The sequence below is a fragment of the Solibacillus sp. FSL W7-1324 genome, assembly GCF_038008025.1.
Taxonomy (GTDB): Bacteria; Bacillota; Bacilli; order Bacillales_A; family Planococcaceae; genus Solibacillus.
This window is the reverse complement of sequence record NZ_JBBOYH010000001.1, coordinates 2765172-2822842: the sequence shown is the minus strand read 5'-3', so window position 1 is coordinate 2822842 and position 57671 is coordinate 2765172. Positions and strand designations below refer to the sequence as shown.

55 protein-coding genes (1 of these 55 only partly in view) are annotated in these 57671 nt (G+C 39.3%); 38 read left to right on the top strand and 17 right to left on the bottom strand.

Annotated elements, in window-relative coordinates; translation table 11 throughout:
* The first annotated feature begins 156 nt into the window (after positions 1–156).
* The 5 genes from MKY71_RS14065 (at position 157) to MKY71_RS14045 (ending at position 4695) form a co-directional block, all read left to right on the top strand.
* Positions 157–1452 (top strand): transglutaminase domain-containing protein, encoded by a 1296-nt coding sequence (locus tag MKY71_RS14065; RefSeq protein ID WP_340733019.1) that lies wholly within the window; start codon positions 157–159, stop codon positions 1450–1452.
* Between the two features lie 178 nt (positions 1453–1630).
* Complete coding sequence (locus MKY71_RS14060; RefSeq protein WP_339172995.1) at positions 1631–2008, top strand: GntR family transcriptional regulator; 378 nt, start codon at positions 1631–1633, stop codon at positions 2006–2008.
* Complete coding sequence (locus MKY71_RS14055) at positions 2001–2690, top strand: ABC transporter ATP-binding protein (RefSeq protein ID WP_339172992.1); 690 nt, start codon at positions 2001–2003, stop codon at positions 2688–2690. The genes MKY71_RS14060 and MKY71_RS14055 overlap by 8 nt, the downstream gene beginning before the upstream one ends.
* Entirely contained in the window at positions 2687–3511 is an 825-nt protein-coding gene (locus MKY71_RS14050; RefSeq protein ID WP_340733018.1) for a hypothetical protein, read from the top strand. Before MKY71_RS14055 ends, MKY71_RS14050 begins: the two co-directional genes overlap by 4 nt.
* 14 nt (positions 3512–3525) lie before the next feature.
* A complete protein-coding gene (locus tag MKY71_RS14045) occupies positions 3526–4695 on the top strand; it encodes a hypothetical protein (RefSeq protein ID WP_340733017.1) in 1170 nt (389 codons plus the stop codon).
* A gap of 117 nt (positions 4696–4812) precedes the next feature.
* Here MKY71_RS14045 and MKY71_RS14040 read toward each other — a convergent pair whose 3' ends face one another.
* Positions 4813–5700 (bottom strand): LysR family transcriptional regulator, encoded by an 888-nt coding sequence (locus MKY71_RS14040; RefSeq protein WP_340733016.1) that lies wholly within the window; start codon positions 5698–5700, stop codon positions 4813–4815.
* A 207-nt stretch (positions 5701–5907) separates the two neighbouring features.
* On the opposite strand from MKY71_RS14040, the gene MKY71_RS14035 reads away from it, so the two are divergent.
* The 3 genes from MKY71_RS14035 (at position 5908) to MKY71_RS14025 (ending at position 8423) form a co-directional block, all read left to right on the top strand.
* Positions 5908–6159, top strand: coding sequence for a hypothetical protein (locus MKY71_RS14035; RefSeq protein WP_340733015.1), 252 nt, complete (start codon positions 5908–5910; stop codon positions 6157–6159).
* A gap of 183 nt (positions 6160–6342) precedes the next feature.
* A complete protein-coding gene (locus MKY71_RS14030) occupies positions 6343–7989 on the top strand; it encodes a M20/M25/M40 family metallo-hydrolase (protein ID WP_340733014.1) in 1647 nt (548 codons plus the stop codon).
* 83 nt (positions 7990–8072) lie between these two features.
* Positions 8073–8423 (top strand): hypothetical protein, encoded by a 351-nt coding sequence (locus MKY71_RS14025; RefSeq protein ID WP_340733012.1) that lies wholly within the window; start codon positions 8073–8075, stop codon positions 8421–8423.
* Positions 8424–8911: 488 nt separating this feature from the next.
* Here the strand turns inward: MKY71_RS14025 and MKY71_RS14020 are convergent, their stop codons facing one another.
* Genes MKY71_RS14020 through MKY71_RS14010 form a run of 3 tightly spaced genes read right to left on the bottom strand, consistent with a single transcriptional unit; the run spans position 8912 to position 12433 of the window.
* Positions 8912–10558, bottom strand: coding sequence for an acyl-CoA dehydrogenase family protein (locus MKY71_RS14020; RefSeq protein WP_340733011.1), 1647 nt, complete (start codon positions 10556–10558; stop codon positions 8912–8914).
* Complete coding sequence (locus MKY71_RS14015) at positions 10539–12053, bottom strand: class I adenylate-forming enzyme family protein (RefSeq protein ID WP_340733009.1); 1515 nt, start codon at positions 12051–12053, stop codon at positions 10539–10541. The genes MKY71_RS14020 and MKY71_RS14015 overlap by 20 nt, the downstream gene beginning before the upstream one ends.
* The gene (locus MKY71_RS14010) at positions 12050–12433 is read right to left on the bottom strand and encodes a MerR family transcriptional regulator (RefSeq protein WP_339172974.1); all 384 of its coding nucleotides are present in this window, start codon (positions 12431–12433) and stop codon (positions 12050–12052) included. Before MKY71_RS14010 ends, MKY71_RS14015 begins: the two co-directional genes overlap by 4 nt.
* 247 nt (positions 12434–12680) lie before the next feature.
* On the opposite strand from MKY71_RS14010, the gene MKY71_RS14005 reads away from it, so the two are divergent.
* The 13 genes from MKY71_RS14005 to MKY71_RS13945 all read left to right on the top strand — a co-directional run bounded on the left by MKY71_RS14005 (position 12681) and on the right by MKY71_RS13945 (position 27351).
* The gene (locus tag MKY71_RS14005) at positions 12681–13685 is read left to right on the top strand and encodes a TAXI family TRAP transporter solute-binding subunit (RefSeq protein WP_340733008.1); all 1005 of its coding nucleotides are present in this window, start codon (positions 12681–12683) and stop codon (positions 13683–13685) included.
* A 22-nt stretch (positions 13686–13707) separates the two neighbouring features.
* Entirely contained in the window at positions 13708–15693 is a 1986-nt protein-coding gene (locus MKY71_RS14000) for a TRAP transporter permease (RefSeq protein WP_340733007.1), read from the top strand.
* Between the two features lie 10 nt (positions 15694–15703).
* Positions 15704–16405, top strand: a complete 702-nt coding sequence (locus tag MKY71_RS13995) for a FadR/GntR family transcriptional regulator (protein WP_340733006.1) — start codon at positions 15704–15706, stop codon at positions 16403–16405.
* 54 nt (positions 16406–16459) lie between these two features.
* Entirely contained in the window at positions 16460–17866 is a 1407-nt protein-coding gene (locus MKY71_RS13990; protein ID WP_340733005.1) for an FAD-binding oxidoreductase, read from the top strand.
* Complete coding sequence (locus MKY71_RS13985; RefSeq protein ID WP_340733004.1) at positions 17859–19148, top strand: (Fe-S)-binding protein; 1290 nt, start codon at positions 17859–17861, stop codon at positions 19146–19148. The genes MKY71_RS13990 and MKY71_RS13985 overlap by 8 nt, the downstream gene beginning before the upstream one ends.
* Before the next feature lie 12 nt (positions 19149–19160).
* Positions 19161–20366 carry an L-2-hydroxyglutarate oxidase gene (gene lhgO / locus MKY71_RS13980; RefSeq protein ID WP_340733003.1) on the top strand — a complete coding sequence of 402 codons (1206 nt, stop codon included), beginning with the start codon at positions 19161–19163 and terminating at the stop codon, positions 20364–20366.
* Between the two features lie 194 nt (positions 20367–20560).
* Positions 20561–21622, top strand: coding sequence for an iron-siderophore ABC transporter substrate-binding protein (locus MKY71_RS13975; protein ID WP_339195633.1), 1062 nt, complete (start codon positions 20561–20563; stop codon positions 21620–21622).
* A gap of 1 nt (position 21623) precedes the next feature.
* Positions 21624–22658 (top strand): FecCD family ABC transporter permease, encoded by a 1035-nt coding sequence (locus MKY71_RS13970; RefSeq protein ID WP_340733002.1) that lies wholly within the window; start codon positions 21624–21626, stop codon positions 22656–22658.
* The gene (locus MKY71_RS13965; protein ID WP_340733001.1) at positions 22655–23686 is read left to right on the top strand and encodes a FecCD family ABC transporter permease; all 1032 of its coding nucleotides are present in this window, start codon (positions 22655–22657) and stop codon (positions 23684–23686) included. The genes MKY71_RS13970 and MKY71_RS13965 overlap by 4 nt, the downstream gene beginning before the upstream one ends.
* Positions 23686–24501 (top strand): ABC transporter ATP-binding protein, encoded by an 816-nt coding sequence (locus tag MKY71_RS13960; protein WP_340733000.1) that lies wholly within the window; start codon positions 23686–23688, stop codon positions 24499–24501. Before MKY71_RS13965 ends, MKY71_RS13960 begins: the two co-directional genes overlap by 1 nt.
* An 81-nt stretch (positions 24502–24582) precedes the next feature.
* Positions 24583–25635, top strand: coding sequence for an NAD(P)/FAD-dependent oxidoreductase (locus MKY71_RS13955; protein ID WP_340732999.1), 1053 nt, complete (start codon positions 24583–24585; stop codon positions 25633–25635).
* A 140-nt stretch (positions 25636–25775) separates the two neighbouring features.
* Positions 25776–26792: a hypothetical protein gene (locus MKY71_RS13950; protein ID WP_339195626.1), complete on the top strand. Its 1017-nt coding sequence runs from the start codon at positions 25776–25778 to the stop codon at positions 26790–26792.
* A 58-nt stretch (positions 26793–26850) separates the two neighbouring features.
* Positions 26851–27351 carry a GNAT family N-acetyltransferase gene (locus MKY71_RS13945; protein ID WP_339195625.1) on the top strand — a complete coding sequence of 167 codons (501 nt, stop codon included), beginning with the start codon at positions 26851–26853 and terminating at the stop codon, positions 27349–27351.
* A 314-nt stretch (positions 27352–27665) separates the two neighbouring features.
* Here the strand turns inward: MKY71_RS13945 and MKY71_RS13940 are convergent, their stop codons facing one another.
* The 3 genes from MKY71_RS13940 to MKY71_RS13930 form a co-directional block, all read right to left on the bottom strand.
* Positions 27666–29387 (bottom strand): ABC transporter permease, encoded by a 1722-nt coding sequence (locus MKY71_RS13940; RefSeq protein ID WP_339172949.1) that lies wholly within the window; start codon positions 29385–29387, stop codon positions 27666–27668.
* A 15-nt stretch (positions 29388–29402) separates the two neighbouring features.
* Positions 29403–30473: an ABC transporter ATP-binding protein gene (locus MKY71_RS13935; protein WP_339172947.1), complete on the bottom strand. Its 1071-nt coding sequence runs from the start codon at positions 30471–30473 to the stop codon at positions 29403–29405.
* Positions 30474–30547: 74 nt separating this feature from the next.
* Complete coding sequence (locus MKY71_RS13930) at positions 30548–31639, bottom strand: extracellular solute-binding protein (protein WP_340732998.1); 1092 nt, start codon at positions 31637–31639, stop codon at positions 30548–30550.
* 362 nt (positions 31640–32001) lie between these two features.
* On the opposite strand from MKY71_RS13930, the gene MKY71_RS13925 reads away from it, so the two are divergent.
* The 3 genes from MKY71_RS13925 to MKY71_RS13915 all read left to right on the top strand — a co-directional run bounded on the left by MKY71_RS13925 (position 32002) and on the right by MKY71_RS13915 (position 33625).
* Positions 32002–32409, top strand: a complete 408-nt coding sequence (locus MKY71_RS13925) for a pyridoxamine 5'-phosphate oxidase family protein (protein WP_340732997.1) — start codon at positions 32002–32004, stop codon at positions 32407–32409.
* A 13-nt stretch (positions 32410–32422) separates the two neighbouring features.
* Complete coding sequence (locus MKY71_RS13920) at positions 32423–32827, top strand: pyridoxamine 5'-phosphate oxidase family protein (RefSeq protein ID WP_340732996.1); 405 nt, start codon at positions 32423–32425, stop codon at positions 32825–32827.
* Between the two features lie 297 nt (positions 32828–33124).
* Positions 33125–33625, top strand: coding sequence for a hypothetical protein (locus MKY71_RS13915; RefSeq protein ID WP_340732995.1), 501 nt, complete (start codon positions 33125–33127; stop codon positions 33623–33625).
* Positions 33626–33683: 58 nt separating this feature from the next.
* Here MKY71_RS13915 and MKY71_RS13910 read toward each other — a convergent pair whose 3' ends face one another.
* Entirely contained in the window at positions 33684–34202 is a 519-nt protein-coding gene (locus MKY71_RS13910; protein WP_340732993.1) for a hypothetical protein, read from the bottom strand.
* Positions 34203–34448: 246 nt separating this feature from the next.
* Between MKY71_RS13910 and MKY71_RS13905 the strand changes: the two genes are divergently transcribed.
* The 4 genes from MKY71_RS13905 to MKY71_RS13890 all read left to right on the top strand — a co-directional run bounded on the left by MKY71_RS13905 (position 34449) and on the right by MKY71_RS13890 (position 37933).
* Positions 34449–34919, top strand: a complete 471-nt coding sequence (locus MKY71_RS13905; protein WP_339195617.1) for a Fe-S oxidoreductase — start codon at positions 34449–34451, stop codon at positions 34917–34919.
* A gap of 275 nt (positions 34920–35194) precedes the next feature.
* Positions 35195–36523: a hemolysin family protein gene (locus tag MKY71_RS13900; RefSeq protein WP_340732990.1), complete on the top strand. Its 1329-nt coding sequence runs from the start codon at positions 35195–35197 to the stop codon at positions 36521–36523.
* 55 nt (positions 36524–36578) lie between these two features.
* Complete coding sequence (locus MKY71_RS13895; RefSeq protein WP_340732988.1) at positions 36579–37646, top strand: hemolysin family protein; 1068 nt, start codon at positions 36579–36581, stop codon at positions 37644–37646.
* 128 nt (positions 37647–37774) lie between these two features.
* Positions 37775–37933, top strand: coding sequence for a hypothetical protein (locus MKY71_RS13890; protein WP_339172928.1), 159 nt, complete (start codon positions 37775–37777; stop codon positions 37931–37933).
* Positions 37934–37967: 34 nt separating this feature from the next.
* Here the strand turns inward: MKY71_RS13890 and MKY71_RS13885 are convergent, their stop codons facing one another.
* Positions 37968–38168, bottom strand: a complete 201-nt coding sequence (locus MKY71_RS13885; protein WP_340732986.1) for a hypothetical protein — start codon at positions 38166–38168, stop codon at positions 37968–37970.
* Positions 38169–38306: 138 nt separating this feature from the next.
* On the opposite strand from MKY71_RS13885, the gene MKY71_RS13880 reads away from it, so the two are divergent.
* Complete coding sequence (locus MKY71_RS13880; RefSeq protein WP_340732985.1) at positions 38307–39245, top strand: bile acid:sodium symporter family protein; 939 nt, start codon at positions 38307–38309, stop codon at positions 39243–39245.
* 197 nt (positions 39246–39442) lie between these two features.
* Positions 39443–40654 (top strand): serine/threonine transporter SstT, encoded by a 1212-nt coding sequence (sstT, locus tag MKY71_RS13875; protein WP_340732984.1) that lies wholly within the window; start codon positions 39443–39445, stop codon positions 40652–40654.
* 50 nt (positions 40655–40704) lie between these two features.
* On the opposite strand, the gene MKY71_RS13870 is transcribed toward sstT, so the two are convergent.
* A complete protein-coding gene (locus MKY71_RS13870) occupies positions 40705–41631 on the bottom strand; it encodes a DUF4003 family protein (RefSeq protein WP_340732981.1) in 927 nt (308 codons plus the stop codon).
* 176 nt (positions 41632–41807) lie between these two features.
* Here MKY71_RS13870 and MKY71_RS13865 point away from each other — a divergent pair, with 176 nt between their 5' ends.
* The 5 genes from MKY71_RS13865 to MKY71_RS13845 all read left to right on the top strand — a co-directional run bounded on the left by MKY71_RS13865 (position 41808) and on the right by MKY71_RS13845 (position 48257).
* The gene (locus MKY71_RS13865) at positions 41808–43022 is read left to right on the top strand and encodes a carboxylate--amine ligase (protein WP_340732979.1); all 1215 of its coding nucleotides are present in this window, start codon (positions 41808–41810) and stop codon (positions 43020–43022) included.
* Positions 43023–43127: 105 nt separating this feature from the next.
* Complete coding sequence (locus tag MKY71_RS13860) at positions 43128–43565, top strand: SACOL1771 family peroxiredoxin (RefSeq protein WP_339195601.1); 438 nt, start codon at positions 43128–43130, stop codon at positions 43563–43565.
* A 13-nt stretch (positions 43566–43578) separates the two neighbouring features.
* The gene (locus MKY71_RS13855) at positions 43579–45576 is read left to right on the top strand and encodes an ABC1 kinase family protein (RefSeq protein ID WP_340732977.1); all 1998 of its coding nucleotides are present in this window, start codon (positions 43579–43581) and stop codon (positions 45574–45576) included.
* Positions 45577–45825: 249 nt separating this feature from the next.
* Complete coding sequence (gene hutH / locus MKY71_RS13850) at positions 45826–47310, top strand: histidine ammonia-lyase (protein WP_340732975.1); 1485 nt, start codon at positions 45826–45828, stop codon at positions 47308–47310.
* A 68-nt stretch (positions 47311–47378) separates the two neighbouring features.
* Complete coding sequence (locus MKY71_RS13845; protein WP_340732973.1) at positions 47379–48257, top strand: 5'-3' exonuclease; 879 nt, start codon at positions 47379–47381, stop codon at positions 48255–48257.
* 36 nt (positions 48258–48293) lie between these two features.
* Here MKY71_RS13845 and MKY71_RS13840 read toward each other — a convergent pair whose 3' ends face one another.
* The 4 genes from MKY71_RS13840 to MKY71_RS13825 all read right to left on the bottom strand — a co-directional run bounded on the left by MKY71_RS13840 (position 48294) and on the right by MKY71_RS13825 (position 52548).
* Complete coding sequence (locus MKY71_RS13840) at positions 48294–49427, bottom strand: Ger(x)C family spore germination protein (protein ID WP_340732972.1); 1134 nt, start codon at positions 49425–49427, stop codon at positions 48294–48296.
* Complete coding sequence (locus tag MKY71_RS13835; protein WP_340732970.1) at positions 49424–50851, bottom strand: spore germination protein; 1428 nt, start codon at positions 50849–50851, stop codon at positions 49424–49426. The genes MKY71_RS13840 and MKY71_RS13835 overlap by 4 nt, the downstream gene beginning before the upstream one ends.
* A gap of 103 nt (positions 50852–50954) precedes the next feature.
* On the bottom strand, positions 50955–51935 hold the full coding sequence (locus MKY71_RS13830) for an endospore germination permease (protein ID WP_340732968.1): 981 nt from the start codon (positions 51933–51935) through the stop codon (positions 50955–50957).
* 85 nt (positions 51936–52020) lie between these two features.
* Entirely contained in the window at positions 52021–52548 is a 528-nt protein-coding gene (locus MKY71_RS13825; protein ID WP_340716104.1) for a C39 family peptidase, read from the bottom strand.
* 130 nt (positions 52549–52678) lie between these two features.
* Here MKY71_RS13825 and MKY71_RS13820 point away from each other — a divergent pair, with 130 nt between their 5' ends.
* Both MKY71_RS13820 and MKY71_RS13815 read left to right on the top strand, forming a co-directional pair.
* Positions 52679–53203: a sigma-70 family RNA polymerase sigma factor gene (locus MKY71_RS13820; protein ID WP_340732965.1), complete on the top strand. Its 525-nt coding sequence runs from the start codon at positions 52679–52681 to the stop codon at positions 53201–53203.
* On the top strand, positions 53172–54608 hold the full coding sequence (locus MKY71_RS13815) for a hypothetical protein (protein WP_340732963.1): 1437 nt from the start codon (positions 53172–53174) through the stop codon (positions 54606–54608). Before MKY71_RS13820 ends, MKY71_RS13815 begins: the two co-directional genes overlap by 32 nt.
* A 50-nt stretch (positions 54609–54658) precedes the next feature.
* Here the strand turns inward: MKY71_RS13815 and MKY71_RS13810 are convergent, their stop codons facing one another.
* From MKY71_RS13810 to MKY71_RS13800, 3 genes are all read right to left on the bottom strand, one after another.
* Positions 54659–55270: an NAD(P)-dependent oxidoreductase gene (locus MKY71_RS13810; RefSeq protein WP_340732962.1), complete on the bottom strand. Its 612-nt coding sequence runs from the start codon at positions 55268–55270 to the stop codon at positions 54659–54661.
* A gap of 2 nt (positions 55271–55272) precedes the next feature.
* Positions 55273–56466, bottom strand: a complete 1194-nt coding sequence (locus MKY71_RS13805; RefSeq protein ID WP_339172888.1) for an MFS transporter — start codon at positions 56464–56466, stop codon at positions 55273–55275.
* 139 nt (positions 56467–56605) lie between these two features.
* Positions 56606–56923, bottom strand: coding sequence for a thioredoxin family protein (locus MKY71_RS13800; protein ID WP_339172886.1), 318 nt, complete (start codon positions 56921–56923; stop codon positions 56606–56608).
* Between the two features lie 241 nt (positions 56924–57164).
* Between MKY71_RS13800 and MKY71_RS13795 the strand changes: the two genes are divergently transcribed.
* Positions 57165–57671, top strand: partial view of a 3-hydroxyacyl-CoA dehydrogenase/enoyl-CoA hydratase family protein gene (locus MKY71_RS13795; protein ID WP_340732960.1) — the beginning only. Its footprint extends 1878 nt past the window's final position; the window shows 507 of its 2385 coding nt (coding positions 1–507); its start codon is at positions 57165–57167; its stop codon lies off the right edge, out of view.

Below are 57671 nucleotides of genomic sequence, written 5' to 3'. Positions count from 1 at the left end.
TTTCGGAAAATTCATGCACTATAAAGCTATTCTATCAATAATGAACGGGGAATCTAATACAACGACGATTTATGAGATTGGCATGCATATTATTTATCATTTGAAACTATAATTAAGTAATATAGAAATAAATAAAGAAAATTAGTAGGGGGTAATATGAGTAATTTAATTATTTTTTCCATCATTTTTCTAATCGTCCTAGTAATTTTTATAAAGCTGTTACGTTCCTTTACCGCACAATTATATATTCGCAGTAGAATACGAAAAGGTATCAAACAGCATATTAAACAAATAAAACTGGCAAAAGGAAATAAGCAACAGCTTTTTGACGTATATAAAAGCGTTTTTAATAATGCGACGACCAAACCGAATCGATTATTTGCCTCCAGAGACCGAGATCGATTCGAACTAAAAGCAAATACAGAGTTGAATCGGATGACGAGAAATCCTTTCACAAAACTGTATGCAAGTGCCTTAACGTATTCGAAAGGGCTGTTTACCTGTCTCTTTCTCCTCGCGACAATTCTTTCAGGCGGAATTTTGAAAGACGAAGTAAAAGCCTCTTCATTGACATTGCCGACAGTTGACGAAAACATTCAACTGAAACTGAATGTTAACTTGGAAGATAAAATCGATCAGATCGTGACAAGCTTTATGCAAGGTGAAAATAAACTGCAAAGCTTTAACTTTCAGGATTTGGCGAATAAGAAAGTCGTTCCGGTTTATGATGTAAAAGATTTACCGCAGGCAGTAACAAATGTAGAGCAGTTAGGCCAGGCAATCGCCCATCATATGTCGCAGTTTGAACATCAGTTTACGGTGTACTATGAGGGGGATGTCTCCGATTTTGAAACGACAATCGATGAAGTATTTGCATGGCTGGAAAAAAATGAACCGTATTTATGGGCGGTCATGGGCGAGTTCTCAACACGTGCCAAATACTATGGCAATAAAGTGGAATGGAATGCAACGGTCAACTATGATTTGACTGCAGAGGAAAATGCCATTGTTCTCGGGAAAATCGATCAAATTATCAATACAATTCCGGACAATGCAACGGAATCGGAGAAAGTGAAATTTGTAAATGATTATTTAGTCGTGCACACAGCGTACAATGTGAACAGTAAAGCGAATCCCCATACACCGTATTCTGTATTAATGAATGGCGAAGGTGTCTGTGAAGGATATGCATTGGCCGCTTTATTAATGTTTGAAGCACTCGATATCGAGGCGAAATATGTTGTCGGAAATGCAGGGGGACCACATGCCTGGAATTTGGTGAAAGTGGATGGACAGTGGTATCACCTTGATATTACATGGAATGACCCGGTTCCGGATCAGGGAGATCGAGTCCATTACCAGTATTTCCTTATAAGCGATGAGAAACTTTCAAAAGACCATGAATGGATTAAATCGGATTATCCGAAAACTGCTGTAAATGATTACCTGTAAAAAATAATATTGACAAAGAAATGTATTAACCACATAATACACTTATTAGGTGTATGAAGTGCTTAATACATTTTTTTATGCATACTGTATTAAGAGGTTAGTACAGAGTACAGTTCGTAGCGGTATTTTTTTGCGGATAGTGTACTAAGGGAGTAATACACGAAAGGAGCTGAATAAGGTGGATGTGAAATTCAATAACCGGGATCCTGTGTATGTGCAGGTTATCCGTCATTTTAAAGAGCAAATTGCAAAAGGTTCGTTTGCGCCAGGCCACGTCATACCATCAAGACGGGAGTTGGCCAATCAGCTCAAAATCAACCCGAATACAGTGCAGCGCGCCTATAAGGAAATGGAGGAGCAGAAATTGATTTATACAGAAGGTAATATGCCAAGTTGCATTACGAAAGATGAAACGGTACTAAAAAGTGTTCGTGAAGAATTAATCAGTGAAGCGGTGCAAGTATTTATCAGTTCCATAAAATCAATCAATGCGCCACTTCCCGAAATAATGGAGCTCGTACAGAAACAGTATGAGGAGGCGGAGCAGCGTGATTGAAGTAAAAAATGTCTCTAAAAAATATAAAAGAAAGCAAGTATTGAAAGATATGAGCTTTACTGCAGAAAAAGGGCAAATTACATGCCTGATCGGAATTAACGGTGCAGGAAAAACGACCATTATGAAATCAATTATGGCGCTCACGCCGATTGACCGTGGCGAAATATTAATCGATGGCAAAAAAATCAGCAAAGACGCATACGAAAAAATTACGTATATTCCAGATCGTCTGACAATGTCACCAAACTATACAATTGCACAAAGCTTCGAATTTATGGCCGATTTTTATAAAGTGTGGAATGAACAGCGGGCAACAGAACTTCTCGCATTCTTTCAACTGGATCCGAACGATAAAATTTCAAGTTTGTCAAAAGGAAACACGGCAAAAGTCAATTTACTGCTTGGTTTGGCATTGGATGTGGACTACATCCTGATGGATGAGCCATTTTCAGGAATCGATATCTTTTCAAGAGAACAGATTGCCAATGTCTTTACGAGTCATTTAATCGAAAATCGCGGCGTCATTATTACAACACATGAAATCAATGATATCGAACATTTAATCGACAAGGCAGTGCTCATTGGGGACGGCCGTGTATTAAGAGAAATGAATGTGGAAGAGATGCGGGAAACAGAAGGCAAATCCGTAGTAGATGTAATGCGGGAGGTGTATGTCGGGTGAATCACTATATAAAACTCGTCAATTTTGAAGTGAAACGATTTAGTAAACTTTATCTATCTTTAATCATTGCGGTAGTAGCAGCCCAAATTATCGGGGCTATTGTCACCTCTTCGTTTTATGTAAGCAATGCGGAAACAACGATGGTGCGGGATCAAATGACAGTAAGCGACTATATTTTAACCTATGGTGCGTATTCACTGCAGAACTTTTTATTTTCGGAATACTTCTTTCTATCCGTTATATTTGCAGCAGCTTTACTTATGATTTATGTGTTTTTTATTTGGTATCGTGACTGGTTAGGGAAATCATCGGTTATTTATCGTTTGCTCATGCTGCCTACAGCACGCAGAAATGTGTATTTCGCTAAATTAACAACAATATTGCTTTTTGTTTTCGGTTTAACAGCAATGCAAATTATCTTACTGGAAGTTGTGAATCAAATTACACAACGAATCGTACCTGACCAATTATGGATGGATGAAAGTATAATTTATATTTATTCTACTGAACTACTGGATTTATTGTATCCACAATCACCTTTATTGTTTGTTTTCTATTACGTAATCGGCATTACAGCTGTTGCGGTAATTTTCACCTCTATTTTATTTGAACGTAGCTATCATCTTAAAGGGATTTTTCTGGCATTCATCTATTGTGTGATTTCAGTAGGTATTGTAATGGTTCCGGTGATCGTTCAAATAATTACCAATTATTTTTATACGAATGAGATTTATTTATTAGTTACTGGATTCAGTGTTTTAACAACGGCACTTGCAATTTATTTAGCAGATTATTTATTAAAACGAAAGATTAATGTGTAGAGGAGGGGAATGACATGAAAAAATATTGGCAACTTCTTTTAATTGCCGGAATAATCGTTGTAACATTTACTGTTCACTATATACAAGTAGCGAACGCAAAAGGTAAAGATTATGATTTTACATTCGAAAAAATTTCAGGCGATGATAAATATATAGATTCATTGATGTTCAAAACAAGCCTTCAATATGGCATGGTCTACAATTCACTTCTTATTAGTAAAGATGAATCCTCGTTAATCGAAACTGTCCATAACCGGGAAATTCCTTTGATGTTTCAAAAACTTATAGATGAGCATAAAAACTTCATGCGAGGTAAAGCATTAATTGCCAATAACTATTTTGAGGACGATACGAAGCTTATTTATATGAAGGAACCTGAGGAAGGCTGGAAAGTAAAAGCAGGGGACACATACAGTTATGAAGTTGATATACTGGATAAAGTGAAGGATGAGAAAACGTCATTTTCCATCAAGTCACAGCTGAATAATAGATATAACTGGGTTTTTTATAGTGATATTACAGTTGTTAATAATGAGCTTAAACTTATTGTAAAACAAGTTGATAATGACGGAAGCGAAAAAATGTACCAAGTGATTATTGATTTGAAAAAGCAGCAGCTGCTAAGCGAAACTTTACTTGAAGAAGCGGCAATAGATGAAGCGACAAGAACAAGTATTGAAGCCTACAATTCTTATTCAAATTTAGGTCATGAAAAATACCATGTCTATTCTATAAGCTCTTTTGATATGAAGAGTCCTGAGCTAAATCTTATTTCAAGTCAGTTCCGTGCAATAAATATGGAAACGAATGAAATAATAGATATACAGTTACCGGATGGTTTAGAGCAGAAACTGCAAAGTATTGAAGTGGATGATAATTACTTAGTGATCGCCTATTCTACAAAAGAGGGAATAGTCATTTACAGATATAATATTGGTCAGCAGCGATGGCTGGAACCGATTACTGCATCGAATACTGAAAAAGTGTTGAATCCTGACCTGAACAGCACGACTTCACTAAATGGGAAATTATACGTCATGACAGAAGTGAATAATGATTTTGTGCTCAAGATTTTTGATATTCAACAAGGGGCATTATTATATGAAGGAAAAGTTATCAATAAAAATATGAAACAAAAATATTATATTCACATAACTGATGTTTATGAATTAGAAAGTAAATGATTGTTAACTCATTGAATTTGGCTACCAACAGATTTTAGAGTTATATAGTAGAAAGACGCTTAATCGAGGCATGTGCGGAAATTCTCCGGCAACCCAAAATTAAGCGTCTTTTTCGTGTTACAGCTTATAAGGCAGTTTCTCTTCCATAAACTTTTGGAAAGCACGAACAGCAGGGGAAGAGTTTTTCTTTTTACTCGTATGGAGGCCGAGATTCCAAGGAAGTTTCGGATTTACAATTGGAATCGACTTAATCAATTGATGATCGACTTTCGTTTCCATTGGTTTCGGTAAAATCGAAACACCTAAATTTTCGCTGATCATGCCACTGATGAATTCCCATTCCGAACTTTCAAATGCTACTTCCGGATGGAACCCGACATGCAGACATTGCTGGATAATGAGGTCATGGAATAATTTTTGTTTGATTAAGATAAACGTTTCATGTTCCAGCTCAATTAAATCCACCTGTTCCCGGTCCACTAAAGGATGTGTATGGTGAACGAAGAGTGAAAGCTCGTTACTTAAGAACGGAACGACATCAAATTCTTTTTCATTTGCCGGCAGCATGGCAACACCAATATCCAAACTGCCCTCTAAAACATTTTGTTTAACCGTTTTTGAATCATCCTCGAAAATTTGAATTTTAATATCGGGGTATAATTCATTAAATTCCTTAATAATTTTCGGGAAAAATAAAAATCCGAAAACGGGCGGAATCCCCATTTTAATTTTTCCCTTTCTTAAATTCATCAGATCATATAGATGAACGGATATATCATCCAATGATTCCATGATCTTTTCACCTTCCGCCAATATAATCTCCCCGGCTTCGGTTAATTTGATTTTCTTCGCAGAGCGGTCGATCAGCTCGACATTCAATTCCTCTTCCAAACTTTTCACTACTTTACTCAGTGTCGACTGGGATAAGTGAAGAGACTTTGAAGCTTTCGTAAAACTTTTATACTTTGCTACTTCAATAAAGTAAGTAAGTTGGCGAATATCCATTCCGTAACGTCTCCTCCTAACTATGAATTTTATGCATACTTTACATTCTAACTATGAATTTTACTCAATATAAGGGCGGTTGTATACTAAATGTGTACGAGTTGTGAATATTTTTCTCACCTTGTTCGAAAATGTTAATAGCTTATTGTAAAACATCTTTACAATTGATTTTCATTTTACCATTCACTTTATCTCGAATTGACTCGCATGAAATTAGGTAACCACTACGGATTACCACAAGAAGAAATCATTAAGTTATTACAAGTAAGTACCGGCGACAGCTGGGTAGCACGCAACTGGTCAGATGTTTCTGAGTGGACTGCAGACACAGCATTAGCAGTATTACAAAAAGACTTAAAAGCAACTTACGAAGAAAGCATCAACAACAACTTAGAAATGCCATTTAACGCATTATCTTCAATTCAATTATTCCATTCAATGGGTAAAGAAAAGAAATAAGCTTGAATAAAACTCTTCCCGCTATCAATTATGGTAGCGGGTTTTTTAAATTTCTAATCACCAAACTCCAAGAATTTTATAGCTGTAAATATTTTATTGACTGAATATTCTTATTTATTTACACTGAGGAAAACGAGACGACATCGAGAGACAGCTAGAACTAGACAAAGGAGAGGGTATGTTGTGTTTAAATGGAAGAGTAAAGAGCAGTTAAGGCAATTATTAGGCGAACTTGTACAAGTGCAAAGTGTATCGGGTTCCCAGGCTGAAAAGGATTTTCCTGAAGTTGTAGTGAGTAAACTGTCGGAGCTGGCGTATTTCAAAGAATACCCTGACCATTTAAATCGAACATATTTGAGTGATGGGCGCAGTTTTATTAGCGCATTGGTCAAAAAATCTCCGGTTACGAAAAAGACAGTCGTGTTGGTTAGTCACTTTGATGTGGTGGATGTACAGGATTACGGGAAGTGGAAACAATATGCTTTCGATCCTGAGAAGCTGACAGAACAGTTTTACTCGGTGAAAGATAACTTGCCGGAAGCAGTACGAGTTGATCTAGACAACGGAAACTGGTTATTCGGCAGAGGCACGATGGATATGAAGTGCGGGCTTGCTTTGCATATGTCCATTGTAGAACAGGCGACATACGGAGAATATGACGGCAACATTCTTTTATTGACCGTTCCTGATGAAGAAGTAAACTCTGAAGGAATGCGGGCAGCGGTTCCACAACTTGTACAGCTAGCGGAAAAATATAATCTTGAATATACGACGATTTTAAATTCAGAGCCGATGTTCAGCAATTTTCCTGGGGACCTAAATAATTACTTCTATACCGGCTCAATCGGAAAAGCATTGCCGGGCTTTTTATGCTACGGGAAGGAAGCCCATGTCGGGGAACCGTTCGGGGGACTGAATGCGAATTATATGGCATCGGTCATCACAGCTGAAATGGAATTAAATATGGACTTTTGCGAAAAGGTGGGCGTAGAAACGACACCGCCACCAACGAATTTAATTTACCGTGACTTGAAAACGGAGTATTCCACTCAAATTTCGCACCGGGCTGTAACCTTGTTTAATTTATTTTTATTTGAAAGAAGCATGACAGATGTTATATCAATGCTTCAGCAAAAAGCGATCAATGCGGCAACTGAAATCGAACAGTCCTATATGAGCAAAGCGACAAAGTATTCACAGCATACAGATTTTACACCGCAACCTTTAAAAGTGAAGGTCATGACGTATGAAGAAATTTACGAATATGCGGTGGAGAAGTACGGCGAAGAGCGGGTTGAAGAGCTTCTATCAAACCGTGACAGCGAAAAAGATGACCGGCAGCGAACGATTGACCTCGTTGATCAATTAGCTGCATTATGTAATGAACTGGCACCGATGATTGTCATTTTCTTCGCACCGCCCTTTTATCCTGCCATCAGTTCAGGTAAAACGAGACTCATCAGCAATCTTGTAAATGAATTGAAGGAATACTCGCATGAAACATATAATATGAAGTTTACAGTTCAAAACTACTTTGCCGGAATATCGGATTTAAGCTATGTAGGGTTGAATTATGAAAACAGTTCGATTGAATCGCTTATAAACAATATGCCGATGTGGGATAAAGGCTACTCGCTGCCGATCGATGATATGAAAAAGCTGAATGTACCGGTGCTGAACATCGGTCCGGTAGGGAGAGACCCGCATAAATGGACAGAAAGACTGGATGCGGATTTTGCGTTTGGACCATTAGTCGATCTCCTTGATTTGACGATCGCAAAGTTATTCGCGGCGCATTATGAGGTAAATGAACAAATCTTGAGTAGTTAATAATCTGCCTTTAACGTTTATCGTTAAATTTGTGATACAGTGGGAATACTAACCGCGAACTAAAGCGGAGTTGGAGGCTTATGATGACAAATACAGTAGATGAATTATTAGAATCGCTCGTGGCAGCGACAGTAAATAATGAAGTGAAATGGAGTAAAGGTACGGAAGCGTTGGAAGATGTGTTGGAAGAAGTTTATGGCAACACGGCAAAGCTTTATTACTTCTTTGATGAAGAAGAAGGTTCAAACATCGTGTTAGCAACGTATCAATATTACGAAGGCGAAGTAGAAGCCGATGAATTTTTAAAAGACGGCATGAGCCTGTTTGTCATCGACGCAGACGATTTTGAGATTTTAAATGAAGTAACAGATGAAGATGCGGACGATGCAAATCTATTCGCAGCTTTAATGGAAGCAATTGAAGAAGCGAAGTAAGGGTTAACGTAGCGGGTGTGGACGGATTAGGATCGTCTGCATCCGTTATTTTTGAAGTAGGGTCGCTGGAAGAAAGCGGGCCGAGATTTTATTAGAACAATAGAGTGGTTTATTAGAAGAAATTCAAGTGATATTAGAAGAACTGGGCTCGTTATTAGAAGATCCGCAAATTTAAGGTGCAGGAGAACTTTTATTCCCGGTAAAATGGGCGAGAAAAGGCTGTGTCAGGATTTTATTAGAACATTTGAGCGGGTTATTTGAAGATTGAGGCAGGATATTAGAAGAAGTACATACTTTATTTGAATATCCGGGACACTTATTAGAACAAACCGCATTTATATTAGAAGATCGGCAATATATTAGAACAAATAAAATTATATTAGAACTTCTGCGGATATATTAGAAGATCCGGCTCCCACACCCCCAACGCCCACTAAAAATCGCCCGGTAACAAACCCCGGGCGCCCAACTCAAACAATCAACTACCGTTAGCTATTCAACAGCTCAAACCCTTTCACCGCTAACGGCACTTCACCAAAAGGCTTCTGGTCGAACTGTTCCTCGATATAAATTTCCGCCAGCATCTGCTCACGTTCACCGGCCGTTTCGCCATGCTTTACCGCAACAACCGCTTCGTATAGACAGGCAAGCTGTTGCATAAGCGGTTTCGCCTCCAGTGTTTGCATGGCCGGATCCAAAGTGACAAACACTGCGAAACGCTGCTCCACGACAGAGGCCAGCTGCTGTAAATACGGATGGTTCGTCTGCTGTAATTCATTCAGCAGCGTACTATGCGCATTTTTTTGCACAAGACGAATGAGCTCGTGTGCCAAGATGTTCGCAGTTCCTTCCCAAACAGTCAATACTTGCGCATCGCGAAGCAGGCGAGGGAGCACGAAATCCTCGATATAGCCGTTCCCGCCATGAAGTTCAATCGCTTCATGCGTAAACTCGATTGCCCACTCGGCCGTTTCCTTTTTCACTAACGCAATTAACAGGCGGACGAGCTGCTGTTCTTCCTCTGAAGCATTCCCGCGGACAACTTCATCATAGCGCGACACTAAATCGAACAACGCGACAAGCGATGCGTGCCATTTTGCGTGCAGTGCGCCTAACGAATGCCTCACCATCGGAAACTCGGCAACTGTCTGGCCAAACGCAATACGCCCGTTTGTATAATGTACCGCTTCATCCAATGCGCGTTTCATAATGCCGACAGATGCTGCGGCATTGCAAATACGTGACAGGTTAAGCGCCTCGAGCATATAGTAGATGCCTTTGGACGGATCCCCGACAACATATGCTTTTGCACCGTTAAACTCGACCTCTCCTGATGGAACTGCTTTTACGCCAAGCTTATCTTTCAATCGGCGGATCGTAATATGATTAAGCTCACCGTCGTCGTTACGCCATGGTACAGCAAACAAAGTTAAGCCGCGTGAGCCCTGTTTGGAACTAGTAGTCTGGCGAGCAAGCACCATCGCAACACCGCACATCCCGGCATTTGAGGCAAAGTACTTTTCGCCGTATAAACGCCATTCACCTTGTTCAAGTCGCGCTTCCACGACGTTCGCTCCGACATCGGATCCTCCTTGACGCTCCGTTAAAAACGTTGCCCCTTCAAATAATTCCGTATCGCCTGTTGCACAAATATGAGGCATAAACTTCTGCTTCAGTTCTTCAGATGCATAGTGCTCGAATAAATAAGCCGTCGCCATCGTCAATGTAACAGGACAGTAAAAACCTGGCTCAGTTTGCGATAGTAAATAACCTTGCGCAAAGCTGTATACATAATTGCCTTTATGACCTAATTCAGGAATGTCTTTATGCACATAGCCGACAATCCCTGTACCATAAGTTTCGGCAACCGTTTGTTTATAGCCTTCGTTTACAATAACTTCACTCACTTCATCACCGTATGCATTATAGCGGCGCAATCTTGGTTCGCCTTCGCGGTCCGTCACTTTGGCACGGGCATCAATTGGTCCGGCACAAAGCGCACCGAATGCCGTCAGCTTTTCATCCGCATAATGATAAAAAGACGGCGAAAGCTTTTGCTGTAATAGCTGATGCAATGTCTGATCAGATTCATAAAAGTTCTGGCTCTTTTCACGTTTATTGGCTAACACTTGCATTTGCTTCACCTCTTAGCTGTTGTTTTAATATCTTTCCGGAAGCATTGCGCGGAAGTGCTTCAGCTTGCTCAAAGATTTTCGGGATTTTAAACGCGGCAAGTTTTCCTTCTAAATGCTCGCGGATTTCCTGTTCGGAAACAGGGACTTTCGCACAGTAAACCGCTTTTACTGTTTCACCCCATTCAGGATGCGGTACGCCGAACACCGCTACTTCAAAAATCGCATCATGCAGCAGTAGCTGATCTTCAATTTCTTTCGGATAAATATTCACACCACCGGAAATAATCACATCTTTTTTACGGTCAACGATGTAAATATAGCCCTCTTCATCAATGCGGGCTAAATCTCCTGAACGTACCCAGCCATCAACGAAAATATTTTTCGTTTCTTCCGGATTTTTATAGTACTCTTTCATATTACCTTCACCATATAAGATAATTTCGCCAATTTCTCCGGGAGCCACATCTTCATTTAAAGCATTAATAACACGCAGCTCTGTTCCAAATGGTGCTCGCTTGCCGATACTTCCTGCCTTGTGAGGGTGGTCGGCAGCATGTAAAATCGAACCGCTCGGACCGGCTTCCGTTAAACCATATACACAAACTAAGTTGTCCGTATTAAACTGCTGCTGAATATATACGACTTCTTTTTCGGAAAGTGGTGCGCCTCCGTACACCCACCATTTCATTGACGACAGGTCCGCACTTGCGATTCGCGGTGAGCCGGCAGTTAGAAGGTAGGCAACAGGTGCTCCAAAGAAGTGCGTCGTTTTGTATTTTTCTACCGTATCTAGTAACAAGTCAGGCGTAAACGTCGGTGTGAGTACAGCGGTTGCCCCGACTAGAATGGCCGTAACCAAAAATAAATTCAATGGCGCAGAATGAGTAAGCGGCATCATAATGAGCATCCGGCTTTCTGGTTTTACTTCCATTTCAATTGCAATCATATGCGATACAGCAAGTACATTGCGGTTTGTCAGTAAAACGCCTTTTGGATTGCCGGTTGTGCCGGATGTATAAAGTAATGTGGAGTCATCGTCCTCTACCAGATCACAACATACAGCTTCATTAGGTTCGGCTTCCTGGAAATGATTGAAGCTTTGCCAGTCATGGACAGCAGGACCTGTTTTTACTTTTAAACCATTGAACATAATCGTAGCGGCCTGTTCGAAAATCAGCTCATGGACAAAGATCGCCTTCGCATCGCTATGATTGAGCACATACTCAATTTCACGTGTGACAAACTTGGCATTGATCGGTACAACGACAGCACCGATACGCTGGATGGCAAAGTAAAGCGCGACGAATTCTTGCACATTTGGCATGAAAATTCCGACTTTATCGCCTTTAACAATTCCGCTTGCACGCAACGAGCCGGCGATTTTATTTACTTGATCATCCAATTGTTGATACGTCGTTTCCTGACCGAGACTAATAACAGCAACTTGATTCGGATACTTTCTTGCATGACGAGCTAATAGATTAGAAATATTCATGATTGGTCCTCCAATAATCGAATTAGTTTTTCCTGAAAAATAGCTTCCGTTTTTTCAATATCTTGACGGATTTCATACAACTCTTGAATCTTCTGGTCAATTTCCTTTATCTTTTGCTGACCGTATTCGATTGTCCGCTCCAGCTGTTTAATACCTGTACGATCAAGGTCAAAAAGCAAAATCATTTCCTTAATTTCTTCCATTGAAAACCCATATTTTTTTCCCCGGATAATTAGTTTGATCTTGGCCTCCTCCCGTTTGGAATAATGGCGCATACCATTATGAGGTCGTGTCGGTTTCAAAATCCCGAGCTCTTCATAGTAGCGCAATGTTCGCGGTGTGAGTGCATATTCTTTAGCGATTGTTTTAATGGATTTCATAAAGACACACCCCCATTGGTGAAAGTATATCATTTACGTTAACGTCAATTTAAAGAGAAATAAAGAATAAAATAGAGAAAAATTTACTGGAAGAGAGAAACGCGAATTATAATTCTATGTAATTTTACTTATCTATAGGAATAAATAATTAAATTTAAAATTCCGAATATTACATATTGTAAAACTATTAATGTACTTGTAAACTTGTCATACAAGCTTAAAACTTTTCATAAACGGGGGGAATGAAATGAAAAAGTCACTTTTATTATTTTTGGTAGCGCTAACATTAATCTTGTCCGGCTGTATAGAGCGACGTGAATTCATCACAATCGCAACAGCATCGGCAGGGGGAACTTATTATCCAATAGGGGTTGGATTAGGCAATTTATGGACTGAAATTTTAGTTGAAGACAATGTTAAGGGGACAGGTCAATCATCAGCAGGGTCCGTAGAGAATATCCAGCTATTAAAAAATGAGGAAGCAAAAGTAGCGATTCTTCAAGGGTTGATAGGTGCGCAGGCATATGAAGGACGTGGAGGAAACTTTGAAGGGCGACCTTATAAAGAGTTACGTTCAATCTCCATGCTTTGGTCAAACGTTGAGCATTTCGTATTAATGAATAAAGAAACTGAAACAGGAACTATTTCAGATATCGATCAGAAATCATTTTCAGTTGGTCCGCAAGCATCTGGAACAGAACAATCAACATTAGTAATCATGGAAGGACTTGGCTTAACGAAAAAAGACATCACACCTGAATATTTAGGTTATGATGATACGATTTCAGCGATGCGGGACGGGCGTTTAGATGGAGGTTCATTACCGGCAGGTGTACCGGTTTCATCCATCATGGACATGGCTGCATCAGGTGTGAAAGCATCGGTACTGGATGTAACGGATGAACAGCTTGATAGCATTAACAGCATATTTAACACATGGTTCCGTTATGTTATTCCAGCAGGTACATATACAGGAATCGATAAAGAAATTAATACTATTGCACAGCCGAACTTTTTAGCGACAACAGCACAAATGGATGAGGATCTTGTTTATAAGTTAACGAAAGCTATCTATGAAAACTTGGACAAAGTACATCAAATTCACAATTCAGCGACTGAAATAAAATTAGAATCAGCATTAAATGGTCTTCCGACGCCACTTCATATCGGAGCATACAAATATTTTGTGGAAGCTGGCTTAGACATACCAGAGCATTTAATTCCACCTGAAGCAGGAGAAGATCAACAATAAAATCCATTATGGGGGTGTAATGATGATTTTTAAGAAAAAAGAAAAAGAGTTCGATGTTACAGAAACACTTGAAAACGATAAAGAAGCCGGTGGGGCAATCCGTACGTTTACCGGTAAAACAGGATTGATTATTTCAGCATTATTGTTTGCACTGGCATTTTTCTCGATATACGTAAACAGCTTAATGAATATTCAGGAAATCTATCGGAATGCGATATTCCTGACATTTATTTTAGTGCTGACATTTTTACTTTATCCGGCAACAAAAAAATCGAGTAAAACGAAAATTACAGTTATCGATTATATTTGGGCGGCATTTGGGTTTGCCGGGGGAGCTTACATCCTATTAAACTACTCAAATATTCATAATGTAAAATTTTCAGAGCCGACATTCATTGATTATGTATTTGCCTTCATAACGATTGTCGTATTACTGGAAGTTTCACGGCGCACAATTGGACTATTTATTCCAATCTTATCGGTAATCGCTTTATTCTTTGCACTTTTTGGTCCATGGTTCCCGGGAATGTTTGGACATGCAGGATTCAGCTTCGAGCGTTTACTCTACCGTTTGTATATGACAACTGAAGGTATCTTCGGAATGACCTTCTCCATTGCGACAACTTATATTGTCATATTCATTTTATTTGGTGCATTTTTAAATGCGAGCGGGGCAACACGTCTGTTTAATGACTTGGCATTATCGATTGCAGGTCAACGTCGTGGAGGACCAGCACAAGTGGCTGTATTATCTTCTGCATTAACTGGGATGTTAAGCGGATCGGCGGTAGCGAATGTTGCTACAACAGGTACATTTACAATTCCATTGATGAAGAGCATCGGTTTAAAGCCTCGCTTTGCTGCAGCGGTTGAAGCAACTGCTTCTACAGGTGGAATGATTATGCCGCCAATTATGGGTGCGGCTGCATTCATTATGGCTGGATTCTTAGGTGTAGGTTATAACATCATTGTTCTAGCGGCAATTATACCAGCAATTCTTTATTACGCTTCACTCATCATTGCGATTGATATCGAAGCGAAAAAGCAAGGATTAAAAGGAATTAGTAAAGACAACATTCCTGATGTAATAGAAGTTATAAAAGCACGTGGTGTGTTAATTTTACCGATTGTCATTGTTATTGTGACATTGATGACTGGTTTCACGGCATTATTGGCAGGTTTCTCGGGGATTTTTGCTTGTATTGTAGCAAGCAGGTTAACGAAAGACAAAGAATTCCGTATTGGAATTAAGTCGATTGTCAACGCATTAATCGAAGGGGCACGAGGTACGATTCAAGTAGCTGTTGCCTGTGCCACAGTTGGGATTATCATCGCAGTAATTACGATGACTGGCTTAGGTTCAACTTTAGCCTATAACATTATTCAAATCTCAGGGAATAATTTAGCGATCATTTTAATTCTCGTTATGATTACGAGTATCGTACTAAGTATGGGCTTACCATCAACGGCTTTATATATTGTTGTAGCGGTTGCAGCGGCACCGGCATTAATCGAAGCTGGCGTTAACCCAATTGCGGCACATTTCTTTGTATTCTGGTTCGGTGCACTTTCAAACATTACACCGCCTGTAGCACTGGCATCCTATACAGCAGCAGGTATAGCGAGAGCCGATGCGATGCAAACATCCTGGACAGCCGTAAAACTCTGTTTACCAGGTTTCTTATTACCGTTCATGATCGTATATAATCCGGCACTTGTCATGCAGACAGATGCAACTGGAATCGATGCCATATTACAAATTGCATTTGCCTTTACAACATCAATTTTAGGTGTTTTCGCATTATCGACAGCTGTATTTAATTTCATTACAACAGGTATGAATATGATGGAACGTTTGTTAATGGGGGTTGCGTCAATTCTTCTTATTATCCCGGAATTAATTTCAAGTGCGATTGGACTTGCTCTTATTATAATCGTATTAGCAATTCATATTCCGCGTGGGAAAAAGGCCAATGCCGAAGTGAATAATTTATCTGTTGAAAGATAGGAGATTTTTTATGCAAGTAGAACGTAGAAAAGTTGCGGATCAGGTTTTAGATTTTTTAATCGAAATGATGCGTACGGGTGAATTACAAAAGAATACAATATTACCGACTGAAAATGAGTTGGCAACTCGCTTTGGTGTAAGTAGAGCACCCATTCGTGAAGCATTGAAAGTACTTGAAGTTGCTGGTGCAATCGAAAGTAGACAAGGTGGGAGAAGTTTAGTAAAAGAAGTGTCTTTAGCTCAATTGCTTGATCCGGTTCGTTTTCAGCTTATTACTAAACAACAAGTGCTCGATTTACTGGAGTTTCGAATCATTGTTGAATGTGAGGCGGCTGCACTTGCTGCTGAACGACGGACAGAAGAAGAGCTGATCGAGATTCAAAATCTGGTAAAGCACTTCCAGCATTTAATGGAAGACAACCAAGCGATTGGTCATGAAGAAGATTATCAGTTCCATCAATTCATAATGAAGGCGAGTAAAAACGACTTTATTTCAGAAACGATCAGCAACTTAAGTGATCTGCATCTACGTGCTTTAAAGTTTTCGCTATCTCACAATTTAGGTTGGGATAAAAAACGTCAGGAAGTAGCCAAAGAGCATATGTTGATTGCTCAGGCGATTGCAGAAAAAGACTGTGAAGGGGCAAGACAGGCGATGCGTGAACATTTAAGTAATGCACGTCAAAAAATTCTTAACTTACCAGAAGAGTAACGTCTTACTAACGTTCTCTATCATGGTCAGTAGTTAGGACAATGGGGGAACGATATGGAACAAATCCAACAGCTTTTATATCAGTGTATTCGCGATGAAGCACGCATTCTTACAGAAAAGGCGGATTTAGTTAGTTATTCTTACGATGCTTCCTTTGGATCGTATATGCCTGAATTCGTTGTTCAGCCTTTATCAACAGAAGAAGTAGCCTCTGTTATAAAGCTGGCTAATAATCATAAGATTCCCGTTTATCCACGCGGGCAAGGGACAAGCTTAAGTGGCGGACCTTTGCCTGTTCGTGGAGGGATTGTACTTGATCTCTCCCAATGGACTTCGAAATTAGAAATTGATGCAGAAAATATGCTGGCAATAGTATCACCGGGGGTTACCGCACAAGCGATTAACAATGCGGCATTGCTACACGGCCTTATTTACCCACCCGATCCGAGCAGTATGAATATCGCGACAATCGGGGGGAACCTCGCTGAAAATTCAGGGGGACCAAAAGGATTGAAATATGGTGTAACAAAGGATTACGTTATCGGCTTGGAAGTTGTCACTCCTGAAGGCGATGTCATTCGAACGGGTGGAAAAACGATGAAAAATGTAACCGGCTATGATTTAACGAAGCTCATCGTCGGCTCTGAAGGAACATTAGGGGTCATTACAGAGGCTATTTTACGTTTATATCCAAAGCCGCAAGCAACGGAAACATTAATGGCTCAGTTTGATGATATTGTCGATGCAGGACGCGCTATCTCCAATATTTTAAGCGCAGGAATTATTCCCGCAAAACTTGAGATTATGGATAGAGCCTCGGTGGAAGCAGTTGAAGCGTATCGTCCATCAGGATTACCAACCAATATTGATGCGTTAATTTTAATTGAATTAGACGGCCATCCAGAGGCGATTAAAGATGAAATTAAACGGGTAAACGATGTTTGTCTTAAAGATAATGCCCGTGCAGTTCAAATCGCGCAAACAAAAGAAGAAGCGGCGCAGCTATGGCAGGCAAGGAAACTTGTATCACCGGCAATTGTCCGTCTAAAACCGACGAAGATTTCTGAAGATGCGACCGTTCCGCGCAGCAAAATCCCGGAAATGTTCCAACGTTTAAAGGAAATACGTGAAAAGTATAATGTCGACCTTGTCGTGTTCGGTCATGCAGGTGATGGAAATTTACACCCGAATATTATTGCGGACGAACGCGATGCGGAAGAAATGCGACGTGTAGAAAAAGCAGTTGAGGAAATATTCCGTACAGCCATAGAACTAGGCGGTACATTATCAGGCGAACATGGAATCGGTACGTTAAAAGCACCATTTATGGAAATGGAGCTAGGGGCAGTCGGGGTAGATATGATGAAACGCATTAAACAGGCATGGGATCCGAACGATATATTAAACCCGGGAAAAATATTCCCTGAGCCCAATCAAAGGTTTGTGTTAACAAATGACTGAACTAGCCTATCAAGAGACACTGAGCTGTGTTCAATGTGGCTATTGTCTGCCAACGTGCCCAACGTATGTAACATTCCAAAAAGAAACCCATTCACCACGCGGTCGCATAAATCTCGTGAAAATGGCTGCCGAAGGGAAAATCACGTATGACGAAATTTCTGAGGCCATTGATTTATGTCTAGGTTGCCGTGCATGTGAAACAGCCTGCCCAACAAACGTAGAATACGGAAAAATTCTGGAGTCGGCGGTCGAAGTGTTGACGGTTCATAAAGAACAACAAATGAAAAGTCGGATGAAAACGGTAAAGTCGCTATTATTCAACCAAGTTGTACCGAATAAAAATGTTCAAAAAGTACTTGGTACCGGCTTAGCGATCTATCAAAAAACAGGCCTGCAAAAAGTTATGCACAAAACAAATGCACTAAATATATTGCCGGAAAATCTGCATTCATTTGAAACGATTTTACCAACCGTTAAAGGACCGATGAAGCGAAATAAAAGAAAAATGCATTATACGGTACAAAATCAAAAACCGGTATTTAAAGTAGGCTTTTTTGTAGGCTGTATTATGGATACGATGTTTTCATCGATCAACACAATGAGCATGAAACTATTGCAGCAAGCGGGTTGTGAAGTGACCGTTATTAAAGAACAAGGCTGCTGTGGTGCGCTTCATCAACATAGTGGTTTATCGGATAAAACGCGTCAATTGGCAAAAAGAAATATTGAAGCATTTGAGCAATATGAGTTTGATTATGTAGTAAATAGCATCGGTGGTTGTGGCGCGATGTTAGGGGAATACCCGCAATTATTAGCAGGTGAAGCAGATTGGGTAAAGCGTGCGATCAACTTTTCCGCAAAGTCTGTAGATATTAGCGTTATTTTAAGTCAGCTATCACTACCATTTAAAAACGATTTGCCATATGTCGTTACTTACCAGCCGTCTTGTCATATGACAAATGTACAAAAACGTGTAGATGAGCCACTTCATATGATTAACAGTATTCCGGGCATTGAACTGATGCCATTGCCGGAAGCTCATATGTGTTGTGGTTCTGCAGGAATATATAACATCATTCGTTATAACCATTCAATGAAAATATTAGATGAAAAAATGAAGCATGTGAAGTTATTACAACAACGACCAAATATAATAGTAACGACAAACCCGGGCTGTCATTTACAAATGAAGTTAGGGGTAGAGCGTGAAGGATTGGCTGAAACGGTTCGAGTTGTGCATCTTGTCGAGTTGTTAGCTGAAGCATGCGGGATAGAAGCGTAAGGGGGAAAATGGATGTTAGATGTAGTGATTATAGGTGGTGGGATTGTTGGTTTATCTGTTGGACTAGCTTTAACAGAACGCTTCCCGGATAAAAAAGTAGTCATTTTGGAAAAGGAGAATTCGGTGTCGAAGCATCAAACCGGCAATAATAGTGGTGTGATCCATTCCGGCATTTATTATAAACCTGGCAGCTTTAAGGCCCGTTTCGCTAAACAAGGAAGTCAGTCGATGGTAGCCTTTTGTGAAGAACATGGCATTGAATATGACATTTGCGGGAAAGTCATCGTGGCAACAGAGCAACACGAACTGCCGTTATTAAAAGACTTATACGAGCGCGGTTTACAAAACGAGCTTGAAATTGAAATGCTGAATGCAGAGCAACTGAAAGAAATTGAACCGCATGTAGCGGGTCTTGCAGCGATTCGTGTTCCGCAGGCCGGAATAGTAAACTACCAGCAAGTCTCGGAGAAGATACGGGAGTTAATAGAAGAAAACGGTGGCGAAATTCGTTGTGGGGTAGAAGTAAAATCAATTGATGAACACGATAATGGCGTAACAATCGATACGTCTAAAGGTACGGTCGAAGCAAAAGTAATGATTAACTGTGCAGGACTGCAAAGCGACCGTATCGCAAAAATGACGGGATATTCTGCGGATTTAAAAATTGTACCATTCCGTGGCGAATACTATAAGCTCAAAGAAAGCAGCCGCAGTTTAGTCAATCATTTAATCTATCCTGTACCAAATCCGGACTTTCCGTTTTTAGGTGTGCATTATACGCGCATGATTGGCGGAGAAGTCGAAGCTGGTCCGAATGCTGTTCTGAGTTTTAAACGGGAAGGCTATAAAAAAACAGATATAAACTTATTTGATATTGCTGAAACATTAACTTACAAAGGTTTTTGGAAGTTAGCCGGAAAGAACATGAAAGAAGGGCTGAATGAGATGGCCCGTTCATACAGCAAAGGATTATTCGTAAAAAGTTTGCAAAAGCTTATTCCGGAAATTCAAGCAGATGATTTAGAACCTGGTGGAGCGGGGGTACGGGCCCAAGCGTTAAAGAGTGATGGTTCGATGGTTGATGACTTTTATTTCATCCCGGGTAAACGCAGCATTCATGTGCTAAATGCCCCTTCACCGGCAGCAACTGCATCTCTGGAAATCGGCAAGGAAATTGTTGCAAGATTTGAGAAGAAATTCGAAACGGTTTATTCATAAAAAGATAAAATACCGGAGGCTTAAAATTAAAAAAGCTTTCGGTATTTTTTATTTGTTTAGAAGAAGGCATAACTATATATAAAATAATACGCATTTTCGCCATAATCGTATTGACAATTATTATCATTTAGCATTATTATCTAATTAGTGAAAATGATAATTGTTATCAATTAAATTTAAGGAGCGTTATTCAAATGAAAACGAAAAAGTTTTATTCTTTAATGGCAATGCTTTTCGTGGCAATTGGTTTACTAGTTGTTGCGGGTTGCTCGGATAAAGAAACAAGTTCAAATGAAAACAATGAAGCAACATCAGGTTCTTCGAATTCAGAAGATTCAGCAACACAATATCCAATCGTCATCAAACATGCATTAGGTGAAACAGTAATTGAAGAAAAGCCGGAGCGTGTAGCAACGGTTGCATGGGCTAACCATGATGTGGCACTTGCTCTAGGTGTAGTGCCTGTTGGTTTTTCAGCAGCAAACTACGGCGTACAGGATGAAAGCGGAATGCTTCCATGGACAGCAGAAAAATTAAAAGAGCTGGGCGAAGAAAATCCAAACATTTACCAAGATACAGATGGCATAGACTTTGAAGCCGTTTCGGATTCGAATCCGGATGTTATTTTAGCAGCATATTCAGGACTTACACAAGAAGAGTATGATACGTTAAGCGAGATTGCACCAGTTGTTGCCTATCCGGAAACTCCATGGGTTATTACATGGCGTGACCAAATTCTATACAATGCAAAAGGTATGGGCATGGAAGAAGAAGGTAAACAATTAATCGCTGACACAGAAAAATTAATTCAAGATAAAGCAAATGAATTCCCGGAAATCAAAGGTAAAAAAGCGGCTTTCGGTATGTTTACCGCGACGGATTTATCGAAGTTCTATATTTATACACCGGCTGATCCACGTGGTGAGTTACTGGAAGAGTTAGGTATGGAATATCCGGAAAGCATTAAAGCGCAAGTTCAGGATGAAAGCAGCTTCTATATCGAGTTAAGTGCAGAAAATGCAGATGCTCTAAATGATGCAGAAATTCTAATTGCATATGGCGATGATAATACATTAAAAGCACTTCAGGCAGATCCGATTTTAGGAAAAGTACCTGCAATCCAAAATGGTTCGGTTTTAATTATTCCTGACAACACACCACTTGCAGCTGCAGGAAACCCGAACCCGCTATCACTACAATATACAATCGACGAGTATGTAACTTTAATTTCGGAAGTTGCAAAAAAGTTAAAGTAATATGAAAAGTACATCCGTTTTAGAAAAGAAACAAAATATGATGCCGCGTAATTTTATTAAAGTATCATTGCTTTTGATAATTTTACTCGGACTATGTATACTAGCATCACTTGTATTCGGTTCGCGGATGATTGGCTGGACAGATCTTCTGAATGGGTTATTCCATTCAGAGGCTCAGTCTCATGAAGCGAACGTGATAAGGCAGCGTGTAGTAAGAACGATTTTCTGCCTGCTATGCGGTGCAGCATTAGGTGTTTCCGGAGCGCTGATGCAATCGGTAACCCGCAACCCTATTGCAGATCCAAGTATATTAGGTGTCAATACAGGGGCATCGCTTTTTGTCGTTTGCGGCATTGCCTTTCTCAATATCAGTTCGGCAAACCAGTATATTTGGCTTGCGATAGCGGGAGCTTTTATTACCGCTATTTTTGTATTTGGGATTGGTTCAATGGGGAGAGGCGGCGCAACACCATTAAAGCTCGTGTTGGCAGGTGCGGCTACGAGTGCAATTTTATCATCACTTGTCGTGGCAGTCATGATACCGAGAACGAATGTAATGGATCAGTTCAGATTTTGGCAAGTCGGAAGTGTCGGTTCCGGCAGCTGGGATGCCATTACATTATTTATTCCATTTATAGTAGTAGGATTATTAATTGCCTTAATTACAGCGCCGGCATTGAATGCGATGGCATTGGGTGATGATGTTGCGACAGGGCTGGGTGTACGCACAGGTACTGTAAGAATTGTAGCGGCATTAGGTGGCGTATTATTATGTGGTGCTGCAACAGCATTGGCAGGTCCAATCGGCTTTATTGGGTTATTAGCTACACATATCGTACGTCTCGTAATAGGTCCTGATTTACGTTATATTATTCCGATGTCAGCATTGTCGGGGGCGATTATTTTAACCTTTTCCGATGTGATCGGAAGGCTCCTTGGCAGTCCAAGTGAGCTCGAAGTTGGGATTGTGACGGCCTTTATAGGTGCGCCGATTTTAATTTTAATTACGATGAAAGCGAAAATGCGTGCAATATGATGAATGAAACGATGAAGATGATTAAGACGTCAAGAGTAAAAAGAAAACGCCGGTTTATAATGATGACTTTCTTGATGGCCATCATTTCGCTAGTACTTTGCGGTTTGATGCTTATGCTCGGCAACACGATTTATCCGGTACAGGATGTCATAAAGGTTTTACTAGGTGAACAAGTGAAGGGAGCAACCTTTGCGGTAAATACAATTCGTTTCCCGAGAATGGTTGCCGGTTTGTTTGCAGGCTTTGCATTTGGTGCCGGGGGCTATATTTTTCAGACGATGCTGCGCAACCCGCTGGCAAATCCGAATGTAATCGGAATTACAACAGGTTCAAGTGCTGCAGCTGTATTTTGCATCATTGTATTAAATGCAAGCAATGCAGTCGTGTCGATTGCAGCTGTAATGGGAGGGCTTGCAACAGCAATCTTTATTTATCTGCTGGCAAAAGGCACATCCTTTTCGATTGGCCGACTTATTTTAATCGGTATCGGGATACAGGCAATGCTGACGGCATTTATCAACTATTTAATGCTAATCGGGGATACACATGATATTCCGGCTGCAATGAGATGGCTGAGCGGCAGTTTAAACGGTGCGAAATTAGCGAACCTTTATCCGCTAATCCTGATCGTATGTATTTGCACACCGATCTTAATGTATTTTGCGAAGCGTTTGGAAATGCTGGAACTTGGTGAACAGGCGGCAACATCTCTAGGCGTCAATACAAATCAAACAAGAGTCATTCTTATTATTACATCGGTGCTCATGATTGCATTGGCGACTGCTGCAACCGGTCCGATTGCCTTTATTTCCTTTTTGGCAGGTCCGATTGCAAAGAAATTAGTAGGTGTCGGATTTTCTGGTCTCATTCCTGCAGGTTTAATCGGTGTTATTTTAGTATTGGCAGCAGATCTAATCGGACAGTTTGCGTTTGAGACACGCTATCCGGTAGGGGTCATTACAGGAATAATTGGTGCCCCCTACTTAATTTATTTATTAATCCGAATTAATCGGAAAGGAGATTTATGATGAAATCGACACATACATTCCAAACGGAAAATCTTGTTGCAGGCTATGACAACAAAGCGATTTTACAAGGTGTTAGTCTAGCGATTCCAAGCAATAAAATCAGCATTATTATCGGTTCGAATGGCTGTGGGAAATCGACGCTTTTAAAAACGATGGCACGATTAATCAAACCAATCTCCGGCCAAGTATTGTTGGATGATAAATCGATTAACAAAATCCCGCCGAAACAGCTTGCACGTGTTTTAGGACTCCTTCCGCAATCACCAGTTGTACCCGAAGGCATTACGGTTGCTGACTTAGTTGGACGGGGCCGGTTTCCGCATCAGAGCTTTTTAAAAGGCTGGTCAACGGAGGATTATGAAGCGGTAGCAGAAGCGATGGAAATGATGAACATAACGGAACTTGCCGACAGTCATATCGATGAGCTGTCAGGAGGGCAAAGACAACGTGTATGGATTGCCATGGCACTTGCACAGCAAACCGACATCTTGTTTTTGGACGAACCGACTACATACTTGGATATTACATACCAAGTGGAAATTTTGGACTTATTGACGGATTTAAATCGTAAGCATGGTACGACAATTGTGATGGTGCTCCATGATATTAATTTATCCGCCCGCTATGCAGACTATATTTTTGCTTTGCATAAAGGTCTACTCGTTTCGGAGGGAACACCAGCAAACGTAATTACGAGTGAATTGATCAAAGATATATTTAATTTAAACTGTGTTGTCACACAAGACCCTGTTTCGGATTCACCTTCCGTTGTCCCGATTGGAAGACATCATTCGAAGTCCGGAATGCTCGTTTAGCTGCAACTTAGTCAATGGAACCTGAAGGCGACTGCGTGAAAAGCGTAATGTCCGACAAATGAAAAGAATGGAGTGTTTCGAATGAACGATATTTATGATGTAACGATAATTGGCGGTGGTCCCAGCGGATTATACAGTGCGTTCTATGCAGGGTTGAGAGATTTAAAAACAAAGATCATTGAATTCCAGCCGACGCTCGGCGGGAAACTCCACGTTTATCCTGAAAAGATTATTTGGGATATCGGTGGTATGCCTCCAACACCAGCACAGCAAGTCATTGAAAATCTTATTAAACAGGGACTGACATTCAAGCCAACCGTATGTCTAAATACAAAAGTCGATTTCATCACAAAAAAAGAAGATTTGTTTGTGGTTGAGACAAGTTCAGGCGAAAAACACTATTCGAAAAAAGTGATCGTTGCAGTAGGTGGCGGCATTATTAGTCCGATTAAATTGCATATTGAAGGTGCGGAAAAGTATGAAGTATCGAACTTGCACTATACAATTCGAGGCATCCAAAGCTTTAAGGACAAGTCACTGCTAATTTCAGGCGGCGGTAACTCGGCGATTGACTGGGCGAAGGATCTGATCGGTATTGCCAAGCAGATTACCGTCATTTACAGAGGCGAAAAGCTATCTGCTCACGAAGCACAAATCCGCCATTTGCAGGATAATGGCGTTCCGATCGTTACAAATACACAGATTAAAACACTTGTAGCGAATGAAACGAAGACGAAAATTGAAGAAGTCATTTTGGAAAACGTCGTAACAAAGGAAACATCGAAAATTGTAGTAGATGATGTCCTTGTAAATCACGGCTATGACCGGGATTCTTCATTTACTTTTGATACGGCACTCTCTCCGGAAAAAGATAAAGATTACGACTATTATTATTTGACGGACGGTAAGGGGCTGACATCGGTTGACGGGATTTATGCTGTTGGCGATATTTCCAAATATGATAACAAAGTATATTTAATTACCGGTACATTCCAGGATGCGGTCAATGCGATAAACGCTATCAAAATTAGCCTTGAACCGACAGCAGATCAGTATGCAAAAGTTTCTTCGCATAATGAAGTATTCGAAAAACGCAACCGTGAACTGATGAAGGACATGCTTGTGAATGGCTAGTATGCTGAATAAATAAATTAAATAATCACAACGCAGAAGTTTACGTGAACTTCTGCGTTTTTTAATGTTGGAAGGATAGTAATCGATTATAATGGAAGTATTATGGGAATTGATGCATGTGTGAAAGGAAGGGGAGTGCTATGGTTTTCCAAAGAGTAGTTAATTATAAATGGCTTTTGATCGCTTGTGTCATTTTACTGGGCAATATTGTTGTTTATCAGTTGTCGTTTGTTTCTGCGCTTTCAGATGAGCAAGTACAAGGAATGGTAATCGGTTCACTAATTGACTGTGCGGTTGTGGCACCGGCACTTCTCTTGCTGCAAACGGGCAAATGGGCGGTCAAAAATTTTGTTGTCTTTGTTGCTGCGGGTATTTTATTTGCCCGACTTGTCATCCCTAATGGATTGATGGAACCTTTCCGCTATATAACTTTTTCTGCAATCGCAGTAGAAGCAGGATTGGTTTTGATGGAATTAATCATTTTATTTGTTTTCATAAAATATTTACCAAGTATTATTCGAGCGGTCAAATTAGAGCAGGAGCAACTTATCTTTTCATTTCCTCGAATTGTTAGAGAGAAAGTAAAAGATAACGTATTAATGAGAGTTCTTTGCCAGGAGCTGCTTGTATTTTATTATGCGTTTTGCAGCTGGAAGAAAAAACAGCCAGGCGGATATACCGTTCATAAAAATACGATGTATATTCCTATGTTATTTATGATTTTTCATGCAGCATTATTTGAAGCAATTGCATTCCATTGGTTTTTCCATGACCGCATACCGGTTTTAGCTTGGGGGCATACAATTCTCTCACTTTATGGACTACTATTCTTGCTGGCCGATTTCCGCGCATTAATATTAAATCCGGTCCGTATCGAAAACGGAAATTTATATCTTTCCAACGGCTTATTGAAACAAACAAAAATTGACTTGAAAAATATTTCTCAATTGCATACATCTATACAAGATGAAGAAATTTATCATTTTAAAGTGTTAGGAAATACAGAGGAAAAGCCAGACTTTGTGCTGGAGTTGAAGGAACTGCAAACAATCCAACTGGTAGGCGGATTTGAAAAAAGAGCAAAATTTATAGGAGTGTACTTAGACGCCCCAGCCCTGGTACGTAGCGAAATAGAGTCAGCGATAATAGATAAATAGTGTAAAAGATGAAGAAATGGGGTATAGATTATAGAACGCAATGTTATGAGGTGAGAAGATGAACATTCGAATATTAGGTTATAAAGATGCTGAACAATATAAAAAGGTTAGATTACACGGGCTTTTACATTCTCCAACATTATTTAGCTCGTCTTTTGAACATGAGAACAATTATACGGTTCCGGAAATTGAACAACGTCTTCGTCCGCAAGCAGATATTTTTACGCTTGGGGCATTTGAAGACAACGAGCTGATTGGAATTGCAACGTTTAAAAGAGAAACAGGTGCAAAACTGAATCATAAAGGCGTTCTTGTCGGACTCTATGTTATGCCTGATTCAAGAGGAAAAGGTGTAGCACGGGATATGATTGAAGAATTGTTGCGCCTGTTACGTGAAAACGGAGGTCTTGAACAGCTTCATTTAACTGTTGAGTCTACAAATGAACAGGCAATCTCTCTTTATGAATCGCTAGGATTTAAGCGATTTGCTAAAGAGGAGCGTGCCCTAAAGGTCGACGGAAACTATTATGATCAAGTGTGGATGTTAAAAGAGCTATAGCTATTAAGAATTAAAACATGAGATAATATTGAAGTTTTTTAGAGAGGGGAAAAACTCTTAATAAGTAACGGATATTTAAAAAATTGATTGGAATGAAGGGCGACTCCAGCGGGAAAAGCACGACGCCTGAGACTAGGAACAAAAGCTAAGAACGCCACGTCCTGTGGCAACGCTTTTGTGACCAACATCCTGTTGGCCTCATGCCCGCGGAAAGCGTCCCGGAATGGAAATCAATTTATACGCATAGCAAAAAAACAGCATTTTTCTCATTGAGAAAAATGCTGTTTTTGGATTATATGCTAGCTTTTTTTACGTTATATAGCACTTCCTGCGGAGCCTTTTGATAAACGTTCTGAAATGATCAGAACAATAAGGATTAAAACAATCTGCAGCACACCATATGCGCATGCCGTACCAAACTTGAAGGCATACAGCTTCTGGAATATGGCAACCGACAATGGAATCGTCGACGTATTATAAATCAAGATTGAAGCAACGAATTCCCCGATACTTTGGACAAAAGCGAGCAATGTACCGGCAAGAACACCGGATAATGTAAGCGGAATGACAATTCTTCTGAATGTATACCACCACGATGCCCCTAAACTTCGCGAAGCCTCCTCCACGGATTGATCCAATTGCATAAGGGAAGCCGATGTCGACCTGAAGACTAGCGGCAAATGCCGGATAAAATACGCAAGCGGTAAAATCCAGAAGGAACCGATCAATACTTGATTGAATGTAAATGCACTTTCCGTAGAGAATGCCGCGATTAAGTTAACTGCTACAACCGTACCCGGCAATGCCCACGGAATCGTAATTAAAATATCGAGCGCTGTTTTCCCTTTAAAGCTAAGTCTGACCATTGCATAGGCAGCAGCAACACCGAATATAATATTGCCGACTGTTGCGATGAAGCCCATTTGCAGCGAGTTCCAAATCGGGCGCCATGTCCGCTCATCCGTAAAGAGGGCTTTATAATGGTCGAGCGTATATTCGGTCGGCAAAATTTGAATGGTCCAGGCACCGTCTTTTGAAAATGAAATTAAGATCAATACTAAAATCGGCAGGATTAAAATCAGCGTCCCGATAAAGGATAGTGCAACCGCCAAATACTTTATCGGCTTCGAGCTCACTTCCGAGCGGTGAACACTGATTCCTTTACTTAAATTCTGATAGTTACGTCGGTTTTGATACCAGCGCATTATAAGTAAAAAAGTGATGGACACGAACGATAAAATGGTTGACTGTGTAGCCGCCATATCCAAATTGCCGTTTGTCCGCGATAAATAAATTTGCATCGTCATTGTACGTTCAACCCCGAACATGAGTGGCGCGGTATAAGATGCCATCGACACCATGAAAACGAGGAGGGAAGATGCGATGATAGATGGGGTAAGCATCGGCAAAATAATCTTCCGCCAAACCCGTATCCGGCTTGCACCAAGGCTTGTTGCGGCTTCTTCCAAAGAAGGGTCAAGCCCTTTAATAGCTGCTGAAGCCGTCAAATAGAAGTACGTATACATCGTAAACGTATGAACAACAATGACACCCCAAATCCCTTTTAAGGCAAACGGAACATCTTCCAATTGAAACATCTGCTGAAATAAGCGCGGGAAGATACCACTTTCACCATATAAAAATGAAAAGGATAAAACCCCCACCAATGGAGGCAATGCCATTGGGACAAGTACTAAAATAGAGAGCAGACGGCGACCCGGAAAATCGTAGCGTTCCAGTAAAAAGGCCATCATTACCCCAACAACGGCACAGCAGATGACACTAATAATCGATATATAAAAGCTGTTCCAAAGTGCCTCTAAATTGGCTGTACTTTCTAAACTAAAAAACTTCTGATAGTTTGCCAGCTGATTGTCACCGGCAAAACTCTGAATGAAAGTTGAGTAAAATGGATAAATAACATAGGCAAACAATATTAAAAACAGCGGGGAGATAAGAATATAGACAAAATAGCGTGATTGTGTAAGACGAGACCACCAACTCGCTTCGTATGTGTCAACGGATTTTTTGCTCATTGTGTGCCTCCTCTCTTATTCTCCTAGGAAATAAATATTTTGTTTCGGGATATGTAGTTCAATCATATCGCCAGCTTGCAGTATTGCCGTACCCCGACTAATAATCATTGCTTTTAATGTTGTATCATTCCATTTAATAAAGTAGTTTACGCTGAGTCCGGTAAACTCGATCAGCTCGACGATACCTGTAATGGCATTTTCGCCAGGACCGCTTTCAAATGCTTCAGGACGGACTGATACATGAATTTCGTCTCCAATTGATGCTTGAAGACCCGGTGCCAAGTTTTCTGTCAGTCCTTGCAGTTCAAGACCTTTGTCATTTGTCACAGTAATAATATTGCCCTCAATCGATTTTACTTTCATCGTAAGTAAATTTGTCTCTCCGATAAAAGTGGCGACAAAGCGATTGTTTGGTCGGTGATAGATTTCCTGTGGTGTACCGATTTGTTTGACGACGCCATGCTCCATTACCATAATGCGATCCGACATGGCCATTGCTTCAGTCTGGTCATGGGTAACGTAAATTGTCGTCACACCAAGCTCTGACTGAATCCGTTTAATTTCAATCCGTGTTTCTTCACGCAACTTTGCATCCAGGTTGGATAATGGCTCATCCAGCAGCAAGATGTCCGGTTCGATGACAAGCGCTCGTGCCAAAGCGACACGTTGCTGCTGTCCACCTGATAATTCATTAATTTTGCGTGTGCCATATGGTCCTAAATGAACGAGCTCACGTATCCGGTCAACCTTTTCTTTGATCGTTTTTTTATCATACTTTCGGATTTCCAGACCGAATGCGATATTTTCATTGACGGTCATATGCGGGAAGAGTGCATAGTTCTGAAACACCATTCCGATATTACGTTTGTTAGGCTGCAATGTTGTGACATCCTGATTGTCAAAGTAAATTTTTCCTTGAGAAGGGTAGTAAAATCCGGCAATCATCCGTAATGTTGTTGTTTTACCACAGCCACTCGGACCTAGAAATGTAAAAAATTCACCCGATTTTATATCCAGCTCTAAATCTTTGACGCTTACGACATCACCGAATTTTTTTGAAACGTCGTTAATATGAACAGCTTTCATCCAATCCAACTCCCTTCACACCGACAAATTGGGAAAAGAAAGACCTCTTTATTCAGAGGTCAGTCCTATAACTGCTATTTGCCTTTTCCTTTAATGTTTGTATCCCAGTATTCCATCCATTCCGCTTCTTTATCGGACATTACTTGCCAATCGATATCAAGTGGTTTTAAATCCAGCTCTTTATACCAGTCAGGCATAGCACCTTCCGCAATATCCGTACGTGTTGGAATTTGGTAATACTCTTTTGAAAGTTCAACCATCGTTTCTTGATCGAACAGGAATTCCATAAATAATTTCGCGTTTTCTTCGTTTTTAGCATTGTTTACAATACCGACTGCATCGACTAAAATCGGTGCGCCGCTTTCCGGATAAATAAAGTCAAATGTGTAATCCGTTGTATGTTTTTTCAGTAAAATATCCTGCAAGTTCCATAACGAAATTGAACCTTCCTGGCGTGCCAGTTTTAAATACAGCGCGTTAGGATCTTGTGTATATTCTTTCGTATTCGCATCAAGTTTCATCAGCCAGTCATAGCCTTTTGATGGATCATCTGCACCTTGGCGGAAAATCATAGAAGAATAAATTGTCCGCATCGTTCCTGAAGCAAGAACACCGCGAATTAAAATTTCATCTTTCCACTTTGGATCAAGTAATTCATCCCAATCCTGTGGTCCTTCTTCTGGTGACATTACTTCGCTGTTAATCATAATGACTTCAGGTAACAGCATTTCACCGACCCAGCGATTTTGTTCATCTTTATGAAGAGGGTCAATGGAATCGATAAATGAAGGATCCCACTGTAAAAGTAAATCCTCATTTGCAGCAACCATCATCGCTGACTGTGTACCGCCCCACCAAAAATCGCCTTGTGGGTTGGCTTTTTCACCACGCACACGCTCTAAAATCTGCTGTGCACCCATTGTCATATATTCCACTTCGATATTCGGGTAACGCTCATTAAACTTTTCGATAACACCCTGTACCATGTTTTCGTCACGCCCCGTGTAAATTACGAGCTTGCCGGAAGCATTTTCTTCTGTTGTACCTTCTGTCGTGCCGCTATCGCCTTGAGTTGAATCATTTGTCGTCTCTTCGGAGTCGCCGCACGCAGCCAAAACTAATAAAAGAGTTGTGAGAATAAGAGAAAGCCAAGTAAATCTTTTCATCCAATGTCCTCCTTACATATAGTTTTTCTTTTTCATGCAGAATAAAAGGATATCTATTCCAATTTCATTTTATCTACAAATTTTTTAATATTCAAACAAATATCCCTATAACTTTTAAATTTTTACATTTTTCTGGATTGAGAAAGGTAAAGTTTAACGCAGGAATTTCCGGAATGGGGAAAGGTAAGAGGGTCATAAGCCAAGTTAAAAATATGAGAAAATTGTTTTATTTAAATTTATTAAGGGAATTATAAAAGTATCAGCACAACAGCGGTTTTTCCCATTGATTTGGAATTACATACGGTTGGACGTGCTTCTCATCTCACGAATAATGGAACTTAATTTACCGGAGGAGTGAAAATATGAGCAAAAGTAATAAAGAAATTGCATTGCAAATTTTAAACGAAAACAGTATAGGCGTTATGGCTACAAATAATAACGGTGTACCGAATTCACGCTATATGACATTTGACTATGTAGAATCGAAATTATATACGGTAGCACTGGAAGATTCCGATGTCGTACGTGAAATTACGGAATACGGCGGTACCCACATTTTATTAGGATATGAAGGCGAAGGAATGCTTGAAACATTCTTGGAAATCGAAGGCAATGCAGCGACTACATTAAACGATGCTGTGAAGCAGAAGCTGCTTGATAAATATCCAAAGCATGCTGACGGGAACTTTGTGCTAATTCAAGTTACGCCAACACGAATGCGAATTATGAATAAAGACGGAAAAAATCAGGAAGAGATTCAACTATATTAAGGGAGGCAGTGTAATGGAAACATTAAAAGAAAAAGTACTTTCAATTATTAAAGACCATAAAATCGGGACAATGGCTACATTAAACGGACGTCACCCTTATGTTCGTTACATGACATTTACAAACGAAGACTTCACGCTCTATGCGACAACAACTGAAGACTCTCAAAAAGTGTACGATTTAAATGAAAATCCTTACACGCATATTTTACTGGGCTATACAAAGGAAGATATGGATGCCCCGTATTTAGAAATTACAGCAAAACTAAGTGAAGTAAAAGATGATTCATTAAAGCTGAAAATTACAAATTTCTTTAAAGACGTTTTCACATCAGAAGACGGGGGTATGGTGACACTTCAGTTCGATCCGATCACAATCAAATTAATGAACGATGGTGAGCCACAGGAATTGAAGCTTTAAAGTCTTAATTTATTTAATCAGTTTAGTAAAGCAATGGCATATCGTTGTCATTGCTTTTTCTGATGCTAAAAAATTTTAGCATCATAGTAAACAATTCATTAAATTTTTGGTATAATATTTAACCGTGAGCAGAAATGGGGTAAAGATTTTTACTCTTATGCATAGTGTCAGATTTTTCTACACAAACCTCTGCATCTAAGTTTTAACTTTATAGAATGGGTATTCAATTACTCGCGAAATAAAGGGATTGTCCGGCAAAAAAATGCTGTGCAAAATAAAAAAATGGAGATGACAAGTATGTACAAAGAAAATCGGTTACCGCAAAATGCAAAAGAGGGAATATTGTTTTTACTTATTATTTCGTTAATTTCTGTCAATACGATTGCCCCGCTAATTATTGGATTTGAGCGAGGTTTTACAAAGGAAGTCTATTTTGATACATTAAAAATTTTACCGATTATGTGGATTATCGTCGTACTGCTTGTACGTTTAGTAGCCGGTCCTTTAGTAGGTAAATTTATGCCTAAATTTGTTGGGCAAACAGATGGATTTAATGCACGTGTCCTATTAAATACACTCTTAAACGTAACGGTGTTATCGGTTTGTTTAACGATTATCGGAACATGGGTAGGCACACAAACATTTAGTTTAGAGCCGCTTAAAAACTTTTTCTATATTTGGCCACGAAATTTTGCGATTGCATTTTGGATTGAGTTATTAGTCGCGCAGCCAATTGCACGCTTTGCTATGAAAAAATTACATGAAAGTCAAACTGCAAAAGAAGCAGCACGACAATAAACAAAAGCTCTTATGGCGTAGTACTGGGTACTGTCGCATAAGAGCTTTTGTATTTAGGTTAGAAGCATTGGAAAGTTAAAATTGAATTGCGGTTTACGGAACTGTATACCCAGCCGAAACGACTCCATCTAAAACCTAAAATGATATTTGGCGCAACAAATGTCGGGAAGAACCAGAAACTATTGCCGTTTCGTTGCCATATAAACGTATTACGGAACATACAGCGTCTTATCCCACTGGAACCTTGCTGTGAATGGCTAGCGGAAAGTTGCTGCATTTGTGGAGTAAAGCTAGGAGGCGGTCCCATCGGCATTTGGGTATTGCCGCCAGGTCCTCCACCAGGTCCACCTCCGGGATTACCAGGGAAGCCGCCGGGACCCCCACCAGGGAATCCTCCAGGGCCTCCACCCGGGAATCCCGGTCCAGGTCCAGGGAAACCACCTGGGCTACCAGGGAAAACACCTGGAGCTCCCGGGAAACCTCCCGGGCCTGGTCCTGGTGATCCCGGGAAAAACTGTTGTTGAAATGGTTGTCCTTCAGGGCTCTCATCAAAGCGTTCAAACGGATTTTGATACAACAAGCATACCTTCTTTCTTAAGTATTCTTTGTAATGTATGTAAATACAGGTAAACGCCAATAGGAATTCGCCTATTAATAGACGAAATACCAGGGTGATTATGATTTTCGACCAAATTTCCTTTAGTATGTTTTGTTCAGGAATGGATTAGGGAAAATTGTTAACTAATGAAAGATAGATGATTTGAAAAATGTATGGAACTGGACTAAAATCACAATGAAGATGTGAAAGAGAAGGGAATTTATTATGAAAAAATATTTGTTTGCTATTATCCTATTGTTGTTGGCGGGTTGTAGTAATGGAGAAAGTACAAATGTCAAATTTACCGAGAAACAGGCGGTACCATTTGAAATAATGAAATATGATGAAAAAATTGCACCGATTTATGAATCGCTCGTTCCGCATATTGCCTATGCAAATACACAAGGTCAATTTGAATCACTGCAAGGTCGTTTTGATGTAGACAATTTCACGATTGATATGGATGAGTATATGGCAGTATTTATTGTCACTTATTCGGGTAGCTGTGGTACATCAGTCGATAATGTATACAAACATGGCGATTACTTGGCGGTTCAACTGATCGACAATGTTGGTCAAAAATGTGAAGACGAGGGTATGCCCCATACATTCGTACTCCAAGTAGAGAAGGACGATTACGAAAAAGTTCAATTATATAATGGCAACATCATCAAATCTTCAGTCGATGTAGAATAAATTTATTAAAAGTTTTCAGCTTTGGTTATTCAAAGTTGAAAGCTTTTTTTTGTAATTTTATATATTTTGGGCACAATTAATTGTGATTTGAAAATAAAAACTATATAATTTTCTTAAACTATAACGTGATGGTTTTGGGCTGCGATTCTGTTAATGAAATTAGTAACCTTACCATTATTGTTTGCATGTTCAATAGAATAGTCGGGTACATAAGAGAAAGACCAAATTATTACTACATTATTTTGGAGGTGAATCCCTCGCGCTGAGGGAAATAATTGGACGTAAACACCATATTAAACATCATTTTATTAATTATCTTTTTAGGTTTAACCGGATTTTTCGTAGCAGCAGAATTTGCTGTTGTAAAAATCCGTAAATCCCGTATTGATCAATTGATTTTAGAAGGCAATAAAAAAGCAGTCATTGCAAAAAAAGTAGCAGGGGATCTTGATTATTATTTATCTGCCTGTCAGCTCGGAATAACAATCACAGCAATCGGTTTGGGTGCGTTTACAAAGCCGTATGTAAAAGAGCTGATGTATCCAGTATTCGACTGGTTAAATGTTTCGGATGTTGTGGCTTCGGCTGCTTCTTATGTCATTGCACTTGCCATTGTAAGTTATTTGCACGTAGTAATTGGTGAAATGGCCCCAAAAACGTTAGCGATCCAGTTTTCCGAGAAAGTAACATTAATGCTTGCAGGACCGCTTTATTGGTTCGGTAAAGTAATGTATCCGTTTATCCAGGCGTTGAATGGAACTTCTCGTATATTGTTACGAGCAATCGGTGTGAAATCAGCAAGTGAAGAGCAGGCCTATTCGGAAGAAGAACTGAAAATCATTATGGCACAAAGTTTCCAAGGCGGACAAATCGACCAACAGGAACTGAAATATTTAGAAAATGTATTTGCTTTTGATGAACGTGTTGCAAAAGACATTATGGTGCCGCGAACAGACTTAGTGACAATCGACAAAGATATGAGTGCCGAAGAGATTATCCAAATCTTAGACGAACATAACTATACACGTTATCCGATCGTTGAAAATAATGATAAAGACCGTATTATTGGCGTCATCAATGCGAATAAGCTGCTAAGCCATATCGTTTCAAATCGCCCGGTACAGCTTGAACAGTTTTTAACGAAAGTGCCATTTGTTTTAGGTGTGACAAGTATCCAGGACGCCCTATTAAAAATGCAGAAGGCAAAAGCGCATATGACGGTTATTATTGATGAATATGGCGGGACAGCCGGTGTATTAACGATGGAAGATGTTTTGGAAGAGCTTGTTGGTGAGATTAGGGATGAATTTGACGAGGATGAAGTAGATGATATCCGCAAGTCAGGAGAAAACGAATATACGATTAACGGCCGTGTACTGCTCGATGAACTGGAGGATCGTTTCGGATTTGAGTTTGAGGACAGTGAAGAGATTGATACAATTGGCGGCTGGATTCAGCATACGAATATCGATTCCATCAAAAACGGTGAAGAACTTCAAATCGGTGATGAAATAAAATTCGACGACCATACTTGGGTCATTTCAGATATGGACAATTATCAAATTAAAGAAGTTGTATTAAGACAATATAAACTTCAGCAGTAAATAATCGATACTTATATGTCTTGGAGGTGAATCCCTCATATTTCGGGGGAATTAATTGGACAGTATTATAATTATAAATTTAATTTTAGTCGCGGTATTTATTTTGTTGACAGCCTTTTTCGTTGGGGCTGAATTCTCGATCTTAAAAGTGCGTATGTCACGAATCGACCAGCTTATCGCAGAGGGCAATAAAAAAGCCGTCACAGCAAAAAAGGTAACACAGGATCTGGATTATTATTTATCGGCCTGTCAGCTGGGGATTACGATTACTGCATTAATTCTTGGTGCACTCGGTGAACCGACCGTAGAGAAAATGCTTGAGCCTGTTTTTGACTATTTCAGCATTCCGGCAGCGGTTGCAACAGCCCTTTCCTATGTGATCGCGTTATCGGTTGTTACTTTTTTACACGTAGTACTTGGCGAGCTGATGCCAAAGACATTGGCCATCCAATATGCTGAAAAAATGACTTTAATTTTGGCACCGCCACTGTATTGGTTCGGGAAAGTTACAGGGCCGATTATCTCAGTATTAAATGGTTCGGCTCGCGGACTGCTGAAAATCTTCGGTGTCAAACCGGCTGGGCACGATACAGTTTACTCGGAAGAAGAACTTAGACTGATTGTGACACAAAGTTATGAAGGCGGAGAGATCAACCGGACGGAGCTTGCCTATTTAGAAAATATTTTCGCTTTTGATACACGAATGTTACGGGAAGTAATGATTCCCCGCCGTGAAATGATTACAATTGAAAAAAACTATACATTACAGCAAATTCTCGAGGTAATCGACGAGTATGAATTTACACGCTACCCGGTTATTGATCGTACTAAAAATACAGCAGCCTTCATCGGTTTCGTTAACACTAAGGAAATGCTGACAGATATTGCTGCAGGACGTACGAATTCAATCACTACGTATATTCGTGAGATTCCTCGCTATAAAGAAACGGTAGCGATTAAAGATGTATTTTTGAAAATGCAGCAATCGCGCAACCATATGGCGATTGTAACAGATGAAAAAGGGAAAACAATCGGACTTGTGACGATGGAAGATATCCTGTCCGAAATTGTGGGAGAAATTGAAGATGAAGATGGTGGGGAAATGATCGTTCCCTCAACATAATAAAAGGTCGTAAATGATGGTCACCTAATCCATTATTTGCGGCCTTTTTTGCACTTCATAAAGAAAGTTGAGTAAATAGATTATTAATTCAAATGTCGATATAATTGTGGAATAAGGAGCTGAAGAAAATGCAATGTGGAGCAAAATGTTTTTTAGTGGAAATTGAGCATAATGGCGAAAAAAAGCAAGTTCAAGTCAAAGCAAGATCTTCAGTACGCGCCAGAAAAACCGTACGCATTCAATACGAAGAAGCTGTTAACATCCTTTCCGTAAAGGAAGAGAAATAAAAATGAGCAACCAAGAATAGGGTTGCTCATTTTTTTACTTGTTCTGCTTATCCAATTTTATTTGTTTCACTAAATGTACTATTAACATAATGATTCCGACTGTACAGAATAGAAGACTAAAGATAAATAATACTAGCCAAGCTGTGATGCTCCAATTGGTTGTGAAAAAGATGGAACTGATTAATAAAACTAGCCCGATAAATAATACAACATAGCCCTTTTTAGATAAAGACACGGTAAAACCTCCTTAAATACGTATCATAAAAATACCATATTGTTAGCGGACTTATCTATTTAAATGGTTCCATAGAATTCATTCCGCTTATGATACAATGCGGGAAGGAATACTAATTCAAGAAAAGAGGCGCAATACATGGTTCAATCGCTCAATCAATTTATTCAAAGATGGATGCCGGTATTAACACCGCTCAGCTTAGTGATCGGTGTTCTGCTCGAAAAAATCGGGACGCATTTTCTTTTTCTCGTCCCGTTATTATTTGCAGTCATGACTTTCATCAGCAGTTTGAATCTGAAATTTCGCGATATTAAAGTGTTTAAACAATACCCGAAAACAATTTTATTTATGATCGCTTTTCTGCATATTCTCATGCCTTTATGGGCGTTCTTTTTGGCGGAGATTATATTCGATGACCGTCTCTTGACGATCGGTTTTCTCATTTCCGTTGCCGTGCCAACAGGGGTTACGAGCGTCATTTGGGTGACAATCAGTAAAGGAAATCTACCTTTATCACTTGCCATTATATTGATCGATACATTGCTTGCTCCGTTTCTTATGCCGTTAATTTTGCATTTAGTTGTCGGGGAATCTATTACATTAAATACGCCAGAGCTTATTTTTGATCTTATATGGATGATTGTTTTACCTTCCATATTGGGCATCCTCGTTAATGAATGGACAAAAGGAAAGCTGTTCGAACACTATGGGAAACCAATGTCTTTAATTTCGAAAATCTGTTTGTTCGCAATTATTATGATTAATAGTAGTGCGATTGCCCCCTATGTAAAGACAATAGATTTGGAGCTTGCGAAAGTGATTGCAGTTGTTCTGTTACTGGCAGTTTCAGGGTATGTATTTTCTCTTTTACTAGGCCGTCTGTTCTGGAAATCAGAGGACGTTCAGGCGACATTTGTCTTTAATGGGGGAATGCGGAATATTGCGGTAGGGGTCGTCATTGCAACTACCTATTTCCCATCGAAAGTAGCAATGCCGGTCGTTTTCGGGATGCTATTCCAGCAAGTTTTAGCTTCGATATTTTATAAAGTAATCCGAAAAAATCCGGAAGTGGAATAAAGAGGTATAGTAAAAATGTACCGTGGAAAAATACAGTTGTGTTATTTAGTCGCACAATGTATGATTATTTTATAGTAAATTATTAAATATAGAAGTGTTATATGAAATGGAGCTTCAGCAGGAGAAAAATGATCTATTCACTTACTCGCCTCAAACATCCAGAAGCAATGTAACAACTTAGAATAGCGGGGGAAATTATGAAAAGATTGTTCGGAAAATGGAACAGCATTAACTTAGTAAACCGTATTATCATTGGTATAATCATTGGTGTTATTTTAGCACTGACAATCCCTGATACTGTTAGTGGCATTACCATTCTAGGGACTCTATTCGTTTCAGCTTTAAAAGCTGTTGCACCTGTTTTAGTATTTGTGCTTGTTATTAACGCAATTGCTTCACATGCTGGCGGCAAAGCAACAAATATGAAAATGATTCTTGCTTTATACGGGGTTGCGACATTAGCAGCAGGATTTGTGGCAGTTGTTGCAAGTTATATTTTCCCGACAGTATTAACTTTAAAAACAGAAGCGCAAGATGTGACACCGCCTAGCGGAATTCTTGAAGTGTTTGAAACACTACTATACAATATCGTAACAAATCCGGTAAGTGCTATTATGAACGCAAATTATCTAGGCATTTTAGCGTGGGCAGTTGTTTTAGGGATTGCTTTAAAAGCAGCGAATGATTCAACAAAAGGTGTGATTTCGAATTTTTCGGATGCGATAACAAAAGTTGTGCAATGGATTATAAACTTAGCGCCATTCGGTATTTTAGGAATAGTATTTGAAGCGATTTCGACAACAGGTCTTTCAGCATTAGGGGAATATGCCCGTCTAATTCTGATTTTAGTAGGAACAATGTTCTTCGTGGCACTCGTCGTGAATCCGCTCATTGTATATGCGGTAGCAAGAAGAAATCCGTATCCGTTAATTTTCACATCTATTAAAGAGAGTGGAATTACAGCCTTTTTCACACGTAGTTCAGCAGCCAATATTCCGGTCAATATGGCATTGGCGGAAAAGCTGAAATTGGACAAAGATACATATGCTGTATCGATACCTCTTGGTGCAACAATCAATATGGGTGGGGCAGCGATTACAATTTCCGTGCTGACAATGGCGACTGCTCATACATTAGGAATCGAAGTTGATTTCCTCACTGCGGTCATCTTAATGGTAATGGCTGCGGTATCAGCTGCTGGTGCATCTGGGGTTGCAGGCGGTTCGCTGTTACTGATTCCTTTAGCGTGTAGCTTATTCGGGATTTCAGACGATATAGCGATGCAAGTCGTGGCGATTGGTTTCATCATCGGTGTCATTCAGGATTCTTGTGAAACAGCATTGAATTCTTCGACAGATATCGTATTTACAGCAGCAGCTGAATATGCGAAAGAACGTAAACAAAACTAAAAAAAACTGTGCTGAACGGAATCGATTCGTTCAGCACAGTTTTTTGTTATTTAATCAGCACTGCCGGCAGAAATATCATTATTATAACTTCCTGTAATTGAATGCTCAGCAGCAGAGAAAATAATCGTGGAGAAATCTACATCATATGAGGGTAAATCACCGATTGCTTCAGTCGATGTGTAAATTTGAGTGGCTACAAGCAGCGAATTAAATTGTCTGCGATCTAACTTTAAAAAGCGGCAAATTTCTTCGTGCATATCATGGAGTGCCGGGAACTGGTGGACTTCAAACTTGGCGAGTGAAAGCAGGGCGATTGTATTGTAATGGTGCGGTTTCAGTTTTTTTTCGGTCTTTTTGATATAAGTTGTCAGTTCTTTTAACCGGGCAAAGGTTTCTTGATGAAAATCCCCTGTACCGATTGTTAAAATGACCGCTGTATTTGTCGTATCCTTTGTTCGTTCATAACCGATTGACACAAGTGCCTGATAATACTGTTCCACACTATTTGCCAATACTTTTGTATCTTCCGTTCGTCCGGCAAGCATCGCACTAGTGGAAAGTTTTAATGGCGCATATTTTACGCTCTGTTTGGTCATTAACTCTTTAATTAACTGATCGATTCGCTCGATATGTTCTTCTGATTTTAAATAGGCAGCCGCAATATAGCTGTCATCATGGCGGGTAAACTGCTTTGAAAGAGATTTGTGGAGATTTAAAGCTTCCCCGATTTTTTCAGGTTCCTTTGCATAATGGACAAAGTATGTATTGATGATTTCAGTATTAACCCGTGCGAAGTTATACCATTTTGTATTGGTTTTGATTTGCTGACGGGCCTTTTCATAATCTTCATAGTTGAATACGATATTGCGGACTGTCAGCTTTAAGGCAAGATCAATATAAAAATATTTTGCATCTGCCCCAAAATATAAAACGATTTTATCAATGTTTGTAAAGAATAATTGTAATTGAGCATTCATCCCGATCACCTCTTACTTAATACGTACGTTTTAAACGAGGAGAAGTTTCATTAAAATGTTCGGGAAATAATAAAAACCGTTTACAAAATACAGCATAAATCGATAGAGTATTGTATGATAAATAAGTGATAAATCAAATAAGAAGACCGTTGAACAGATTGAGAGGTAGTATAGGAATGACTCGACAACCATTTTTACCGATTATTGTCGGTACTGATATTAATGCTTATAACATGGCGATTTCTTTCCATGAAGAATATAAAATCCGTCCGATTCTAGTAGGAAAAGGTGTTTTGCCTTTTACGAACTTAAGTAATATTCCACGAGCGATTGAATATGACAAAAAACTAGGTGAACCGGATCAGTTTGCCAAAATATTAATTAGCGTTGCGAAGAAATATGAAAAAGAAGCGGAAAAGCTAATTTTAATCGGCACAAACGATTTATATGTCCGTTTAATTATTGAAAACCGTGCGATCTTAAGAGATTATTTCGTGTTCAACTATATCGATGAGAATCTAATGAATGACTTACAGATTAAATCGAATTTCTATAAGCTTTGTGAACAGTACGGCATCGATATTCCAACGACTGTATTTTATGATTGCAAAACAGATGGCTCATTTGAAACAGAGATGATGTATCCGGTTATTATTAAACCGAGTAACGGGATTGAATACAGCCGTCATCCATTTGAAGGCCAGGCAAAAGTTTTCAAAGTGGAAAGCAAAGAAGAAGTTCAGAAAGTAATCGATATGATTAAAAATAGCGGCTACAAGGAAGAGCTTATTATTCAGGATTATATTCCCGGTGATGATACAGCAATGTGGGATTCGGTTGTCTATGTGAATGCAAAAGGGGAAACTCAGCTTGTATCGTTTGCACAAGTTGTCCTTCAGGAACATACGAAAACGGCGATCGGCAATTATACAGCGCTTATAACGCGCTACAACGAAGAAGTGATGACGAAACTGCGGGGCTTTTTGGAAGCGGTCGGCTATCGAGGCTACGGTAACTTTGATTTGAAATACGATGAGCGTGACGGGAAATTTAAAGTGTTCGAAGTAAATATTCGTCAAGGCCGTTCAAGTTATTATATTAATGCGATGGGTCATAATTTGGCGCGCAACTTTGTGGAAGATCTGATTTACGATATTCCGAAACCTTGCTCCTATTTAAAAGGAGATGTCCTGTTTTCAGTCGTTCCGAAAATTGTATTGAAGAAATTCGTTTACGATGAATCGGTGAAAAAGGATATTCGACGTCTGATCAAGGAAAAGAAACTTGTAAATCCGTTGTTCTACAAACAGGACAAGCATTTGAAACGCAAAATCTACATGTTTATCCGACAGGTCAATTACTATAAAAAATATAAACAAAACGTTTGGTAAGTATCAGCCGGTTAACAGAAACTTTCTGTTAACCGGCTGTTTTCATTATCTGAAAATTTCATAGCAAAATGTTATAGTTAAAGAAAATTGAAAAGAGTGATATTTATGGCGATACATACTTTTACATTAACAATTGACTGGCCGGGGGGAAGAAATGCGGTTGGGGACTTGAAAACTGAACGATTGCAGACGCAAATTTCGATTCCACCTGAAATGGATGGTCCTGGTATTGGCACAAATCCGGATGAAATGCTGCTTGGTGCCGCAGCAACATGCTATTTAATTACATTGGCAGCAATGCTTGAGCGCAGCCAAATTGAAGCAAAGCTTGATCTGAAGTCAGAAGGGCTTGTAGATGTGACAAATGGTGTTTTTACATACAAAGCGATCCATCATTATGTCGATATTGACCTGAAGAACAAAGACGATGAACGTGCTCGTCGAATAGCGGAGCGCTATGCATATAAGGCAGAAGAAACTTGTATGATTAGTAAAGCGCTAAAAGGGAATGTAGAAGTGCATACACATTTAACTTTGATCTAAAGGAGCGATTTGAATGGATTTTCTCTCAGCTATAATTCAACTGCTCATTGCATCCGCACTTATATTCTTTATTAGCGGCCGTTTAATCGGCTCACAAATAAGTTTGATGAAAAGAATATTATCCGTGCTCATTAGTGTTTCCTTAACGACCTTTGTTTTTTGGTATACATATTTGCGCGGGTCGGACTATTATGACCAGGGAATTGTTTCAAATGTCGTCAACATTACAACAATCATTTGGCTCGGTAGTATGCTTCTCATTTCAATGCTGCTTTATCTGTTTTTCGAGCTGTTTGATTCGATCGAACTGAATGAGAATGGTACTCCTGTGGGCAGACGCTCCTATTTTAAAACATTCATTACGTATTGGAAGCGTCAAAAACGATTACGTGAAGTCGTGGGGATTGCTGTAACGAACGGTGTCACACGAACGATGAAATATGCCCGTGCCCGCGAAGATGAACGGGAACTGGCCATAGCTTTACGGGATACGCTTGAGCAGTGCGGCGGGGTATTCATTAAATTTGGACAAGTCCTGTCAACACGTAAAGAACTCTTGTCTCCAATATTTATTGATGAACTTGAAAAGCTTCAGCAACATGTAAAACCCCTTTCCGAACAGCAAGTTGATCAAATCATTGCCGAAAACTATAATGCGGGTACGAATCAAATCTTTTCCTATATTAGTAAAACACCGTTAGCTTCCGCTTCAATTGGTCAAGTACATAAAGCGGTTTTAAAGGAAACCGACGAACCTGTCGTTGTGAAGTTTTTACGACCTGACGTGAAAAATATCATGCAGGATGATCTATCAATTTTAATGGAGTTTGCCAGGTGGATTACGAGCAAATCACAGTGGGCTGAAAACCTAGGATTTTACGATTTGGCAAAAGGCTTCAGCATGGCGTTGAGGGAAGAAATTGATTTTAATATCGAAGCACGCAATATGGAGCAGGTTGCCAAAATTGTAGAGCGTGGCAGTATTGATGTGAAAGTGCCGAAAGTATACAGGGAATGCAGTACATCCAATGTGGTCGTAATGGAATATATAAAAGGGCAGTCCGTAACAATAGCAAATGAACTATTTACAGAGCTGGGCATTGACCGCCATCAGTTTGCAAAAACATTATTGTATTCGTTTTTGGAGCAAACGCTAGTTTCTGGAATTTTCCATGCGGATCCGCATCCGGGGAATATTTATATTGAGGAAGCAACCGGACGTGTCGCGATTCTCGATTATGGGGCAGTCGGGCGTTTGGCTGAGTTGCAGCAGGAAGGGTTGAAGTACTTCCTTGTCGGAATCCATCAAAATGATGCAGCGCTTGTTGTTGACGGAATTGCCCAGCTTGTAGAAAATGCCGAGCACATCAATCGCCACGAAATGGAACAGGCGATTAGCCAGATTCTGCTGAAAATCAATTATGTGTCGACGATCCCTACTGATGAGCTAATGTACTCCATTTTCTCTGTTGTGCGTGAATTTGGACTCCATTTCTATCCATCGGTCAATGTGGCATTACGTGCCATTGTAACATTGGACGGTACATTGTCTATTATTTGCCCGGGGTTCAGGATTTTCAGTGAGGTAAAAGACTTCTCTAATGATTATTTGAAATCAAGTTTCTTGAAACCGTTCAAACATCCGGGTGAGACGAAAGATTTAATCGAAGAAGAACTGGCACTGATGTTGCCAAATCTACGGAAAATCCCGCGTCGCCTCGATCAGGTATTCAGAAAAGTGGAGAGCGGGAAAATCATTTTTCATCACGATATTTTTTCTGATAAAGCGAATTCCATGTTTGTCACACAGCTGTTTTCACGGTTTGTGTTGCTGATGGTCGGGATTACATTTGGAATCATATCGGTAGCTTTACTAGCAATCTCACAATTTATTCATAATGCGTATGCAATTTATTTAAATACGGCAGCTTATTTAGGTTTGTTTTTATGTGCGATTTTGCTCGTGCGGTTATCGATTCAAGCAATCCGAGATATGAAGCGTACAAAGTAGAGGTCCTATTACAGGATCTCTACTTTTTTAGTTTTATGCTTTAGCACTTTACTATAATAAAATACTAAATCATTAGAAGGTCAGTGTATTAGCAGGCGAACAACTTTTTAGAAATAAAACGTATAAAGCCTATAAAATAAGGATTTTAAACTTGAATATTGTTTTAAAGGTGAAATAGTAGTGGCAATTAACTGCTATTTAAACAATAATAAATTTGAGAGATAAGAATAGTTAAAAGGGGTGCGGTAAATGATTCAGTTAAACGGACAAAATTTATCGATTGAACAATTAGGGAATATTTTATATAAAGGGGAAAAAATTGAGATAGCGGAAGAAGCAAAAGTACGTGTTATTAAAAGCCGTGACGCGGTGGAAAGGATTGTTCAGCAGGATAAAACCGTATACGGGATTAATACGGGATTCGGCAAGTTCAGCGATGTGAAAATTGCAGAGCATGAAGTAAGCAAACTGCAAGTGAATTTAATTCGTTCCCATGCATGCGGTTTTGGGGAGCCTTTTTCCGAACATGTTGCAAAAGCGATGATGGTGCTTAGGTTAAATGCATTGTTAAAAGGTTTATCGGGTATTCGCCTGGAAGTGCTGGAACGGCTGTTATGGATGATAAATGAAGACGTCATCCCAGTAATTCCACAGCAAGGTTCACTTGGAGCGTCCGGAGATTTAGCGCCACTTTCTCATTTAGTATTAGCAGTGATCGGGGAAGGGGAAGTATTTGTAAAGGGCAGTAAACATTCGTCACATGAAATATTTGAACAGCAGGGACTGCCGAAAATCGAACTGCAGGCAAAAGAAGGTCTTGCATTGATCAATGGAACCCAGGCAATGACTGCTCAAGGCGTAGTCAATTATTTGGAAGCCGAGAAGCTGGCTTATGCGAGTGAGTGGATTGCCTCGATGACAATGGAAAGTTTGTACGGGATTATCGATGCCTTCCATCCAGCTGTTCATGAAGCGCGCGGCATGCAAGAACAAATGGGTGTTGCAGAACGTATGCGTGACTGGTTAGAAGACAGCAAGCTCATAACACATCAAGGGGAAAAACGTGTGCAGGATCCGTATTCCCTACGCTGCATCCCGCAAATCCACGGGGCAAGCTGGCAAGTATTGAATTACGTCAAAGAAAAGCTCGAAATCGAAATGAATGCAGCAACTGATAATCCGCTCATTTTTGATGACGGCGGTTTAGTCATTTCAGGTGGAAACTTCCATGGACAGCCGATTGCGTTTGCGATGGACTTTCTGAAAATCGGGATGGCGGAGTTGGCCAATGTATCGGAACGACGGATTGAACGCTTAGTAAACCCGCAGTTAAATGAGGGACTACCTGCATTTTTAAGTGCGAATCCAGGACTTGAATCAGGCGCGATGATTTTGCAGTACAGTGCTGCAAGTTTAGTTTCGGAAAATAAAACGTTGGCACATCCTGCTTCAGTCGACTCCATTCCGTCTTCTGCCAACCAGGAAGACCACGTATCGATGGGTACGACAGGATCTCGACATGCGCGCATGATTATCGCCAATGTAAGAAATGTACTGGCGATTGAGGCATTTTGTGCAGCGCAGGCAGTCGAGTACAGAGGGGTAGAGAACATGTCACCAAAGCTTTATGAGAAGTGGAAAGACATTCGCAACTTGGCACCTGCGATGACGGAGGATCGTATATTCAGTAAGGACGTGAATCGTATTATCGAATTCTTAAAGCCGAATGTGTAAGTATTGACAGCTACATTCTACCGGTGCTTTTGTTATAATAAGTGTTTAGTAGAAAGAGGAGATTTATTATGACAAAACCACATTTATTAATAGTTGATGGTATGGCGCTATTATTTCGTTCATTTTTTGCGTCAGCTGCAATGAATCAATTTATACGTTTAGATGACGGGACACCATCAAATGGTGTTCAAGGCTTTGCCCGTCATGTATTGACAGCACAAAATCTGATGCAGCCGACACATTTAGCGGTATGCTGGGATATGGGCGCAGTGACATTCCGTAATGACCTGTATGATGGCTATAAAGCAAATCGACCTGCACCACCTGAAGAGATGCTGCCGCAATTTGATATGGCGAAAAGAGTATCGGAAATGATCGGATGGCAGAATTTTGGTACACAAGGTCTAGAAGCGGATGACTTAATCGGCTCAATGGTCGAAAAGTGGAAAGACGAAGCACAAATTACTGTAATTAGCGGAGATAAAGATTTACTGCAATTACTAAACCCTTCAACAACAATTGCCTTAACGAAAAAAGGCTATACAGAATATGATGTGTATACAGAAAACCGATTTGTAGAGGAATATGGCATTGCGCCAAAACAATTCGCGGAAGTTAAAGCGTTTATGGGGGACTCGAGTGACGGTTACCCGGGTGTAAAGGGGATTGGACCGAAAACAGCGTTACAGCTTATTCAAAACCATGGTTCTATTGATGGCGTATTAGAAGCCTTGCCAACATTAAAACCGGGTCAACGTATTAAAATCAGTGAGAACGAAGCAATGTTACGTTTATCGCATCAATTGGCTACAATCCATTGTGATGTACCGATTGACGTAGAGCTGGATCAATTAGCTTTATCTCCATATGCACCAGAGCTGTTTAATCATATTGAACAGCATGGCTATCGACTTATTGCGAAGCATGCACGTTCTATTTATAAATAAATGTAAAGAGGCTGCGCACATCTGCGCAACCTCTTTTTAATGGGAAGTGATACGTTCCCCTTTGACTTTTACAAGCGCCACATCCACTTTCCGAATAGTAGACTCGTCAAGAGGAATTTTCCCATCTTGCTCATACTTTTTCCATGTTTTCAAATTTTTTCGGTACAATATTTCAGATAACCGGTATATATCGGAGTCAAATTCTAATGAAGCTTTATAGGTTTGCTCGATTTCTTTTTTTACTTGCTCCTTAATCTTACTTTCTAATAAATCCATTTTATTTTGATTAAGTATTTCATTTGTTTGAACAATCAACTGAACTTGTAAATCAAATTGCACATTACTTTCGGAAACAATTGGTGTAATTTTAGAACGCACTTCGTCAACGGTTGTCGTTGTATATAATTCTTCAAATTCTTCCGTCTTAACGGTAATATCTGAGCGGTCTGTTTCATTCTCTAGCCATTGAACACCTTTTAGGTCGTCGCCTAATAAGTTCCCTTTTAAACCAGAGTTCTTACCGAGAATGCTTATGCCTTTAAATGAATAGACAGGATCTGGTCCATCTTCCTTTGACCAGTTTTCGCTAATTTCGATAAATGGTATATTGGCTTCATGACTAGGTTCATTCAAATGAATCATAAGTTCCCGTAATTGTATAGGACGGACCCGGGATGACTGATTAAATGAACTGAGCGGGTCGGATACCTTTGAAAGGGTAATGGATTTATTAATAATGGGTGTGATGAGCAAAGCTTCCTTAAGTGGTGAATCTGTAATATAAGCCCAAGTTGTATACCTCCATTCCTTGTATCGGATAAGGGAATTGATAACAGGTTCTACTTTACCTTCCTTTGCGATATTTTCCGAAAAGAGAACATAGTTTAAATGCCCTAAAAAGAAGCGCTCATCCATCGTTTGATATAAATTAAAAAATGCTTCATCAAATGTCTTTCCTTTGGCAATCCCAACTTCAGCCTGCGTAGCTTCCGGGTTTGGCTGTTCGCTTTTAGCAATATTAGTGAAAGCAACAACTTGACTATAAATTTCATATTGACCATCTTTATAATCGATTCCTAGGCCAAGTAAATAATACATACGTTCAGGCTGATTTGTATCCCAGCAGCCAGCAACTAAAAGTAACAATGGAAATAAAAGCAATTTTTTCATTTTGTTTTTTCCTTTGTTTTATCTTTAACATTTAATACTTCCGGTCGTTTAGTGTTCGAAGTTGCTGGTGGACGGAAAAGGGACATTTTTATATTATCCCAGCTCAAATTGACTGCTATATTTAAATAAGGAACACCAAATACACGGATATTTGCGATATAAACAAGGCAAATATAGATCGATAAGAAGAAACCGAAAAGTCCTAAAATCGATGTAATAAGAATAAATACAATTCTCAGCATGCTGATCGTCGTAACGAAGGACTGATTGACAAGTGTAAAGGTAGCAATCGTTGAAATGGCTATGACAACAATCATTGCCGGACTAGTAATCCCAGCTCGAATGGCTGCATCACCTATAATTAACCCTCCTACAACACTGATCGTTCCACCTAAAATACTCGGTAAGCGTAATCCCGCTTCACGAAATAACTCAAACATAAAAAGCATTCCAAGCATTTCTATAGCTGCAGGAAGCGGGGAGCCCGTATTGGTTTGTACAACTGTCGCAAGTAATTGAATTGGGAGCTGCTCTGGATGGAATGTTGTTAACGCAAGCCAAAAAGCCGGTAGTAAAAGCGCTATTAATATGCAGAATAAACGTAATAATCTTTCTAACGAGCTGAATATGGATGGGAAATCATTATCCTCTCCGGACTTTAATAATGATAGAATATTGGTGGGCGTGATAATTGCGTATGCAATTCCGTCTACTAAAATGATAAATCGTCCAGTAACGAGTGATTGCATCGCAAAATCAGGACGAGCTGTAGAATCATTTAAAGGAATTAAATATGAAATTTTATTCATCCGTTCCATTATTAATTCACCACTTAAAATAACATCTGTATCGATTTCAGAGAGTTGTTTTTTTAATTGTTTCAAGATAGATAAATCTGCAATGTCATTAAAATATAAAATAGCGATCTTTGTTTTTGAACGTGTCCCTAACGTTATCTTTTCAACATTTAATGAATTCGTAGGCAGACGTTTGCGGATAAGAGCAATATTTACACCTAAATCTTCAATGAAGTTATCACGTGGACCTTTAATAGTTACTTCTAAGTTTGATTCCTCAGGGCTTCGATTAGGCTTGTTTTCAATATTGCTGCATAACAGTATATTTAAATTCTCGATATAAATAAGAACAAATCCGCTAAATACATTCGTAACAGCTTCTTGCAAACCTTCAATTTTCAGTAGCTGGGGAAGATGCAATTTCTGCATTAATACTGCCTCATCAAATTGTTCCTTTTGTTGGCATGCCATTCTTAATCGGGGTACGACTACTTCATTGAATAAATGATTATCTGTCATCGCTTCACAGGTGATGAGCATAACGTTGCTTGCAGGAAAGTTAAATGTTTGAAAGCGAATATCAGCACAATTATCAAATTGCTTTTTTAAGGTAGCGTATTCAATCATTATATTCCAACTTTCGCTTTTGTTTTCGATTTGCTAATATAAAGAGAATAATTGAAAGTACGAAAAAGAATAACGTAGTACTTATTAGAAAATATTGCCCCTTTCATTTGCTAAATATACTGTCATCAAGTAAATAAAGAGGCAGTGAGCAAAAAACAAAGATCGGAAAAATATATTCCCAAACTTTCTTCTTTTGACCAGTGAGCCCTAATAGCTCGATTGTTATGAATAATATAAAACCAATACGGACAAATGCTCCTGTAAGCCACTGGTAAATAGAAAAGAAATCGATATGGTTTATAAAGCTTCCGATTGAGGCAATTCGCCATTCTTCAAATGCGGGGTAGCGCTGTTTAGCAGCCTCAGTTGGTCCAAATTCGGCAATTGCCCCCAATAAGGGACCTAGTGTTAATCCAAATAGTAAAAAGAGCATGATTAATAAATGCCAAAATTTAAGCTTTGTTTTAAAGTGCTGCTGAATAAAAACGAGCAAATAAAGCTCAATAAAGCCGGAAGCAGGATAGACCATCGATTTGAAAACCGGTGTAAATCCATGCTCGAAAAATGGCTGCAGCAATGCATAGTCTTTCACTTGAATATTAACAAAAGCGATAAAGAAACCTAGAACTACGACAACAAACAATACGACAACATTGACCATCGTTATCGTTAATATGGAGGATGTTGCCAGTAAAAGGCATACAACAGTAAAAAAGAAAAACAAAAGCAATGGCGGCGTTTGCAGCAAAAAAGTTGTTGAAACCCATTGTAATGTTTCATGCATTGTAATAACGGCCATGAGAAGTAAGTAAAAAGCAATGATAAAGATAAGCACTTTACCCAGCTTAGGGTAATTGTTTAGTAAATACGTACGAAGAGACTCTTCTTTTATTTTTTTTATTGTAATAAGAGGAAGAACTAACCAGGGAATCATCAAAAATATTGAAAAAATAACAGAAAACCAAACATCACGACCTGCTCCATGTAATAAGGATGGAATAATTGTGACGTGGTTTTTTAATCCGATGAATGTCATCGTTAAAAAAATAATATGTAAAAGACTAATAGAGCCAACTGATTTCATAATGTATCCTCGCAGTTTTTTTTACAGTAATAGCCAATCGACTAATCATTTATTCAGAAAAAAGAAAACAGCACTAGCATAAATGCTAATGCTGCTCCTTTTCGATTTTAACGAAGCTTAATATTTTGCGGTTGTCATCATACTTAAAAGTTCGGATTTGACTGTCACGATTGCGGCCTCCGTTATCATGAATGGTTAAGTATAGTTCATCGTCTTTTATTTCATAACCAATTAAAGGTACCCAGTGGTATTTATAGAGAGGGGTATAACTTTTCAAAAACTGCCCGGTAAAATACACATCAAACTTCATCGCTACCGGATTACCTAAGCGTAATTGCTCAATCGCCTGGGTTAATGTACATTCCTCGATACACCAGTCATCACCGAGTAATCGACGCAAGTTTCTGATCATCCGCCATTTAAAAAGTCCGATTTTTGTCCCGCCTAAAAATTTATAAAGTTCATTTACATCTTTTGTGCGGATTGTTTCATCTTCGCATAAGTAATTCAAAATAACGTGTGCAGTCGTAGGGCCGCATGCCGAGTTTTGATATTCAGGCCGGATATCCGAACTATATTGTGACCTGCCATTTACATTTAATAATACTCGCATACTCAAAACCTCCAAATTGTTATAAAGTAGTTTAATACCCACAATTAGAAAAAAATATCATAAAAAGTTGAAACTATAAATAATACAGCTCCGTCTAACGGTCAGCAATTAAAACAAAGGGGGGAAGAAAATGGAGCTTGAAGTGTTTATAAGAACACATGGCGAGGAATTGCTTCGACTTTCCTATACATACGTGAAAAATAAAGAAATGGCAGAAGATATTGTACAGGACGTGCTGTTAAAAGCTTATGAGCAGCGTGGGCAATTTCGTGGCGATGCGAGTTACCGAACGTATTTATATCGAATGACGATTAATCGTAGTTATGATTATTTACGCAGCTGGAGCTACAAAAATACCATTTTAACAAATAAAATTCAGGGAATCTTTAAAGGTACCAAATCTGCTGAACAGCAAGTGCTTGAACGAAGCGAAAATCAAATACTGGGAAATCTAGTTTTGGAGCTGCCGATTAAATACCGTGAAATTATCATTCTCTATTATTATAAGGAAATGAAAATCGACGAAATCGCACATTTATTATCAATTTCGGACAATACCGTGAAAACTAGGCTGAGGCGTGGACGCGAGAAGTTAAGAGAACAATTAAAAGGTGGTGAATGGCATGACGAATTCTCAAGTGAAGCAAGCAATTGATGAAACAATTGGCAGCGAATCGCTCATGGATGAAGCATTTGTACAAAAAGTAATGCAAAAAAAGCAACGTAAAAAACCTCTGCCATTTTTACAGCCAGCCATCGTTGTTCTACTAATGCTTGCGGTTGGTGCCGTGCTGTATTTCACTCCGAATCAAACGATACAGGCTGTTGAAATTGAAACTTCATACTTGGAGGAGCATGATGAACAGTTAGTTGCCGACTTTTACGAAGCGATTATTCAAAAAGATAATAAAGCATTGGCAAAGTTATCTACGGTTAACAGCGAACAGGCTTATAAACGATATTCTATATTTGAATTCAATAATCCTGTTGAAGTAATTAAAACAATGGATACTGAAAAATCGATTACTCTTTTTCTGAAGCTGCAGGCGAATGATATCCAGTATTTAGATAAACTCGTCATTAATAAGGAAGCCGGAATGATTGAGTTGGACGTAAGCCAATCAATGACGCTTTACAATGAAAATATTGAACTGCCAAAAGAATTTTTACTGGATTATAAAGAAGCACCCTACGCTCCGGTTTTAGAGAATTTTGAATTGGATTTAGATGGAGCGAAAGTTCAAAAGGTGAATGGACATATCTTGTATCAAATTCCAACGAAAGAGGGGACTTGGCGAGTATTAGAAACACCGGAAGGGAAACGACTCGATTTAAATGTTGCAAGTGACCAACCGACAGTAGTTATAACCGGTACTAATGATCAGTTTTTCATTATGGATACTTTGGTAAATGACACAACATATATTTACAGAAATAAAAATGGGGATTATCAAATTGTTACAGGTCAACTTAGTTACCAAGGTGTGACAACGTATGCAACGGATTTCCATGAAGAACCAGTATTAATAATTGGTGGAGAAGAGCCTAAAGTTATTACAATTGAAGATGGACAAATGATATACGCGAATATTTTCGAAAGGGCAAACCTTGATCATCCGTCAGCATTTTATCATACAGAAAGTATTGGACCACATATACTTGTCGAATATAGTGATGACTCGCACCAATTATCGACCTATTATTCATTTACTGAGAAAGAGATTTATACAGATCAGCGTAAAATAGGTCTACTTGAAGCGAGACCGGAACATTTTAATGATATGTCAATTGCCAATCGATATAATGACCAACTTATTTATATTTTTAATGATAATACGATCCATTATCGAGGCAATACGTTGTCAGGCGAATTAATAGAGGAAACGTACACAAACATCCAAATTGAAACGAGGGACAATCAATACTTTATAACCGGTGATGATGGTTTTAGCTGGACATTAACCCGAACAGCACCGCGCATATTAAAAGATGAAAAGGGGATTGAATATACCGTCCCTATTGATTTAGATGATTTACCCGGAATAGAAAATAATAAATAAAAAAACAAAAACTACCTCAAGCTATTGGGGTAGTTTTCGTCTGTTTAAATTTAGCTGCATAAACCAACTGATTTGTTTTCGTATTGGGCATCATCCAATGCTTTCACCATAAAGTGAGCTACGCTGGCTCTTGGAATCGAGCTTGAACCTTTCGGAACTGTATCGACTACTTCTTTATAATCGGTTTTTAACGGTTCATCTTTTAAGCCCATTGGACGTGCGATTGTGTACGTAATGTCTTTTGTTTTGTAATAGTTAAGCGCTGCACGGTGATCGGCTAATGGATTTGCGAGCATTTTCATCATCAATTTACCCATCACACCTGGAATTTCTCCGTCTACACCAGCTGAAGCACAGTAAACTAAACGTTTTACGCCTGCTTTTTCCATACCGTCTGCAATGTTTTTACCCATTGTCTCAAGTTCATTGGATTTTTTTACCCCTGTACTAGAACCTAAACATGAAATGACTGCATCATGACCGAAGACCGCATCGGCCACTTGGTCCGCGTTAAATGCATCGCCTTGAATAATCGTTACATTTTTAGTTTTTAATTTTTCAGGTGTACGTACAAATGCGGTAACTGTATGACCAGCTGTAACAGCCATTTCAACAAAATGCTGCCCAACGCCACCAGTCGCCCCGAATACAATAATTTTCATAATTAATGGCCTCCTTTTAGTGCTGTTTTTTGTATTTTAATACCTTTCCACATAAAAGTAAGGAGAATAGTGAAAATTAATATGATTAAACCTGCGATAAACGGGTATAGGATATCGATGTCATATAATGCGCCTGCAAGAAGAGGGCCCATAATATTACCGATGCTCATATAGGCATTGTTCATACCCATTGCAAATCCTTGCTCATTACCCGCCATTTTTGAAATTAATGTCGTCAATACAGGACGTAAAATGGATGTCGCTAAGAATATTAGTAATGAAATTGCAAAGAACATTGTGTAGCTTCCTGCGATAATTGACAGGAAGAAGCCGGAAGCGGTAACGATTAAAAATAATTTTAATACATTTACTTCACCGATTGCTTTTACAAGGCGATCCACTACAAATAATTGCATAATCACACCGACTAATCCTGTTGATGTTACCATGAAGGCAATTTCCTGTGGTGTTGCGCCAAATTTATCATCTACATAAAGCCCTAGAACCGTTTCATAAGACATTAAACCGAAGCTCATGATCAGTGTAATGATGAGTGGAATAAAGAACGGCTTTTTAACGGATAAAATAATATCCTTTACCATTGATGTATTTTCACCTTGTGGAATTTCGACTTTCTCTTCCTGGCTCTCCGCCAATGTAAAGTAAGAAACGACAAACGCAACAAGTCCGACTACCGCCGAAACAAGTAACGGTGTTTTAAGTCCGAAATCCGCTAAAAAACCTCCAATACCTGGTCCGATTACAATACCAAGTGACATCGAGGCTGAAATAAAACTATTTCCTTTTGCACGCTGTTCCATTGTTGTAATATCTGCTACATATGCGAAAATCGCAGGAATCAAAAATGCACAGCCGATTCCGCCGATAGCACGTGATAAGTAAAGCAGCCATATTGAATCAGCAAAGTAGAAAAGAAACATCGAAATAGCTAGCGTAAGTAGTCCGATATTAATGAGCGGGCGACGACCATACTTATCCGTCCATTTCCCCCCGATAGGTGATACTAAAAATTGTGCGAATGCAAAAATCGCAATGATTAATCCTGCAGCTGTTCCGCCTTGCCCAATTTCTTTTAAATAGGCAGGGATAATTGGAATGATAATCCCGAAACTCCCAACAGCAATAAACATGTTAAGCATAAGTAAAGCGAGCTTTTTTCGTTGATCTGACGTCATAAATTTTCCTTTCTTACAATAAAATTTCACGTAATCCATTGTAATTAAAAAACCGCATTATGACTAGCGCTTTAACTTATAAAAATAAACAAAATAAATCCAAAAGCGGTAAACTTTTGGATTCATTCGTTACTACATATTATGCTTGTGCGTTTAAGAATTCTTCTACTTGTGCAGGTGATTTTGCATTAGCACTATGTAAGTGTGCTAATTTCTCGCCATTTTTGAAGATTAGTAATGATGGAATCCCCATTACTTGATATTTTTCCGCTAAATCCGGGAAGTTATCACGGTTGATTGAATACCAATCATATTGATTGTACTCTTCAATAATTGGATCGATAAACATATCCATACGTGTGCAGTCCGGGCACCAGCCAGCGAAGAATTTTACGATTACTGGTTTTTCATTGCTTGTTAGTTCTGTGAATTGTTCAATTGTTGTAATTTCTTGCATATTAATCACGCTCCTTATGCCCATTGTACACGATTGTAACAGCTTACGAAAAGTAATTTAGCTTAATATATGTACCTTCTAGCAATAAAAATATAAGAATAATAATTTTATTTAAAATTTCGAGAAAATTATTGCTTAAATTGCCAAAATAATCTACACTAAGAACAGAAAAGCTGTTTGAAGTTTTTTTTTGATTTCAAAATGAATGACTGTTCATTCAAGGGAGAAGGGGGAAGTGCTCGTGTCTTACAAAATTGAAAAAGTAGCGGTTTTAGGTTCAGGGGTAATGGGTTCAGGGATTGCAGCACATTTGGCGAATATCGGGATTCCTACATTGTTATTGGATATCGCTCCTAGCGAACTAACAAAGGAAGAAGAAGCTAAGGGGTTAACACTTGATTCAAAACCTGTGAAAAATCGATTTGCAGTTTCGGCAATGCAAAAATTACTAAAGCAAAAACCAGCACCACTTTCATCGAAAAAAAATCTAGCATTAATTACACCAGGTAACTTTGACGATGATTTAGAAAAACTGAAAGATGTTGACTGGATTATTGAAGTAATTGTAGAAAGATTAGATATTAAAAAAGGCTTATTTGAAAAGATTGATGCGGTACGTAAACCAGGCACAATCATTTCATCAAATACATCAGGGGTTAGTATTAACGCAATGGCGGAAGGGCGTTCAGAAGATTTCCAGGCGCATTTCCTTGGAACACATTTCTTCAACCCGCCACGCTATTTAAAA

Bases quoted from the DNA above. Each gene is read 5' to 3' on its own strand.
- MKY71_RS14065 (WP_340733019.1), top strand. From the start codon at position 157: ATGAGTAATTTAATTATTTTTTCCATCATTTTTCTAATCGTCCTAGTA.
- MKY71_RS14045 (WP_340733017.1), top strand. From the start codon at position 3,526: ATGAAAAAATATTGGCAACTTCTTTTAATTGCCGGAATAATCGTTGTA.
- MKY71_RS14040 (WP_340733016.1), bottom strand. From the start codon at position 5,700: ATGGATATTCGCCAACTTACTTACTTTATTGAAGTAGCAAAGTATAAA.
- MKY71_RS14035 (WP_340733015.1), top strand. From the start codon at position 5,908: ATGAAATTAGGTAACCACTACGGATTACCACAAGAAGAAATCATTAAG.
- MKY71_RS14025 (WP_340733012.1), top strand. From the start codon at position 8,073: ATGACAAATACAGTAGATGAATTATTAGAATCGCTCGTGGCAGCGACA.
- MKY71_RS14020 (WP_340733011.1), bottom strand. From the start codon at position 10,558: ATGCAAGTGTTAGCCAATAAACGTGAAAAGAGCCAGAACTTTTATGAA.
- MKY71_RS14015 (WP_340733009.1), bottom strand. From the start codon at position 12,053: ATGAATATTTCTAATCTATTAGCTCGTCATGCAAGAAAGTATCCGAAT.
- MKY71_RS14010 (WP_339172974.1), bottom strand. From the start codon at position 12,433: ATGAAATCCATTAAAACAATCGCTAAAGAATATGCACTCACACCGCGA.
- MKY71_RS14005 (WP_340733008.1), top strand. From the start codon at position 12,681: ATGAAAAAGTCACTTTTATTATTTTTGGTAGCGCTAACATTAATCTTG.
- MKY71_RS14000 (WP_340733007.1), top strand. From the start codon at position 13,708: ATGATTTTTAAGAAAAAAGAAAAAGAGTTCGATGTTACAGAAACACTT.
- MKY71_RS13995 (WP_340733006.1), top strand. From the start codon at position 15,704: ATGCAAGTAGAACGTAGAAAAGTTGCGGATCAGGTTTTAGATTTTTTA.
- MKY71_RS13990 (WP_340733005.1), top strand. From the start codon at position 16,460: ATGGAACAAATCCAACAGCTTTTATATCAGTGTATTCGCGATGAAGCA.
- MKY71_RS13985 (WP_340733004.1), top strand. From the start codon at position 17,859: ATGACTGAACTAGCCTATCAAGAGACACTGAGCTGTGTTCAATGTGGC.
- lhgO (WP_340733003.1), top strand. From the start codon at position 19,161: ATGTTAGATGTAGTGATTATAGGTGGTGGGATTGTTGGTTTATCTGTT.
- MKY71_RS13975 (WP_339195633.1), top strand. From the start codon at position 20,561: ATGAAAACGAAAAAGTTTTATTCTTTAATGGCAATGCTTTTCGTGGCA.
- MKY71_RS13970 (WP_340733002.1), top strand. From the start codon at position 21,624: ATGAAAAGTACATCCGTTTTAGAAAAGAAACAAAATATGATGCCGCGT.
- MKY71_RS13965 (WP_340733001.1), top strand. From the start codon at position 22,655: ATGATGAATGAAACGATGAAGATGATTAAGACGTCAAGAGTAAAAAGA.
- MKY71_RS13960 (WP_340733000.1), top strand. From the start codon at position 23,686: ATGAAATCGACACATACATTCCAAACGGAAAATCTTGTTGCAGGCTAT.
- MKY71_RS13955 (WP_340732999.1), top strand. From the start codon at position 24,583: ATGAACGATATTTATGATGTAACGATAATTGGCGGTGGTCCCAGCGGA.
- MKY71_RS13950 (WP_339195626.1), top strand. From the start codon at position 25,776: ATGGTTTTCCAAAGAGTAGTTAATTATAAATGGCTTTTGATCGCTTGT.
- MKY71_RS13945 (WP_339195625.1), top strand. From the start codon at position 26,851: ATGAACATTCGAATATTAGGTTATAAAGATGCTGAACAATATAAAAAG.
- MKY71_RS13940 (WP_339172949.1), bottom strand. From the start codon at position 29,387: ATGAGCAAAAAATCCGTTGACACATACGAAGCGAGTTGGTGGTCTCGT.
- MKY71_RS13935 (WP_339172947.1), bottom strand. From the start codon at position 30,473: ATGAAAGCTGTTCATATTAACGACGTTTCAAAAAAATTCGGTGATGTC.
- MKY71_RS13930 (WP_340732998.1), bottom strand. From the start codon at position 31,639: ATGAAAAGATTTACTTGGCTTTCTCTTATTCTCACAACTCTTTTATTA.
- MKY71_RS13925 (WP_340732997.1), top strand. From the start codon at position 32,002: ATGAGCAAAAGTAATAAAGAAATTGCATTGCAAATTTTAAACGAAAAC.
- MKY71_RS13920 (WP_340732996.1), top strand. From the start codon at position 32,423: ATGGAAACATTAAAAGAAAAAGTACTTTCAATTATTAAAGACCATAAA.
- MKY71_RS13915 (WP_340732995.1), top strand. From the start codon at position 33,125: ATGTACAAAGAAAATCGGTTACCGCAAAATGCAAAAGAGGGAATATTG.
- MKY71_RS13905 (WP_339195617.1), top strand. From the start codon at position 34,449: ATGAAAAAATATTTGTTTGCTATTATCCTATTGTTGTTGGCGGGTTGT.
- MKY71_RS13890 (WP_339172928.1), top strand. From the start codon at position 37,775: ATGCAATGTGGAGCAAAATGTTTTTTAGTGGAAATTGAGCATAATGGC.
- MKY71_RS13880 (WP_340732985.1), top strand. From the start codon at position 38,307: ATGGTTCAATCGCTCAATCAATTTATTCAAAGATGGATGCCGGTATTA.
- sstT (WP_340732984.1), top strand. From the start codon at position 39,443: ATGAAAAGATTGTTCGGAAAATGGAACAGCATTAACTTAGTAAACCGT.
- MKY71_RS13870 (WP_340732981.1), bottom strand. From the start codon at position 41,631: ATGAATGCTCAATTACAATTATTCTTTACAAACATTGATAAAATCGTT.
- MKY71_RS13865 (WP_340732979.1), top strand. From the start codon at position 41,808: ATGACTCGACAACCATTTTTACCGATTATTGTCGGTACTGATATTAAT.
- MKY71_RS13860 (WP_339195601.1), top strand. From the start codon at position 43,128: ATGGCGATACATACTTTTACATTAACAATTGACTGGCCGGGGGGAAGA.
- MKY71_RS13855 (WP_340732977.1), top strand. From the start codon at position 43,579: ATGGATTTTCTCTCAGCTATAATTCAACTGCTCATTGCATCCGCACTT.
- hutH (WP_340732975.1), top strand. From the start codon at position 45,826: ATGATTCAGTTAAACGGACAAAATTTATCGATTGAACAATTAGGGAAT.
- MKY71_RS13845 (WP_340732973.1), top strand. From the start codon at position 47,379: ATGACAAAACCACATTTATTAATAGTTGATGGTATGGCGCTATTATTT.
- MKY71_RS13840 (WP_340732972.1), bottom strand. From the start codon at position 49,427: ATGAAAAAATTGCTTTTATTTCCATTGTTACTTTTAGTTGCTGGCTGC.
- MKY71_RS13835 (WP_340732970.1), bottom strand. From the start codon at position 50,851: ATGATTGAATACGCTACCTTAAAAAAGCAATTTGATAATTGTGCTGAT.
- MKY71_RS13830 (WP_340732968.1), bottom strand. From the start codon at position 51,935: ATGAAATCAGTTGGCTCTATTAGTCTTTTACATATTATTTTTTTAACG.
- MKY71_RS13825 (WP_340716104.1), bottom strand. From the start codon at position 52,548: ATGCGAGTATTATTAAATGTAAATGGCAGGTCACAATATAGTTCGGAT.
- MKY71_RS13820 (WP_340732965.1), top strand. From the start codon at position 52,679: ATGGAGCTTGAAGTGTTTATAAGAACACATGGCGAGGAATTGCTTCGA.
- MKY71_RS13815 (WP_340732963.1), top strand. From the start codon at position 53,172: ATGACGAATTCTCAAGTGAAGCAAGCAATTGATGAAACAATTGGCAGC.
- MKY71_RS13810 (WP_340732962.1), bottom strand. From the start codon at position 55,270: ATGAAAATTATTGTATTCGGGGCGACTGGTGGCGTTGGGCAGCATTTT.
- MKY71_RS13805 (WP_339172888.1), bottom strand. From the start codon at position 56,466: ATGACGTCAGATCAACGAAAAAAGCTCGCTTTACTTATGCTTAACATG.
- MKY71_RS13800 (WP_339172886.1), bottom strand. From the start codon at position 56,923: ATGCAAGAAATTACAACAATTGAACAATTCACAGAACTAACAAGCAAT.